Here is a 57,226-nt window from a genome sequence, read left to right on the forward strand (position 1 = left end):
TAAGGCTAAGGCTAAGGCTAAACAGCAAACCCAAGGGAGCATGACGCTCCAACAAAAAAGCGCCTGTGCGGGTTACCCTCGCACAGGCGCTTTTTTATGTCTGTCAGGCTGCAAGAGGATATCCTGCAGCCCGGACCAGAACTTAACGGGGTGCGAGCACCATGATCATCTGCCGGTTTTCAAGGCGCGGCATCTGCTCAACTTTAGCCTGCTCATCCATCTCGGTCCGGATACGCTCCAGAACCTTAATGCCCAGTTCCTGATGCGCCATTTCACGGCCACGGAAACGCAGGGTGACTTTCACCTTGTCGCCATCACCCAGGAAGCTTTTCACAGAGCGCATTTTAACCTGGTAGTCATTTTCGTCGATATTCGGACGAACCTTGACTTCCTTGATCTCAATGACCTTCTGCTTTTTCCGGGCTTCGTTGCGCTTTTTCTGCTGCTCGTACTTGAACTTGCCGTAGTCAAGAATCTTGGCAACGGGCGGTTCTGCGTTCGGGCTAATCTCAAGAAGATCAAGCCCGACGCCATACGCGCGAGCCAGTGCATCGCGGGTCGACATGACACCCGCCATCTCGCCTTCTTCGTCAATCAGACGAACCTGCGGTACGCGGATCTCTTCGTTAACACGTGGTCCCTCGCGGGTGGGCGGCGCGGGAATAGGGGGTCTGGCTATGGTCAGCTCCTGTCATGGATAAAAAAACTAAACAGAAGCACCTCCCGGTGCCTCCGCTTACAGTGTTATTATGTGCGCAATTCTTAGCCGTTTATCAAGCATATCCGGTCAGAAAACAGACTCATTCCAGCCCTGCCAAAAACAAGCAGCCGAGTCTCACGCCTTTTTGCGCAGATCAGGCGGCGTTGCTTCCTCGGCAATGCGGGTCACAACCTCATCAAACCCAAAGGTTTCCTGATCTTTGCCGCCGAGCCGGCGCATGGCAACGGTCCGTTCTTCCGCTTCCCGGCGGCCGACCACCAGAATAAGCGGCACACGGGCTACGCTATGCTCGCGAATCTTGGAATTGATCTTGTCATTCCGCACATCGGCTTCCGCAGCCAGACCGGCTGCGCGCAGGGCGGCCGCCACTTCTTCCGCATAAGCCCCGGCATCACTGACGATAGACGCCACCACAACCTGTACCGGCGCAAGCCAGAGCGGGAAGCGGCCAGCATGCTGCTCGATCAGGATCCCGAGGAAGCGCTCAAAGGAGCCGAGAATCGCGCGGTGCAGCATAACCGGGCGATGACGGGCAGAATCTTCGCCAATATAGCTGGCATCGAGTCGTTCCGGCAGCACAAGGTCAACCTGCAGGGTGCCGCACTGCCAGTCCCGCCCAATGGCGTCACGCAGCACAAACTCCAGCTTCGGCCCGTAGAACGCGCCCTCACCCGGATTATACTCATACGTCACACCGGCAACTTCACACGCTTCCTTCAGCGCGCTTTCGGCCTTGTCCCATGTTTCATCGCTGCCCGCCCGCTGTTCCGGCCGGTCTGCAAATTTCACACGGACATGCTCAAAGCCCAGATCCTTGTAGACGTCATGCAGCATACGCACGAACTGCACGGTCTCATCGGCAATCTGATCTTCTGTACAGAAAATATGCGCATCATCCTGCGTAAAGCCACGCACACGCATCAGCCCATGCAGCGCGCCAGACGGCTCATACCGATGGCATGCACCGAATTCGGCCATACGGATCGGCAGTTCACGGTAGGACCGCAGACCGTGGCGGAAAATCTGCACATGGCACGGGCAGTTCATGGGTTTGAGGGCGAGAGTCTTATCCTCATCCTCAACCGTCGCCACAAACATGTGGTGGCGATATTTGTCCCAGTGGCCAGAGGCTTCCCACAGCCCACGGTCCAGAAGCTGCGGCGTGCGCACTTCCTGATACCCGCCACGGGTCTGCGCCCGACGCATATAGTCCTGCAGCGCGCAATACAGACGCCAGCCTTTATGGTGCCAGAAGATCTGCCCCACTGCTTCTTCCTGAAAATGGAACAGGTCCATTTCCCGGCCAATACGGCGGTGGTCGCGGCGTTCGGCTTCTTCCAGCTGGTGCAGGTGGGCGTCCAGCTCTTTCTGGTCGCGCCAGGCCGTGCCGTAAATACGGGTCAGCATGGGGTTGCGATGGTCACCGCGCCAGTAAGCGCCAGCCACCTTCATCAGTTTGAAGGCCGTGCCGACATCCTTGGTGTTGCGCAGATGCGGGCCACGGCACAGATCCATCCATTCGCCCTGACGGTAGATGGAAATATCCTCATCTTCCGGCAGATCACGGATCAGTTCAGCCTTAAAGCGCTCACCTTTTTCTTCAAAGAAGGCGATGGCTTTATCCCGCGGCCAGACTTCCCGCACGAACGGCTCGGCATTGGCCACAATTTCCTTCATCCGCGCTTCAATGGCGGCGAAGTCTTCGGGTGAGAACGGCTCGTTCCGGTAGAAATCGTAATAAAAGCCGTTTTCAATGGACGGCCCGATGGTGACCTGCGTGCCGGGAAAGAGAGACTGCACAGCTTCGGCCAGCACATGGGCGGCGTCATGCCGGATCATCTCCAGAGACTCCGGGTCCTTCCGGGTAATGAAGCGGACGGCGGCATCTTCGGCCACAGAGCGACCAATATCCTGCAGTGCGCCATTGACCTCCATGGCCAGTGCCGCTTTGGCCAGCCCCGGCCCGATGGCTTCGGCAATGGCCGTGCCCGTGACCGGCCCGTCAAAACTGCGAACGGATCCGTCAGGCAAGGTGATGGCAGGCATGGAAGAACTCCGGAGATCAGATGGTTGTAAAGGCTTTTAATGGCGGCAGGAGAGCGCGGCTGCAACCCTGTTGACGGAAAGTGTCGCCAGATCCCGCACAGAAAGCACACAAACCTGCTCCGGCACGCGCCCGACGGGGGCTGTCAGGGCCGGATTACTGTCCGCTGAGAACAGGACCACGCTGGGGCAGCCCATGATGGCGGCAAGATGCATCGGCCCGGTATCATTCCCCACAGCAACCTGCGCCCGGGCCGCCACACCGGCCAGTTCTTGCAGAGTGGTCTGACCTGTCAGATCCAGCGCCTGCGGGCAGACTTGCCGGATCGCCTCTGCCAGCGGTTTATCGGCCCCACTCCCCACAACCACCGGGCGCAGTCCGCGGCTTTCAAAGCACGTTGCCAGTTCCGCATACCGGCGCACAGGCCAACGTTTAGCAGGCCGATGCGGGGACGCTCCGGGCACGATCAACCCATAGGGTGCATCAAGACGCAGCCCCCGCCCTGCCAGCCACGAGACATCAGGCAGAGGCACGTCCGCAATCCCCGCCCGCTGCAACTGGTCACGCTGACGGGCGCGGGTATGCATGTCATTCCGCCGGGGATTGGCATGTACCAAAGGCGAGTGCCCGACATGCCCGCACCACGTCTTCGGGCATCCGGCCAGCACATAATAGCGGGCCGTGCGGCTGGAGGTCTGGAGATCGTACACCCGGTCATAACCGCGCAGCTGTTTCCGCAACGCCAGCAAGGCCGGAAGATTGCCCCATGATGGACGCTGATCGACCTCTACCGCATCAAACCACGGAGAAAGACGAGCGAGTTCCACAAAGGGTGACGTGGTCAGTAAGGTAATGTGGGCTGTGGGATGAGCCGCCCGGATAGCCTGAAACGGCCCGAAGCTCTGCACAAAATCCCCCAGCGCACCCAGCCGGATGACCAGAATACGGCGCAAACTCTGGAGTTGTGTCACGGCGAATCCGGGTCAGCAGCCAGAACGGCCAGATCCTGCCGCGCCAGATCGGCCTCATGACTATCAGGAGAGAGGTCCAGCACATGCTGCCAGTCAGCCTGTGCGCCGGTGGCATCCCCCACCTGTTCGCGAATAATCCCCCGCTCCAGCAGAGCCGCGGCATTGTCCGGCATCCGCTGCAACGCCAGTGAAATATGCTGGGTGGCTTTATCCAGTTGTCCCAGCCGTCGCTCGGCTGAGGCCAGTAGCACGAACGCCTCAGGCGGTGCGTCTGCACCTCGCGCCACCAGCGCAGTCAGATCCGTCACCACTGCTCCGGTATTGCCCTGCTCAAGCAGGGCCCGCGCTTTGGCGAGCCGCAAATTGGTATCCTCGGGACGAATGGACAGGCCATACTCAACGATACTCAACGCGCCCGGCGGATTACCTGCTGAGAGCCAGGCTTCTGCGGCCTCTTCCGCCATCACAGCCCGCAGACTGGCGGAACTTTCCGGGCCGGAAGGTGGCGCTTTGCGTACCAGATCATCCAGCTCCTGCGCAGCGTCCAGTTCATCCCCCAGTTCCAGCAGGGCCAGAGCGTGGCAATGCCGGGCTTCCCGGTCGCCGCCGTGCTTCATCCAGTCCTGTGCGTAGTCCCGCGCGCCAAAGGGGTCTTCTTCCACCATACTCATGCAATCGGCCAGAGCCCATGTCTGCGGTGTCTCTTTGCCGTCATGGCCTGAGGTCGTTCCGGTGCCAGCCTGCCCCACCGGAGGATGGGAGCGGATAGTGGCCGCGCAGGCCGGAACACCGGCCAGCAGCAAGCCCACTCCGAGTGTCGCGGCAAAGGGTGCGCAGCGCGCCGGAACAGACCGGGCAGAGAAGGACAAATGCGTCATCTCTCTTTCCATAGCGCGGATACCAGCCGGGTGGTCAAGTCAGGCCAGAGGAGCGGAGGTTCGCGGAAGAGTGTCTGTTGCCAGAAAACCATGCTAACAGCCCTAACATGACGATACCGCCACATTCCCCCGTCATCCTGCAAATTCTGCCCGCTCTGGAACAGGGTGGTGTCGAACGGGGCACGCTGGAAATGGCTGAGGCCATAACACAGGCAGGCGGCACCGCACTGGTGATGAGCGCAGGCGGCAGGCTGGTTCCCGCGCTGGAACGGCTGGGGGCGCAGCACCACACCCTGCCCCGTTGTGGCAGCAAAAACCCGCTTTCCATTCTGCGCAATGCGGGCACGCTGGCGCGCTTTATCCGGCAGAAAAATGTGGCCCTCGTCCATGCCCGCTCCCGCGCCCCGGCATGGGTGGCACGGCTGGCCTGCAACCGCACCGGCACCCCTTTTGTCACCACATGGCACGGGGTGCATGCCAACAATTTTCCCGGCAAAAAGCGCTATAACGCCGTTCTCGCCTCTGGTGACCGGGTGATTGCCATCAGCCAGCATATCGGCCAGCGGCTGACGCAGGAGTATCACGTCGGGCCGGACCGCCTGCGGATCATCCCGCGTGGCGCGGATATCACGCAGTTCAGCCCGAACGCTGTCAGCGGGCAGCGGGTGCACCGGCTGGGGGAAAGCTGGGACGTGCCCGCTGGCGTGCCGGTTCTTCTCATGCCCGGCCGCCTGACGGAGTGGAAAGGCCAGCGCTTCCTGCTGGATGCGCTCGCACGGGTTAAACAGACTGCCCCCATGACACCCTGGGTCTGCGTGTTTGCAGGGTCCTGCCCGCCCGGTCATGCGTATGGGGAAGCCCTTGTGGCGCATGCCCGCACGCTCGGCCTGACGGAACAGGTTCGGTTTGCAGGACATTGTCAGGATATGCCGGCCGCCATGACCTTAGCGGCTCTCGTAGTTATCCCATCCCTCCGGCCAGAACCGTTTGGACGTGTGGTGGTGGAAGCACAGGCCATGTCACGCCCTGTAATTGTGACGGCCCATGGCGCAGCGCTGGAAACGGTTCAGCATGGCCTGACCGGCCTGAGCGTTCCCCCCGGTGATGTTCAGGCACTGGCAGAGGCCATTACCAGCGTCCTGCATGCCCCGCCCGATGCCCTGCACGCCATGGGGGGGGCCGCCCGCGCCACTGTGCTGGCCCACTACACCACCCACGCCATGCAGCAGGCGACCCTGAGCGTTTATGATGAGTTGCTGGGCACTCACCTCCACAAAAATGAGCCTGCCCCCTTTCAGGATCAGTCCGTTGCAGGATAAGGGATGCGGCCTGCCCGCCCGCTTTTTCCGACACCGGCCCGCTATGGGGTGCCTGCCATGACCAGCTCTCCACTTCCCTCCGCTGCCCCCTCACCGGGGCTGACCAAAGTGCCGGAACGTATTGCCTTTATGGCCGCCCCGACGGAGGTCGCCCGGCATGAGTTTGACCGCCTGACCCACCAGTATGGCAACTGCCATCCGGGGGAAGCCGATGTTGTTGTCTGCCTTGGGGGCGACGGCTTCATGCTGGAAACGCTGCGCGTTGTGCTGGAACAAAACCTCACCGCGCCCGTGTACGGCATGAACTGCGGCTCCGTCGGGTTTCTGATGAACCCGATGCTGGAAGACAACCTGCCCAAACGCCTGACCACCACACAGGCCGCCACCCTGCACCCACTGCGTATGACGGCCCGCACCATGCAGGGCGACACGCACGAGGCTCTGGCCCTGAACGATGTCTTCCTGTTCCGCCAGACCCGTCAGGCCGCCAAGCTCCGGGTGGATGTGGATGGTCTGGTGCGCATGCCGGAGCTGATCTGCGATGGTGCCTTAGTCGCCACCCCCGCCGGGTCCACCGCCTATAATCTGTCTGCCCATGGTCCGATTGTTCCGCTTTCGGGCAATCTGCTCCCACTGACCCCCATCTGCCCGTTCCGCCCCCGGCGCTGGCGCGGGGCGCTCCTGCCCTCTACGGCACAGGTGGGCTTCACCATTCTGGAAGCTGAAAAACGCCCGGTCGCGGCGGTGGCTGATTCGATTGAAATCCGCGATGTCGTCTCCGTGCATATTCATGAGGACCGCAATCTGGCCGTGACCGTGCTGTTTGACCCCGGTCAAACCCTGTCCGAACGCATTACCGCAGAGCAGTTTTCCGCCTGATGCCCTACATTCGCCCCGTTAGGCGCATAAAAGATCACTCTGAAGGGTGTTCTGCCATTTCACCCCGCCCCTCTTCTGGTTTAGTCTTGCCCGCAATGCACAACTCTCATCTCCGACCGCGCCGTCTGACAGGATTGTGCGCCCTCCTCCTGCTGCCGACCTCGCTCGCGCATGCGCAGGTTGTCACCAATACGCAGGCGCTGGACGAGCTGGCCAGCAAGCAGCCCGCCCCGGCTCATACCGCCCCGCATGCGGCTGCGCACAAGACGGCCCCTGCGCCCAAACGAGTAGCACCGAAGCCGGTCACCAAACCGCCGCTGACACACCCGGTTACGCCCGCGCCCGCAAATTCCGGAACGCCTGCACCTGCCCCGCAGAGTGCGCCTGCCGCAGCTACGGCTGCACCGCAGACCACACCGGCCCCTGCGAGCAGCACGACAGCGCCTGCCAGCAACACCAAACCGGCCACACCCGCCCATCCGGCTGTTCCGGCCACCATTCCGCTTGCACCGCCGCCGGTGCCGCAACTCACGCCAGCGCCGCCTGATGTGGAACTCCACCCGTTCCCCATGCCCGCCCAGCCTGCCATTGATGAAAAAGCCACCGGAACGGTGTCCACCATTCCGGGCGGCGTTCGGGTTACCTTTGCTGCCGGAGCAGCCACGCTGAACCCGGAGACGCATCAGGCTCTGCTGGCTTTTGCGCAGTCTCTCACAGACAAGCCCCATGTGCGGGCCCTGATTGATGCCTACAGTTCCGGCGCTGTGGATGATCCCTCCATGCCACGCCGCATTTCCCTCTCCCGCGGGCTGGCGGCACGGAGTGTGCTGATGAATAGCGGCATTCCCTCCACCCGCATTTATCTGCGCGTGATCGGCCTGCCTAAAGCCCCTGCCGCAAATGGCGGGCAGGATTATATCGATATTTACCAGTCAGATTCTGTACCCTGACGCCCTTCCTCTTCTAACCGGACCGGAACCAGATGACGCGCCCCACACAGTATCTTTTCAGAATGATCGGGTTTCTCGTGTGTGTGGCGCTTGTCGCTGCAACATTGTGGCGGCCCCTGCGGGATGCGTTCTTCAGCAACCCGCTGCTTGATGGTCTGATTCTGGGCATTCTGGCCATCGGCATTCTGTGGAACGTCCTGATGGTCCGCCGCCTGTTGCCGGAAGTGAGCTGGGTGGATGCCATTCGTCAGTCCCGTTCCGGTTTAGCTGCTCTGCCGCCGCCGCGTATGCTGGCCCCTCTAGCCACAGCCCTTGGCACACGCCCGGACCAGCGCGGCAACCCTGCCGCCCTTTCCACCCCCGCTATGCAGGCCGTGCTGGATTCGATTTCCGGCCGGCTGGATGAAGGGCGGGAAGTCTCCCGTTATCTGACGGGCCTGCTGATTTTTCTGGGTCTGCTGGGCACCTTCTACGGCCTGCTGCTGACAGTCGCCGCCATTGCAGATGTTATTAGCAATATGTCCGTTGGCGGGGGTGATCTGGACGCCATGTTCGGGCAGCTCAAAACCGGTCTGGCCAAGCCGCTGCATGGCATGAGCACCGCGTTTTCCGGCTCTCTGTTTGGTCTGGCCAGTGCGCTGGTTCTGGGCTTTCTGGACCTGACCGCCGGGCAGGCGCAGAACCGCTTCTTCAATGAACTGGAAGAATGGCTGGCGGAACAGACCCGCTTTGGCGCGCCCTCCGGCTCTGGCGTGGAAAGCACGACCTCCGTCCCCGCCTATATTCAGGCACTGCTGGAACAGACGGCAGAAAATCTGGAATCCCTGCAAAATCTGGTCCGCACCAGTGAGGCCCGCCGGGAGCGGGAAAGCGCTGTGCTGAGCAAGCTCTCCGACCGGCTGGAATCCACCGCAGGTCAGACCGAAGCCCTGCATAATATTGAACGCCTGCTGCACACACTGGTGCAGAACAATGAGGAAGGCCGCACCCGTATGACCACGGACCTGCGGAACGACCTGCGTCTGCTGGCCCGCACCATTGCCGCCACTGCCGAGACTGCACCCTCCGACCGGAAAGCACCCTGAGCATGGCCCGCCGCCGCAGAAAGCTGCACGCCGGGCTTGATGCCTGGCCCGGCTATGTGGATGCGCTTTCCACGTTGCTGATGGTTGTTATTTTTGTGCTGCTGGTGTTTGTCATGGGGCAAACCCTGCTCTCCGCAGCGCTGAACCGGCGCGAGCATGTGCTGGAAAAGCTGGAAGGCCAGACAGCAGAACTCTCCCGCCAGCTTGATACGGAACACGCCCGCAACCATGCGCTGGAAGACAGCGTAACCGGCCTGCAGGCCCAGCACACACACGATACTGCGGCGCTTTCTGCCGAGACCACCGAGGCCGAAGCCGCCCGCAACGCCGCACAGGCCGCCAGTGCTCTGAGCGTTGCCGACCAGACGCGGGTCACGCAACTGAATGATGAGCTGACAGACCTGAACGCCCGGCTGGCTGCTCTGGCGCAGGCGCTCGATGTCTCGCAGAAAACCGTGCAGAGCAAGGACGCCACCATTGGTGACCTTTCTGCCAAACTGAATACCGCTCTGGCGGACAAGGTCGGTCAGCTCAGCCGCTATCGCTCCGAATTTTTCGGCCGCCTGCGGGATATCCTGCACAACCAGAAGGGCGTGCATGTGGTGGGCGACCGCTTTGTATTCCAGAGCGAAGTGCTGTTCCCGGTGGGCAGTGCCGACCTCTCGAAGGAAGGCCAGTCAGAAATCCATACGCTGGCCCAGACCCTTAAAAGCGTGACCAGCCATATCCCCGCCGATATTCCGTGGATTTTGCGCGTCGATGGCCATGCGGATCGTCAGCCCATTCACACCGCCTTCCCCAGCAACTGGGAACTCTCCAGCGCCCGCGCCATTACGGTGGTCAAACTACTGGTGGCAGAAGGGATCAACCCGCATCATCTCGCCGCAACCGGCTTTGCGGACTATCAGCCGCTGGATACGGAAAGCAATGCCGCCGCCTACGCCCGTAACCGCCGCATTGAATTCCGCCTGACGGACCGCTGATATCCATTCCCTGCCGGGAGGCCTTTGTGCCCCTTAACCCGGCAGCGTGAGAGTTTTGTCCCACACCAGCAGGATATGCCCGTCCACCGGCTCAACCCTGCTGGCCGGGCCAAAACGGGTTTGAGCCTGAGCCGCCTGAGCAGGTGTGTCACACAGGAAAAAAGTGCCGCCTTGGGTGTACCAATCCCGTTTTGACAGGAAGTGAAACGGTTTGATGTCCGCCCCAAATTCCACGGGTGCAATCCGCACCGGGTTGGGCAGGCTGTTTACTGCCGCACTCCAGTAAGGCGCAAAACCTTGCGTCAAACCAAGGCGCGTCAGTTCCATGTTGATGGGGAAATTCCGGTTTGTCTGCCAGAGATGCAGGGCCGGCGCAGGCACACTCAGCCCCGCATAGACTGCCGCTCCCGCCACCCCCAGCGCACGACCAGTTGCAGGCAGAACCGTATGCCGTGCCAGCAGGAGCGCCATCATCACATACGGGAACACCAGATAGCGGGTTGAGGCGTCATCAATCGGTAACTGACTGAACGTAAACGCCCCGACCATAATGCCCATACACAGCAACGCGGCGTAATCAAACAGATCAAGCCGGAGTGTCTTGCTCCTCGCAATCCGCACGACACCCCACAGAGCCAGCAGAAACACTGCCAGATGCACCAACTCTGTCCCGGAGCCGAGGAGGGAAAACTCTTTCCCGAAAAAATACGCTCCGAAGAAGTGCAGCACTCCGGAAACAAGCACGGACAGATTATACCCAATCCGCTCCTGCCCGGCGAAGGACATGGTCCACAACCCCGGCACATGGAACGCGCCGTTATGCGCCAAAACGGTTTTCAGCGCATGCGCCAACCCCAGAGACACCAGCAGGCACAGCACAAGCCAGCCGTGTTCCAGCCGACGCTTTTGCCCGCTCAGAACACCAGCGGCCCCCAGAACGGGAAAAACAAAGCAATATTTTACAATATCATCACTGGCGAGGCACAGAATCAGAAGCGCGGTAAACGCGCTCCATACTGCCACCCTGCCCCGCTGGTTCTGCGCAAAAATCAGCAGCCAGCAGACCAGCACCCCCACATAAGCCCCCATATGGATACAGGGGATGAGCATCACCTGAACACCAAAGGCGGTAGGGGCTGCCACCAGAGCCAGAAAAAACCATGCCCCCCTCGGCGCCATAACCCGGCACAGCCGGAAAGCCAGCAACACCATGGCGGCCATCAGCATGGCTGGCACCAGATAGTAAAAAGACAGGTGCCAGCCCGCCAGACCAACCACAACAACGTACGGAAGAATTTCCGTCACATAATAAGGCTCTGTCGAAAGATCCCACCCATGAAGCAAAACATTCCCATGCAGAATGTCCTGTGCTTCCAGCACAGCCGAAACGCTGTCCGAATTGAGCGGCACTGTTGCAGCCAGAGACATGTAAAAGCCGGACAGAACCACAAAAGCCACGAGGTAACCAAGCCAGGATGTGCTGATCTTTTTAAGGAAGACAGGCAAGACGTAACCTCTTGAAAAACCGGTGCCAAAAGGTTTCCGGAAATAAGCCCCCTACGTCAATCCGCCGGGACGAAAGACCATCCGCCCGAAGACCGGACTGAAGGCCTGTCTGCAATCCCATGCTTTGGCGTGTTAACGCTGGAGCCGCAGCAGTTTCTCATACCGCGCAACCACACGCTTACGCCGCAGGCTGGACAGCCGCTGAATCCAAAAGATCCCGTTCAGTTGATCAATTTCGTGCTGATGGCAGGCAGCCCGCAGGCCCTCCGCCTCTTCCACCTGAGTAACGCCGTCCAGATCCTGATACTGCACGCGCACTTTGGCGGCCCGATCAATCAAATCCGTCACGCCGGGCATGGAGACGCTGCCCTCTTCCTGCCGGATGGTTTCTTCTGACATCCAGATGATTTCCGGGTTCACATACGTCTGCGGCTGCGGAACATCGGGGAGTTCCAGCACCACCACACGTTGCACTACGCCAATGTGCGGGCCGGTCATGCCAATACCCGGTGCAGACCGCATGCTCTCCAGAATATCCTGCGCGAGAAGAGAGAGGCTCTCATCAAAAAGCGTCACAGGAGCAGCCACCTGCCGCAAACGCTGGTCCGGAAAACGGACAATTGGGCAAATCGTCATAGCGTGGAGCTGTCAGGCATGCGTCAGGAGATCAAGCAGTTGAGGAAACTGTTCGTGCCCCTCACGCCCCAGAAAATGCCCACCGCCGGGCACTTCCAGCGTTGTGGTGTGCAGAGACGCGGCCAAAGCCTGCGACTGGCGCGGGTCCACAATCTGGTCATTGTCAGAAAAGACAGACGCCCGAAACGCACTCCGGCGCTGCAAGTCTTCATAATCCAGAGGAGTGTCCGTAAAGGCATTCAGTGCCGGCAGAGTCTGAAGATGTTGGTCGAACCCGGAAACAAGAACATAGCCCCCAACCGTTTCCCCTTTGGGGCGGGACATCAGGTGACGCAGGAGGGTCACGCAGCCAAGGCTGTGGCCAATCAGAACCGTCTGGTTGTTCAGGTGCGGCAAAAGCGTATCCAGCGCCTCGGCCCAGGCGTCAGGCTCCGGGGCCTGAGAAGAGGGCAGAGCGGGTACCGTCACCGTAGCTCCACGCTGCTCCAACTGTTCTTTAAACCATGGAAACCAGTGCGCATCAGGACTGGCCAGATAACCGTGGACAATCACATACTGTCTTGAGGACAAATCAGGCATCTTCTGCTCCGGCCAGCGCGGCGCTCAGCTCGCGGTTTTCATCGCCTCTTCAACGGTTTTCCGGGCTTCCGTGGCGAGTTCATCCACGCGCTCATTTTCCGGCACGCCGGAATGGCCCTTCACCCAGTGCCATGAGACATCATGCTGTTTGGCCGCATCCAGCAGCCGCCGCCACAAATCCATATTAGCGACCGGGTCACCCGAGGCATTCCGCCAGTTGCGCCGCACCCAGCCAGTATGCCAGCGGGTAATACCATTGCGCACATATTCACTGTCGGTATGCAGCCGCACCGTACAGGGACGCTTGAGGGCTTCCAGCGCTTCTGCTGCCGCCGTCAGTTCCATACGGTTATTGGTGGTGGCTTCTTCCCCACCGGAAAGCTCACGCTCCACACCCTTAAAGCGTAGCAGCACCCCCCAGCCACCGGGGCCGGGGTTGGGGCGGCATCCGCCATCTGTCCAGACTTCCACAACCTGCGGAGAAGGCTGTTCCGCCGACTGCTCAGCAGGGGCGCTCATTTCAAAATCCGTAGCCATCAACCGTCTCCGTTGCCAGATGGAAGCGCAGGCGCTTGAGGTAATCCAGCGGGTCTTTAGGGGTTACCAGTGCATCTGCCGGCGTGTTGATCCAGTCATACAGCCGCGTCAGCAGGAAGCGCATGGCGGCACCCCGGGCCAGAACCGGCAGCGCCTGCCGTTCTGCAGCACTCAGCGGGCGCACAGACTCATAGCCCTGCACCAACTGGCGGCCGAATGTGACGTTAAATGACCCATCGCCTTCAAAACACCAGGCATTGAGGCAGATGGCGATGTCATAGGCCAGAAAATCCGTGCAGGCGAAATAGAAATCAATCAGCCCGGAGACGGTTTTTCGCAGGAAGAAAACATTATCGGGGAACAGATCCGCATGGATCTGCCCATGAGGGAGCGTAGGATTTGCACCCTGCCCCGGCCAGTGCGGCAGAATGTGCGTAAAGGCCGCGTCCAGTTCCGCCAGCAGGCCGGGATGCACCGCATCCGCCCCCGCCCGGCAGGAGTCCAGCAGCGGCTGCCATGCATCCGGCCCCAGAGCGTTGGGGCGCACAGGCGTATAGCTCCGCCCGGCCTCATGCAGCTGAGCCAGCGCCTGCCCAAGCGGGCGGCAATGTTCCTGCCGGATTTTACGCGGCCATACACCGGGGAGAAACGTTGTAATGGCCGCAGGCCGCCCTGCGAGTGTACCGAGCGTCTGCCCGGCTGTGCTGGCTACCGGCTGCGGGCAGGAAACGCCCTGCCCCGCCAGATGCTGCATCAGGCCCAGAAACCACGGGAGTTCCTGCGCATTCACCCGCTTTTCATACAGCGTGAGGATAAAATCCCCCTGCGTGGTGCGCAGCTGAAAATTGCTGTTTTCCACACCCTCGGCAATGCCGCGAAACGCCACCAGATTCCCAATGGCGTAATCGCTCAGAAAAGCCTCAAGGGCTTCATCGCTCACATCTGTATAAACGGCCATCCTTCTGCGCTGCCCTCAGCCCAGAGGAGCAGGCAGGCGGAAGATCACGCTTTCTTCCTTCACCGTGCGCTCATCAATGCACAGGGTGTAACGCTTGGCCATTTCGGCCACCATTTCCTGCACCAGTGCTTCCGGAGCAGAGGCACCCGCCGTAATGCCCAGCGTGTTCACGCCTTCCAGCACGGACCAGTCCAGCGCATCCAGACGCTGCACCAGCAGAGCACGCGGTGCGCCGGAGCGCTCGGCCACTTCCCGCAGGCGCTGGGAGTTGGAGGAGTTGGGGGAGCCGATCACAATCACCAGATCGCATTCCGGCGCAATGGCCTTCACGGCTTCCTGACGGTTGGTGGTGGCGTAGCAAATATCCTCGCGCTTCGGCCCTTCAATCAACGGGAAGCGTTCGCGCAGGATGTCCACGATCTCAGCCGTATCATCTACGGAGAGCGTGGTCTGCGTGATAAAGGCCAGACGGGAGGGGTCAGCCGGCTGCACGGTGCGGGCTTCTTCCGCATCGTTAATCAGCGTAACCGCACCGACGGGCAGCTGGCCCATGGTGCCCACCACTTCCGGATGCCCGGCATGGCCGATCATCAGGATATGGCGGCTTTCCGGGCCACCGCCGGCAAAATGACGCTCGGCCTCGCGGTGCACTTTGGACACCAGCGGGCAGGTTGCATCCAGATACAGCAGGTTGCGGCGTTCCGCCTCAGCCGGGACCGTTTTGGGCACACCATGGGCAGAGAATACGACGTGGCCATCAGGCGGAACCTCATCCAGTTCCTCGACAAAAATGGCACCCTGCGCTTCCAGAGCTTCCACAACCGTACGGTTGTGGACAATTTCATGACGCACATAAACAGGTGCGCCGTAGCGACGGATGGCTTCTTCCACCACGCGGATTGCGCGGTCTACCCCGGCGCAGAACCCACGCGGACCAGCGAGAAGAACCTTAAGAGACTTGCCATGCGGGGCCTGTGCGGGCTCCTGTGTGGCGGCGGGAGTTTGATCGGGCATGGTGTTCCCCAAACTTGCGGCGGACGGTATAGAAAAAACAGCTATAAGAAGCATAAGTAAGGTAGGCTATGCCCGAAACCCTGAGCAGGTCGCGGTCACCGTGGCCATGGCCTACGCAAAGCGAGGTGGTGATGCAACCCGTTTTCCGGCATTGTGGCCTGCACAACCCTGCTTGATGTCTATGTTTTGCTCGTTTTTTATCTGTTCAACCCCCTCTAACCGATAATTCCGGATTTGCACATGTCCCAAGACCTTTCTCATCCACGCCGCCTGCTGCCCCGCTTTGCGGTGTCAGGTCTTGCGGCTCTTGGCCTGCTGACCACCCTTGGTGGCTGCGGGGATGAGGAAAATGCCTCCATTGCCTTCGCCCCCTCCTGCCCGCTCACGCATATCCCGCCGGAAGCTGCGGATTACTATCTGTATGACGGCAAGACCGCGACCTTCCCGCACCTGATCACGCGAGCAAGCATCCTGAAACTGCAGGGGGATTGTCTGGGTGCCGGGCCGAAGGATCTGAAAACCCGAATCGCATTGCGTTTTGTGGTCAACCACGGGCCGGCAGCGGCTGGCAGCACCGTCACGCTACCCTGGTTTATTGCCGTGCTGCATGGGGACCGGATTGTGAACAAGCATGTGTTCAAACACACGTTCCAGTTCCCGGCCAACCTCTCCAGCATTACGAGCGACAGCAAGGTCGTGACGGTCGATCTGCCCATTCCGCCCAAGAATATAGACTCGGATTATCGGTTTGAAGTGGGCTTCCAGCTCACCAAAGAGCAGCTGGATTATAACGAAAAACATCTGAAAAAAGTGGATTATCAGGCTTACTGAAGCCTGAAACGGCAGCCTTCCCGCCCGACACGTGTGCCGGTGCGGATGGCTGCCAGCCTGCTCTGCTACCCCTTAAAGGGGAAACCGCAGAGCAGGCTTACAGGACTAACCCGGACAGAGCAGTTAGCTGGCAGACGTTGCCGGAAAGCGCGCAGCCTCAACGGCAGCTTTCTGGCGGGCAGCCAAGGCTGCTTCATCAAAGTCCTGCACGATCTCATGAAAGAGCTCGTACCAGTTCATCTTCACCTTCAGACGCATGAAGACTGAGCCCAGCCCCACGGCGGAACGGTCCACCAGCACAAATTCCCGCGGCAGGCGCACGCCGCCTGTGCGTTGCAGGCCTTCATGCACTTTGGACAGGATTTCACGCCCCAGAGCGGGATTGTTGCCTTCCTGAATATACCGCACGCGGTTGTCCATCAGCGGTTCATACAGGAACCCGGCCCACTCGTTCAGAACGTCGATCTTTTCCGGGGTCAGGTCCGTAAAGCCCCACGCGGCATAAGCCTGCGTGGCCAGTTCCTTATCCTTGGTCTGCAAGGCCCGGTAGAGGTCGAGATTCCCTTTGATGAAGGACGGATTGAAAATCCGGATCGCGCCAAAGTCCAGCAGGTTCAGCCCGTAATCATCCCGCACGGTGAAGTTCCCCATATGGGGGTCTCCATGCACCACTCCATACTGATACAGCGGCACATACCAGGCGCGGAACAGTGTGCGGGCAATCTTCTGCTTCTGCTCTTCCGTCAGGCCTTCCTGAATAACTGCGTTCAGACCGCGCCCGTTGACCCACTCCATAGTCAGCAGGCGGCGGGTGCAGAGTTCATCAATCGGAGCCGGCACCGTCACTTCCGGGCAGTCAGCCAGAGCGGTCCGATACAGCCGCATGTTGGCGGCTTCACGCAGATAATCCAGCTCTTCACGCAGGCGCTCAGCAAGTTCCTCCACCACGTCATCCTGACGGATGGCGTTATCAAGCCGGTGATAAACCCCAATCGCCATACGGAACTGGCGCAGGTCGGCTTCCACCGCCGCATTCATGTCCGGGTATTGCAGCTTGCACGCCACCTGCCGGCCATCGGCCAGCACGGCTTTATGTACCTGCCCAAGACTGGCCGCGGCTGCGGCTTCCCGCCCAAAGGAGCGGAAATTCCGTTCCCAGCCAGCCCCCAACTCCGCCGTCATACGGCGGCGCACAAAGTTCCAGCCCATAGGCGGCGCGTTGGCCTGCAACTGGGCCAGTTCTTCCGCATATTCATCCGGCAGCGCGCCGGGGATGGTGGAAAGAAGCTGAGCGGCCTTCATCAGCGGCCCTTTCAGGCCACCGAGAATGGATTTCAGATCTTCCGCATGCGAGGCCCCGCCTGAGCGAATCCCGATTTTGTGCCCGGCAAGGCGGGCGGCAATGCCACCCACGGTGCCGGTTGTCTGGACCATGCGGCGCAATTCACCAAAAACGCCGCTATTGTCCATATCCCGTTCGGCCATGTTACGCCTGCTCCAGCTGATCGATAAAGCCAGAGATCACATCCAGCCCCTTGCGCCAGAAGCCCGGGTCGGACGCATCCAGCCCGAACGGTGCCAGCAGTTCCTTGTGGCGTTTGGTGCCACCCGCTTCCAGCATGGCAATATATTTGTCCTGGAAGCCCGGTGCGCCCTCACTGAACACGCCATACAGCGCATTCACCAGACAATCGCCAAACGCGTACGCATAAACATAGAACGGTGAATGGATGAAGTGCGGGATATACGCCCAGAAGACGTCATATTCGGGCGTGAAATTGAAGATCGGCCCGAGGCTTTCCGTCTGCACCTGCAACCAGATTTCACCAATCCGTTCCGGCAGGAGCTCACCGGATTTACGCTCATCATGCACACGGGTTTCAAACTCGTAGAACGCAATCTGGCGCACTACGGTGTTGAGCATATCCTCCACCTTACCTGCCAGCAGCGTACGCTTGCGGGCCGGGTCAGTTTCCGCATCCAGCAGAGACTGGAAGGTCAGCATTTCCCCAAACACACTGGCCGTTTCCGCAAGCGTCAGCGGAGTATTGGACTGGAAGTACCCCTGCTTTGCCGCCAGAACCTGATGCACGCCATGGCCCAGCTCATGCGCCAGCGTCATCACATCCCGCGTGCGGCCATGATAGTTCAGCAGGATAAACGGATGCGCAGACGGCACGGTGGGGTGGGCAAACGCGCCCGGAGACTTGCCGGGAGCAGGCGGCACATCAATCCACGGATGCGTCAGGAAGGTGTTGATCACCTTGCCCATGCGCGGGTCAAAGCCATCATAGGCTTTCTGCACAATCTGCTTAGCTTCATCCCACGGGATTTTACGGTCTTCACAGCCGGGCAGCGGCGCGTTGCGGTCCCAATGCTCCAGCTTATCCAGCCCCATCCATTTCGCCTTCAGGGCGTAATAGCGGTGTGCAAGGCGCGGATAATCTTCCCGCACGGCGGAGACCAGCGCATCCACCACTTCGTCCTCAACCATGTTGGACAGGTTGCGGGAGGATGTGGGACGGGCGTAATGGCGCAGGCCGTCAGAAATAGCTTTATCCTTGGCCAGCGTGTTGGTGATGAGGGCGAACAGCCGCACATTCTCACCAAACACCTTGCCCACAGCTTTGCCGGCCTTCTCACGCACAGACCGATCCGAATCGGACAGGCAGTTCAGCGCATCGCCCACCGGCATTTCCTTGCCATCCAGTGTGACGCGCAGGGCGGCAATCGTCTCATCAAACAGGCGGCACCAGGACTGCGCACCCGTTACGGATTTTTCCAGCAGAACTTTCTCGACCTCATCAGAAAGCTGATGCGGGCGGAACAGGCGCGTATCATCCAGAAACGGCTTCCAGTGCGCCAGAGCCGGGTCCTGCATTTTCTGCGCCAGATCGGCATCATCCAGCCGGTTGAGTTCCAGCGTAAAGAACAGCAGATGCGTGGAAATATCCGTCAGTTTTTCACTGATGGACTGGCTGAAACGGCTGATTTCCGGATCGGACGAATTCGCGGCAAACAGCAGCGAGGCATAGGACCCTGCCTTGCCCAGTATCTCCTCAATCGCCTCACAGGTGTGGATGGCTTCCGCCACCTCAGCACCGGACAGACCTGCCAGCTTGCCCTGATAACGGGAGGCAAACTCTTTGGCCTGCTGTTCAGCCTGAGTCAGATCCTGCTTGATCGCCGGATCTTCCATACTGTTATAGAGAGCCGAAAGGTCCCAGCGCGGAAGGGTGGAAGCCTCCTGCCCCGGCGCGGCACTGGTTGCGGCCACAGCCCCGGCTTCCGCAGCAAAGGCCGGAAGCTGAGACGAACGGTGAGAATGCGCTGTATGTTTCATAGGCGGCATCCTATCGCGCAATTTAGCATGAGGCGAGTACATGTGAACGCAATCGGGGTTCACATACGGCGCAGGTCAAACTGCGCACTCAGCACGGCCCGAAAGACCTCTCTGCCTTACGCGCTCATAAGGCAGAAACAGATCTTTCGGGACCATCCTCTTTGTCAGGCAAAAGCCTGATCAGGCAGACTTGGCCAGCTCTGCTTCCGGCAGGCTAAAGCCGATGATGCGCGCATAGTCTTTTGGCACAATCTGCCAGAAGCGCGGCAGGACATCGTTCCATTTATGCAGCAAGTTTGTTGCATAAGGGGAGCCGGTTTCTTCCACATGCCGCTCAACAAGACGCCGCAGTTCCTCCGCCCAGCGCTCGTCCGTCACCCGTGTCCAGAACAGGGATTCCGGATTAACGCGCTTTTCAAAGGTGGTGCTATCATCCAGCACAAACGCCATGCCGCCGGTAAAGCCTGCGCCAAAATTGTCGCCAATTTCGCCCAGCACAACCACGGTGCCGCCCGTCATATACTCACAGGCGTTGGACCCGCAGCCTTCCACCACGGCCACCGCACCAGAGTTACGCACGGCAAAGCGTTCACCCGCCTGCCCGGAGGCATAAAGCTCCCCTGCCGTCGCGCCATACAGCACCGTGTTGCCAATAATGGCGTTCTGGTTGCTGACAAGACGGGAAGACGGAGAAGGCCGCACGGTGATGGTCGCGCCGGAAAGCCCTTTGCCGACATAGTCGTTGGCATCGCCCAGCACTTCCAGCTTCAGCCCCTGCACGGCAAACGCCCCCAGAGACTGCCCGGCAGACCCGCGCAGACGCACCGTCAGATGGCCCGGCGCCAGTGTCGTCATGCCAAACTTACGCACAATGAGAGACGACATGCGGGTGCCAATGGCACGCTGCGTGTTCTGCACGTTGTAGTGCAGCTGCATTTTCTCACCGTGGTCGAACAGCGGTTTTGCATCGCTGATCATCTGCGCATCCAGCGTATCCGGCACCTCGTTGCGGCCTTCCAGCGTGCAATAGCGCGCAAACGGGCCGGGATCTGCCTGTGAGAGCAGGGAGTTGAGGTCCAGATCATCCAGATAATCTGCGCCACGAGAAACCTGACGCAGCAGATCGGTCCGGCCGATCACTTCGTTCAGGCTGCGGAAGCCCAGAGACGCCAGAATATTGCGCACATCTTCAGCAATGAAGGAGAACAGGTTGATAACCTTCTCCGGCGTACCTTCAAACTTCTGGCGCATCGCCTCATCCTGCGAGCACACGCCCACCGGACAGGTGTTAGAGTGGCACTGGCGCACCATGATGCAGCCCATGGCCACAAGGCTGGCCGTGCCAATACCGAACTCTTCCGCACCCAGCATGGCGGCAATCACCACATCACGCCCGGTCTTGATGCCACCATCCGTGCGCAGCTTTACGCGGTGCCGCAGACGGTTGAGCATCAGCACCTGATGCGCTTCTGCCAGACCCAGCTCCCACGGCAGACCGGCATATTTCACGGAGGTCAGCGGGCTGGCCCCTGTGCCACCGGAATGGCCGGAAATCAGAATAGCATCGGCCTTCGCCTTCGCCACACCCGCTGCAATGGTACCAATGCCGGAACGCGCCACCAGCTTGACGGTTACCGTCGCATCCGGGTTGATCTGCTTCAGATCATAAATGAGCTGAGCCAGATCTTCGATCGAGTAAATATCGTGATGCGGCGGCGGAGAAATAAGAGTTACACCCGGTGTGGCATGACGCAGCTTGGCAATCAGCCCCGTGACCTTAAAGCCCGGCAGCTGACCACCTTCACCCGGTTTAGCACCTTGTGCGACCTTAATTTCCAGTTCACGGCAGTCATTCAGATACTGCGCCGTCACACCAAAGCGACCGGACGCCACCTGCTTGATGGCGGAAGAGGCATTATCGCCATTTGGGCGCGGTTTTGCGCGTTCCGGATCTTCCCCGCCCTCACCAGAATCAGATTTCGCACCAATCCGGTTCATGGCAATGGAGAGCGTCTCATGCGCTTCCGGGCTCAGTGCCCCCAAAGAAATAGCTGGTGAGATCAGGCGTTTGCGCAACTGCGTAATGCTTTCCACTTCCTCTACCGGAATGGGCGTGCGCCCTTCCCTAAAGTCCAGCAGATCACGCAGCGCCACCGGCGGTTGTGCCCGCACGGCGTCCGCATACCGCTTGTAGATAGTAAAGCTGTCACTCGCCACAGCGGTCTGGAGCATGTGGATCAGCGTACCATCAAACGCATGCTGCTCGCCCTTGCGACGCAGTTTATAAAAACCACCGACAGGGAGGGCAAGAGACGCAGAATCCCATGCTTCCTGATGGAAGGTCAGCACATTGCGGGCAATACCGGGTAGACCAATACCGGAAATGCGGGAGGGCATGCCGGGGAAGAATTCCGCCGTCAGCGCGCGGGAAAGACCTACGGCCTCAAAGTTACAGCCACCGCGATAAGACGCCACGATCGAAATGCCCATTTTGGACATGATCTTGAGCAGGCCTTTATCCACGGCCTTACGGTAACGCTCCATGCACTCACGCAGAGAGAGCTTACCAAACAGCCCGCGGCGATGCCGGTCCGCAATACATTCCTGAGCCAGATACGGGTTAACCGTGGTCGCGCCAACCCCGATGGTCACCGCAATGGAATGCACATCCAGCGTGGTGGACGCCCGCACGTTCAGAGACGTGAAGGTGCGCAGGGAGTTACGGACAAGATGCGTATGAACCGCTGCCGTCGCCAGAATCATCGGGATATAGGCCCGGTCCGGAGACTGGTTTTCATCCGTCAGGAACACATGCGTGCAGCCACCGCGCACGCTTTCTTCTGCCTCACGCCGGATGCGGGCAATGGCTTCACGCAGGCCAGCCTCACCTTCCTTCGCCGGGAAGGAGCAGTCAATCAGGCAGCCGGACGTGCCGCAGAAATTACGCAGCGCTTCATACTCACCCGATGTCAGAACCGGGCTGGGCAGTTGCAGCATTTCACACTGCTCTGCGGACTGATCCAGAATATTCCCCAGATTTCCCAGACGTGTGGCAAGGCTCATCACGCGGGATTCACGCAGGGAATCAATCGGCGGATTGGTCACCTGGCTAAAGCCCTGCCGGAAATAATGCGACAGACCACGGAAACGCGGAGACAGCACGGCCAGAGGCGTATCATCGCCCATGGAGCCAATGGCTTCTGTCCCGGTTTCCACCATCGGGTGCAGGATGGCTTCCAGCTCTTCCAGCGTGGTGCCCACAGCCAGCTGGCGGCGGCGCAGTTCATCACCCTGATAGAGAACAGGCTCTTTCACATCTGAGCGGACAATACAGCCAATTTTCTGAATACCGCCGACCCATGAGGAGAAGTCCTGACGCGAGGCCAGAAGATCCAGCAGCTCCTCATTGCCATACAGACGCGCTTCCTGCAGATCGACGCCGATCACATCGCCCGGGCCAAGCCGCCCGCGTTTGGCAACATTGCTTTCAGGCACACGCACCATGCCGGTTTCAGACCCGACAATCAGCAGATTATCGTCTGTCACCGTATAGCGCAGCGGCCGTAGACCGGACCGATCCAGACCAGCAATCACCCAGCGGCCATCCGTGGCGCACAGGGCGGCCGGGCCGTCCCATGGTTCCATCACGGCATTGCAATAGGCAAACATGTCACGGTGGGACTGCTTCATCAGAGAATTCCCGCCCACGCTGGCGGGAATCATCAGCGCCTTGGCGGCAGGCGCATCACGCCCGGCAAAAGTCAGCAGTTCAAACACGTTATCCAGCGTCGCTGTATCGGACCCACCCGCCTGCACCAGCGGCTTGATGTCCTTCATCCACGGGTCCAGATCCGGGTGAGACAGCCGCGTTTCGTGGCTTTTCATCCAGTTGATGTTGCCGGAAATGGTGTTGATTTCACCATTATGCGCCAGACGACGGAACGGCTGTGCCAGCTTCCATGTGGGGAAGGTGTTGGTGGAATAACGCTGATGATAAATAGCAAAGCGGCTGACAAAGCGCTCATCCAGCAGATCCGGATAGAACTCGGTCAGATGCTCGGCCAGGAACATGCCTTTATAGATGATCGAGCGGCAGGACAGAGAGCAGATATACAGATCCACCTGCGCTGCAATTGCCGCTTTTTCAATCCGCCGACGGATAACGTACAGATCCCGCTCAAACGCTTCCTCTGCCGTACCCGGCAGGTTGCGGATCATGATCTGTTCAATTTCCGGGCGTGTTGCGTTGGCTTTTTCACCAATACAGGCCGTATCAATCGGCACCTGACGCCAGCCGTAAATGCCGTAGCCGAAAGCCAGAATTTCTGTCTCGATAATCTGACGGCACTGTTCCTGCGCGACCAGATCCGTTTTGGGCAGAAACACCTGCCCAACGGCGATGATCGCACCTTCTACCGGCTGATCACCCGTGCTGGTGATCGCATCAGCAAAGAAATTCTGCGGGATTTCCACATGGATGCCGGCACCATCACCGGTTTTTCCATCGGCATCCACCGCACCGCGATGCCAGATGGCTTTCAGGGCAGCAATACCAGCTTCCACCACGTCACGACGCTGCTTGCCGTCTAATGCGGCAACCAAACCAACGCCACAGGAATCCCGTTCATCAGCCGGGTCATACAGGCCGTCCAGAGCGGCAACATTGTTGTCCCACGCTTCAAAAAACTCTTTGGCGCTTTCACCATGCGTGGTGTCAGGATGCTTCTGCATGCCCATTATCCCTGCTCCGCCACGGTCTGCGCCGTTGCGTGTGTTTCAATCCATTGATGAATGCGTTCCGCCGCATCCCGACCATCGCGAATAGCCCACACCACCAGACTGGCCCCGCGCACAATATCGCCTGCGGCAAACACACCCGGCAGAGTGGTCATAAAGTTGTCATGCCCCACCTTGAGCGTGCCCCAGCGGGAGACGGCAAGGTCCGGCTGGCCCCACAACTGCGGCAGCGGTTCCGGGTCAAACCCCAGAGCGGTAATCACCAGATCCGCGTCCAGCGTGAAGGAGCTGCCTTCCAGCGGCTCGACGGACTGGCGGCCTGTGCCATCCGGCAGGCCCAGCTTCATGCGCGTAGCGCGCACGCCGGTCACATGGTCATCGCCCAGAAACGCTTCCGGTGCGGAGAGCCAGACAAATTCAACGCCTTCTTCTTCCGCGTTTTTCACTTCCCGCGCGGACCCCGGCATGTTGGCCTTGTCACGCCGGTACAGACATTTGACGGATTTGGCACCCTGACGAATGGCCGTGCGCACGCAGTCCATGGCGGTATCGCCACCACCCAGCACCACGACATTCTTGCCTTTGGCATCCAGCGCCTGCGCATCGTCCGGCAATGTATCGCCCAGAGAGCGACGGTTAGAGGCGGTCAGGTAATCCAGAGCGCGCTCAATGCCAGCCAGCCCGGCACCGGGGCCGCCAATCTCGCGGGATTTGTAAACCCCGGTGGCGATCAGAACGGCCTGATGGCGGCTGCGCAGCTCAGCAAAGGACAGATCACCCTCACCACTGCCAACCCCCTGCCCCAGATGGAACGTCACGCCGCTTTCTTCCAGCAGCGCATGACGGCGCGCGACAATCTCTTTTTCCAACTTAAATCCGGGGATACCGTAAACCAGCAGGCCGCCCACGCGGTCATACCGGTCATACACATGCACCTGATACCCTGAAGCCCGCAGACGCTCAGCTGCAGCCAGACCAGCAGGCCCAGCTCCAACAATCCCGACGGATTCCGTGCGTTCCCGCACAGGGCGGGTGGGTTTGACCCAGTTATTCTCAAAGGCCGTATCGGTAATATAGCGCTCGACCGCACCAATGGTGACGCTCTCAAACCCGGGCTCGATCACGCAGTTGCCTTCACACAGGCGGTCCTGCGGGCAGATGCGGCCACAAATTTCGGGGAACGTATTGGTCGCGGAAGAGACTTCATAGGCTTCTTCCAGCCGCCCTTCCGCCGTCAGCATCAGCCAGTCCGGGATATTGTTGCCCAGCGGGCAATGCACGGAACAGAACGGCACGCCGCACTGGGAGCACCGACTGGCCTGCTCACCAGCCGCAGCGGGAGAAAAATCTTCGTAAATCTCCGCAAAATCCGCCCGTCGCGCCTGCGCTGTGCGCTTATCAGGCTGCTTTTGAGCGACAGAGACAAATTTCAGCATGGGTGTGGTCATAAGGCGTTCCCCGGAGACAGGGCGCGCGTCAGACAGACCTCGCCCCAAACAAGCAGGACTGAGGTAGCGCCTTACCTACTATTCTGAAAAGACAGCATTGCTGCCCTTTCTTTATTTTTCTTGTTTTTGAAAGAGATTCAGCCTCAAAAACCTTTTTATATAGGTTTCATATCGGACCCTTTTATCTCTAACCCCTTATTCTACAAGGCGAACCCCTGAACGGCCACCACCCGCCCGATAACGGGTCAGATAAAACGGCACGATGGCCTCTATGCTCTGCGGAGTCAGCCCGAGCTTTTCAAAACCCGACTGACCCGGCGGCACAACATTGTCCTGAGACAGCATCAGCAACTGGTCACGCGTCAGGATATGTCCCGGCAAACGCTCGAAAATCCCTGCCTGAATGCGTGCCAGAGCCCGCGGCACCTCGTAAAGCATGCGAGAGCGCTGCGTGGTGCGTAAAACCCACTGATAAATCTGCTTCATGGTCAGAACATCCGGCCCGCCCAGCTCCCACACCTGCCCTGCCAGCGAGGGATCTTCCGCCAACCGCGCCACAACCTGCGCCACATCCCCTACATACACAGGCTGAAGGCGCACCTTTGCACCATAAACAGGCAGAACCGGCAGATACCGCGCCAGCGTGGCGAACATATTGAAGAAGTGATCCTCCGGCCCAAAGATAACGGACGGTCGAACAATAGAAGCCTGCGGCATGGCAGCCCGTACAGCATCTTCCCCCGCAGCCCGACTCCGCCCGTAAGCAGACGGTGCTGAGTGAGACGCCCCCAATGCGGACATGTGCACAAACGCCGGCACGCCAACCTGCGCGGACAGACGCGCCACCCGGCCTGCCCCCTGAACATTCACGGCCTCAAGCCTCTGCCCCGATGCATCCCCAAGCACGGCGGCCAGATTGATGACAACAGATGCGCCTTCGACCACACAGGCTACTGAGGCATCATCCAGCACAGAGGCATAAAACGGTGCGATCTGCCCCAGCTTTCCCAGAACCCGCAGGGATGCAGCCTTATCCGGCCTCCGGCAGGCAATCCGCACGGTATATCCTGCCTCCGCCAAGCGCTGGACAACATACCGCCCCACAAAGCCACCACCACCAAACACTGTCGCAATCTTCAGCTCATTCATGGTGTTCTTTCTGCTCCTGTTTGCTCTGGCCTGCCTTCTGGGGTGGCCTGCCCATAGTCTACGCCTCTTTTTGGAACGTCCGGTGAGCACAAATAGTTCAGCATCCTCCCTGAACACCTGCCCGGCGTTAGGAACACAGGCAGCACACCCTGAAAAACTGCTGTTTTTTGGGAATTTTAAGACGCGGCTGGACGCCAGATAACAAAAAGAAACAAATCCTGAGAAAAATGCATTTTTCCCGTTGACGAGGTTACGGGGCCGAGCTAAATACCCCTTCACCAGCCGGGGTGACCCGGTTGTCATCTGAGCCCAGATGGCGGAATTGGTAGACGCGCAGGTTTCAGGTATCTGTGGCCGCAAGGTCGTGGAAGTTCGAGTCTTCTTCTGGGCACCAAAAAAAAACCGCAGTTCGCTGCGGTTTTTTTGTATCTACTGCTCTTCATCCCCTCATGCTTTTTGCATGACGGGGGATGAGAGTGGATTTCCCCTCCCTCATTGCTTTCATCAGCGACATACACGCTCTGACGAGATCCTACGCACTTTTTCAACTTGAGCTTATTCGGCTCACTGTTGACCTCTTCTCCTAGCCACATCGCATGTCTTGTCACGCGCAGTCTTTTCGGATGCACGTGCCTCATTATCCTTCCTCATGATCTTCCATCCGAAGCTCTGCGCACTTATCCCCAGAATCTGAGGATGCCTGCGGGGGTAAGCCTGTGGATAACGGGTACATCTTGCCGGGATTATGTCAGCATTCCTAACACCCTGATAGCTCATGATTTTTAATAACCTGAGCCAAAAAGCGTCCAGAATCAAAAAAAGAAGCCCGGCACCCCCTGCGTAAGCAGAAAGAGCCGGGCTTCTTTGGCAAAACATGATTATCAGAAATTATCTGGGCTTTTTGATTGCCCTGAACAGCATAATCAGGAAACCAGCCACAGCAGCACTGACAGCAACAATAATGCGAGAGACGGGTTTCTGACGGTCTTTGAAATCTTCAGACAGTTTTTCCACGGCAGTGTCCTCCTTGTTTTGAGTGAAAACGTTCTGCAGGCGGCACTGTTCCCAGTGCTTTGCCCTACAGGGCAATCAATCGCGTTTTTTTTCACGTGCCAGACGATTACACGCAGCGATTAATGGCCCGCCAGCGGTGGCAGTAATTTTATCGCCCAAACAAATCATTCTGGCTTTTCTTCCAGGACAGCAAAGCCGCAAGACCAGATCCCAGCAGCACAGTGCTCAAACTGCCTAAGATCAGGCCGCACTCAAAGCCTGTCATTGCGCCGCCAGCACGGAGAGTGCTGTTGCCTCCTGCTCATCTGTAACGCTTGGCAGACTGATTCCCAGAACGCCCTCAAATGCATCGATCACGGTCCGCAACGCATTAAAGATGGTGATAGCCATATTGATCACGCTGTTGGTCACAGTCTGCTGCGCTGCGACCAACCCGGCACGGATTGCCACGGCAACATTATTAAGATCCACCAACAGCGTATCAATGCGCGTTTTGGCATTCGTGTTGTCGTAGCTGACTGTCAGACTACCCTTCGTCTCGGCCGCCAACGCAGAGAGTGCGGTGGACAAAGCGCCACCTGCGGCCTCAATAACGGCCACAGCCGGAGCCCCCATAGCAGTAGATACGGCCGTGATGCTGAGAATAGTTGTGACAGCATTGATACCAGCCTGTGCGTAGGCCTTAACCTTGGTCGTGTTAAGCGTAAGCGTGGTCGTTTTCCCGGTTGTCGTCACCGTGCAAGCGGTGAGTGTCCCGGCCGCGGCCACAAGGCTAGTGGAGCGAAGGAAAGTGCGACGGGACTGCATCATGGTTGCTTGTCCTGTGGAGTGAGGGAGGCCTGCGCAACCACGCTTTGAGATGCGTCGACCCGCGCTCCAATGTGATTGACGGCCCAGCCGATGTTGAGGCCGATGGCGGAAACGACCTGATAGGGGATTTTCCATTTGCTCCCGGCTTGCGGAGGCTGGATTGCTGCGGTGACAGCCCCGCAGATGATGATCACCCCGGAGATAACTGAACTCCACGGTTCTGGAATTGCTGAAAACAAAAGGGGCACCACCGTAGTGATGCCCCCAATTTTAGCCGCATTGACCGCAAAGGCGTTTTTCGTGGTGCCTGTCACATCCCATCTCCTTTCAGGCCAACACGATAAAATGCGTGATGACCAATAGTGCATTTATAAAAGCGACCTTGCGCCCAATAGGGCCGCTGGCCGCGCCAGTCGTAATAATGATCCGCTCCGCCAGTCAGGTCCGGCAGACAGCCGTTAACCAGGCGACTGACTAAATCCAGAGCCTCACAAAACTGCTTGTCTGAGTCACTGACTGTCAGAAGTTTCATGCGGTTGGGGTCATTCGTATCCCAACAGGAAAACTGGGCATGTGCCTGACACACACCGGCAATATCACGCCCCCACCAGCCCGGGTGGGTTGCCCGGTTACCGATGACGTTCAGGACCGCTTGCAGCCCCCGCGTTCCCTCCCCCCGCGCCTCACCCCATGCCGTACGAGCTGCCGCCTGCACCGGGTCGGTGATTGGTAGTTTAAGTGTCATGATTTTTCCCAATTCCGGGGAGCAAGTGCATAGACAGAGTCTTGCGGTTGAGGCTGCGGCGCAGGGGCTGGAATATGGTGGCGGTGCAGGAAACTAACGTTGCCGAACAGGTAGTCATCCCAGGTTTGGCTGGAAAGGATCGTGCCGCCCGCTGCCGCAGCAATGGTGCAAATAATCCCGACAATGACTGATCGTGTTCGCCAGCGCCGTAGATTTTCTTCAGCAAGCCGGTTCTGGTTTTCCTGCGCGCCTGTGAGTTTTGCGAGCTGGGTTACCAGATCAAAAACCCGCACTTCCAGACGGCTTATTCCTGCTGTCGTCGCCACAGTACGCGCATTTTCTTCTGCCCGCATGGTCGCGAGGTCCTTGCTGATCCCGTCCAGCTTTCCATCAGTCGCGTCCTGCCGCCGCTCAACGGCAGCGAGACGAATCTCATGACCACCAACAATTTCGCGCAGGTCACCATCAGCCGCGACGATGAGGCCACTCTGTTCTTCAGTCATAGATTTTCCGGATACAAAAAACCGCCCACACGGCGGTATGTTTTATGCGTATGGGCGGTCAGTTTGTTAGCCGCTATAACCCCACTGCGCATCGATCCACGCAATACGCGTTGCCGCGTACTGCATGATATACGCAACTGACCATTTCCCCCCCGCCTGCATTGAGGCAGGCGCGCCGGTCGCAATATCAAGCGGCCAGTTTGCAATATCCTGCACCATTGAAGCCGGGTCGATCAGATCAACCTGACGCTTGATCGCTGCGTTGATGTTCTGTGAGGAGATAATTCCAGCATCCCGCAATTCACGCCAGCGCGCGCGTAGTTCCGGCAGGAACACGGTATGTGCCAGGTTAAAAAAGCCGGGATCCTGATCAGCCTTGCCACCCTTTTTGGTCACCCACCCAATTTGACCTGCATCGGATTGGACGCCCGTGAGGAAGAAAACCAGCCCCCACGTTTCATCCTCATCATACGGCCAGAAATACCAGAGCCCGGTGGATGCTGTTGCGTCCCAGCTGCCAAGCTCAAAGTTGTTCTGCATGCTATCAAACGAGCCTGACAGCTCGCAGATCAGCACATAATCCAGGAACGAGGTCAGATCGAGATACTGCCTATACGTGGCTCTGGCGTCAGTCGTGCCGTTGTTGCATGCTCCCATCCAACCAATAATCCGCTGGCAGGCTGCATTGATATCCGGTGAAGATGTCGAGATATCGTCCTGATCATTATAGCCACTGATTGCAGGGGACTGCACCGACCATTCTTTGGAGTTAAACGTGCCGCTCCAGAGGCTGGTCGCGTGCTGCGGCTGGATCAGAATGTGCTGGTTATTGCCGTCATCCATCAGGTAGTCATTAACGTCAGCTGGAGTGCGAATAACATAGAGCCCTAGAAACGCGCCATTCTGCCAGACTTCAACCGGGAAGCCTGCCGTGCTGAACAGAGCAGACGTATGCGTTCCGAAATCTGTATCATCCCAATAACGATAGGCTGACTGAGGGGCGAGAAGACCGGCAGGATAGCTGTGCATCTGACGCCAGATATCCGGGGTCAGGCTGTCACGCACCAATGTTCTGTCGGTCCCGTAGGCTTTCAGCGTGACGCTGCTCATCGGGAACCAGTCACCGATTTTGACAGACAATTTATTGCCAGTCACTGCGTTGCGCAGCTTCAGCTTCCAGTTTTTTTTATCCGCGTTGGCGGTACTTTGCCCCTGCACCTGCCATGTGCCTGATGCTGAAAACAGCGGCACAGTACCCTCAAACACAGATACCGAGACAGACGGCGTTGTCGCCAATGTCGGCAGGTCACCCTCAATCAGAATACGCCAAGGCCGCGACGGAACGGGAACCGTAACGTAATCCCATTGATCGGCAATGTTGTTGACACCAAGCTGCACCTGTACACCATCCTTGGTATATCCGGTTGTCGGCATCGGATAGGATTTAGCCAAAGATCCGTCTCCCATAATAGTGGTTGTCGCCGTCAAACATTATTTCGGCACACATCACAGCGCCCGAGCGACTATCTACAAACGGCACACCATCGGGCCAGATGACATTGGAAGGCCACGTGACCACAGAGTTACCTGCTGGAGACTGTATGATCAGGATACGCATGATCTGAATCTGCCCAGGCTGACCACCAGTGAGCGTCAGAGAGCAATCAGTATCTGGCATGATGCGGTAACCGTTATCACCACATGTCACATAGGACAGGGCACAATTAGCGCCGGGATTGACAATGGTTGTCAGGGGCGTGCCACCGGTAATGACATCCACGATTTGCCCCCCGGAGAGCGTGTTACCACGCCCCCCGGTTGCAACCGCTGCCGAGAAATCAAGCAGGGTAGACATTAAGCACCTGCCTTGGCTTCAAGAGCCGCAACACGGGCGGTCAGAGCCTGCATTTCCGCTTCGCCTGCCGCAGTCAGCAACATGCTCAGTTCGTCGTAGCGTAGAGACTGCCGGTAAACCTGCTGCCCCTTGTCATCCAGAACTGGCTTCGTTTCAATGTCCGTAAGTGCCCCTTTTGCGTCGCGCACTTCAACCTGCTGCGTCAGTGCATCCTGACCCCAGATACCAAATGCAGCCGGATCAAGTCCCTCGGCACTCAGGGCCGCGTAAACCTGTTGGGCGATAGCCCCTACATGCCGGCGCGAACCACCATCCCGGAAAGTGAAAACAGTGATCGCCTTGCGGATGGCTTGTCCCGCCTTAATCAGCTTTGCACTATCTGCGTAGACGGCGTCCCCCAGCACCCCAACAACTGCTTTCATGTTGGCGTCTGATGTCTGAATGGCACCAGTGCCTGCAAAAAGCTGAGAAAAGCGGTTGGAGGCACTCCCTAGTGGGATAGTATTATCCATGCCTGGAACAAACGCTTTACCCTTAAAAGACGCTGTGCCGTCATTAGTTCCTGTACCACCCTGGAAGAGAAAAACGACACCTGTCGCGCTATCTGCGTCGGTAGACGTGGTCGTACCGCAAAAAGCTTTTAGAATACACAAATTCGTTTTAGACGGACTACCTAATGCAATCTGTGCCGTGCCATTGTTGTTATTGGGATTAACAAACAATGTATTGCCCGATGTACTATACTGCGGGACACCTCCAGGGGCCTGCAAAAACGTTTTTGGAATAGCGGCGTTCGCCGTAGTCTGTGCCGCAGATGCAGCAGCAGATGCAGAAGATGCTGTCGTCGTTGCTGTTGTTGCGGCCACCTTGGCCGCAGAGGCATCCGATGAAGCTGTCTGGACCGTAGTAGATAATGTGCTGACATTCTGATTAACTGTTACAAGCGCCGCCGTATTTTGCCCGACAGCACCACTGAGTTCTGCCAGTGTCTGGGAAGTTTTACCTCCATCCGCAGAAAGGGTGCATGCAGAAAGATCAAGATTCGTTGGTGCGCCATAAGTCATGAAAAATCACTCCGAAGCGGCGCACAGAACGCCGACATTATTGATTGTATTGGGGTAGTAGGTGGTGCCGTCCGTCAGGATTACGCCCGTCGTGGGGTGAACTGACAGACCGGCAGGCAGCGTGGCCGAACCGGCCATATAGACGCCTCCGTTAAGAGTGACGTCCGCAGGAAGCGTGCCAACCGTATCGGCCATCAGCACAGCACCACTCTGGTCGATGAAATACGTTCCTGTCGGCAACTGGGCATCAGTGGCCAGAAAGGCCGACGAAGTGTTGCCACTTGTGGATTGTGCGTCTTGCATTGTTTTGTCCGGAAAAAAGAAAAGCCACCCCGAAGAGTGGCTTTGTAAAAACGGATCAAAAGAGAAATTCTCTTATCCCCGATGTTATCCAGACTTAAGCATGACCACGCGGGGCGGCAATTACAGATCTGTGGTGAATGAAAATTTGAAGGTTCTGGGCAGTCCCTGCAGCAAATACCCATTAAAAGCAGAAGCCCAGTAACGTGTGTTAGCAATGTTATCGACGCCAAAACGCAAAGTCAGAGGTTTGTGCGCAACCGCAAATGTATAGCGCGCCCCCAGATCAAACCGTGTCCAGACAGGCAGGTGTTTCGTATTCGCTATATTCACCCACTGCTTGCCGGTATTTTCCACTCGTCCAACCAACGTTGCGCCACGCAGGAACGGTAGATCATATTCCAGATTTCCGTTGATGGTATAATTGGGAATCCCGATAGCCGTATGGCCGTTATTTAGCCCCTGTGCCGTACGGCGCAAATCAGCATCAATCAGCGTGGCACCGCCGTTAAAGCGCAGACCGGGCAGGATCTGGCCGTTAACACTCAGCTCTGCGCCCCGGTTGCGCTGCAACCCATTTTCCCGAAAGATGAAGGATCCACTATTGCCATACGGTTCCGTGTAGGAATTGGGCTGGGAGATCTGATAAAACGCCAGTGTGGTTGTAAAACGTCCGGTATCGTATTTAGCCCCGACTTCATACTGAACACTTTTGAAGGGCGGAAAAATCTGGCCGAGATTAACCAGATTGGTGCCACTCGCCGTCGGCCCCTGCGACAACCCTTCAATCCGGTTAAAGTAAATGGATGTGCGGCGCGTTGGATGAACCACAAGACCGACAACCGGAGTAATCGCACCCTCACTGTAATGCGCAGTCCGTGCGCCATCGCCATACGCATTATATCCGTTAATCAGCATGTTCTGATAACGAAAACCGGCAGTCAGCGCGACACGCCCCTGCCAGAAGGACATCGTGTCTGAAAAGAACAGACTATAGAGCTGCGTTCTGCTGGTTGGCAGTGGGTTGTCCAGATTGCCGCCTGTCCAGTTTTCTACCGGGGCCTGAACTGCCGCCGTATTATAAAGATTTGTATCGAAGGGGCTGAGCGCCATGGAATAAGCCGTGCGGCTTTCTTCCCACAAAGCAGACCCCCCGGCATTTATTTCATGTTTGACAGGCCCGGTGTCAAAATGGGCGCGGACACCGCCGCGCGTGCTTTCATTTGTCTGCGCATAGGGCACATACATGGCCCCTGCAGTGGCGGCCCCGGTTTGAGAATTATGGACCGTCAATGTGGAGTAATTGCCTTTTTCGTCACTCCCAAGACCACCAAAAGCGCCATAGAGCGTGACATGTTTTGACAAATCACGCTCGATATTGAGCATGCCGAAAATGTAATTCAGATCATTGTATGTCCAGCGCTGACCGTAATTGTGAGAAGCATTGGGCACGCGCGGCACGCCCGTCGCATCTGCACCGAGAAACACACCCGGACGGCCGCCATTTACGCCCTGATTTTGGTAATTCATGTCCAGAGAAATGCGTGTTTTGTCATCATGCCAGTCAAAATCCGCCCCCAGAGCAACGGAGTGGCGGCGTTCATGATCAATAGAGGTCTGCCCAGACAGACCTGCGACATTCAACCGCAGACCATACGCTTTGTCCTGCCCAAAACGCCGCCCTACATCCAGACTGCCACCGCCAACGCCCTGGTTGGCGTAATCTCCCGTCAGACGAGTAATGGGCGTATTCTGGGCGTGTTTGAACATCAGGTTAATGTTCCCGCCAATGGCCGTCCCGCTGGGAGCAGCCCCATTCAGGAACGCGCTCGCACCATTGAGCACCTGAACCTGATCATAAAGCTGTGGAGACACAAGCTGCCGAGGCGTGATGCCGTAAAGGCCGTTAATCGCGACGTCATCCCCATACACAGGAAAACCCCGGATAACGAAAATTTCCGAGAAGTTGCCATAGCCATATGTGGTGCGGACTGAGGGATCATTCTCCAGAACCTCGCCCAGCGTCTGGGATTGCTGGTTGAGGATCAGGCTGGACGTATAGCTCCGGATGTTAAACGGCACATCCAGCCCCTTCTTGGTCCCCAATGCCCCAAGCTGGCCACCACTGATGACTTCCATCTGATTACGGCGGCGGGCCGTGACCAACAGGTTTTCATCTTTCTGTGACTCTGCTGCCGGCGTCTGCGCTTGTTGGGCTTTTTTAACAGGCGCGGCCTTATCTGCTGCCGTTTTCTGTGGCGCAGTCACTTCCTGTTGTGCAGCAAAAGCAGCACCATTGAAGACCGCAACTGTTGCCAGCAAGAACGCAACCCGCCCTACACTGTGCAGTGAAAGAAGGACCGGCAGGCGACCACGCATCATCATGATTAATCCAAAATTAAAGACTGACCGCGCCTCCATAAGCGCAATTAAGAGACATTCGCAATATTATTTTATGATTTCCTCATCTGTCCGGGGTTTACAGCGGTCGCGTGACTACTTAGCAACATGAGAATGAGTCGCACAAAAACCCCGGGCATAACTCTACCTTCCGCCCAGCCTGTCACCAGGAAAAACCAGAAGCGTCAGGCCGTTTTCCGGCGGCTTGGTTTGCTGGCTGTTGTCTGTGCGCTCTCCTTTCTGACAGCCCATCTGATCATGCTGGATACCCAGCGCCTCCCGTTTGAAGACATGCGACTGAAAACGGATCTGGGCGGTATGGTGATCGCAGCGCTTTTCCCTCTTCTTGTTCTGGCTGGATTTGCCGGACGCCGCCACTGGTGGGGGCTGATCCTTGGCCTCGTGGCCTGTGGCTCCGCAGTCCTTGCCGGTCTTCTTCCGTTGTGATGAAAAAGACGACGCATGCGTGAAACACTACGGGTGCATATGGGGTGGCTCCATAGCTGGGTTGGCTTTCTGGCCGGGCTGCTACTGGCCTGTGTTTTTGCGTCCGGTACGCTGGCTGTATTTGATACGGAAATCACCCAGTGGATGCAGCCCGAAGTCTCACTGACACAGGAAACCTCCCTTACCCCCACCGCCCTGCAGGCCGCTGCGCAGACAATTCAGGCTGAAGAGGGGAAAGGGCTTTCCGCGTTCCTCACCCTGCCCTCACACCGAGACCCCGTTCTGCGGGTTCTCCATTATGATGGGTATGAGTTTGTCGGCACCGCGCTGAATTCAGAAACCGGAGCAGTCTTCCCGGCCCGCGAGACGGCTGGCGGCCAGTTTTTCTATAATTTCCATTTCTCGCTGCGGGGCGGCAATCAGCCCGGCGTGCAGATTGTCACCTTTCTGGGGCTTTGCCTTATGGTGGCTATTGGCTCCGGGCTTGTCATCCACATCAAGGCGCTTTGGCCCGACCTCATCCTGTTCCGCCCGTTTGGGGCACGCCCACGCGCCTGGGTCGATGCTCATCTGATTGCAGGCGTGCTGTTCCTGCCGTTTATTGCTTTCATGGGCTATACGGGCACTGCAATCCATGCGCGGGTGCTTCTCCCCGCAGAGCCATTTTTCCGCTCGCACACGGCAGCGCCGCACAAAAAGGAAAAGACCGCCCCCAAAGGGCGCGTGTTGCAGGCAGGCCCGTTGCCTCCGCCGCTTGCTCCTTTAATTGCACAGGCACGGGATATTCTGCGGAGCCCTGACGGTAATCTCGTTTTGTTTACACCGGACGAAGTGCATATTTTCAAAAGCGATGCGTTCGGCCCGTTTCTGACAAGAGACCATGTGGATTTCAGCCGCAAAGACGGACACCTCCTGCGCTCTGTAACGCAAAGCCCTCCGGCTGTTGCGACCATGCAGCTTGTGCGTGGGCTCCATTATGCCCGTTATGCGCCTCTCCCTTTGCGCTGGCTGTATTTCCTCTCCGGGTTAGCGGCAACCGCTCTGGCAGCAAGCGGATTGGTCGTGTTTCTCATGAAACGTCGACGTTCATCGGGTGAGCAGTTTTTCTTCCGAGTGGCAGAAGCCCTGACCATGACGACAGTTGTGGGCTTTCCTACCGCAACACTCGGGGTTTTCTGGGCCAACCGTTGCCTGCCAACTGCACTCTCCGGCCGCGCGATGATGGAAATTGATCTCTTCTTTATCGTGTGGGGCCTGTGCGCTGCGCATGCTCTGCTTCTCTCTTTGACGCGCCTTGCTGCCTCCGGCTGGCGTCAGCAACTCGGGGTGCTTGCTGGAGCCGGATGCGGGCTTCCGGTGCTGGATCTGGCCTCGCGTTCGCATGCATGGGGGCAAGGCGCTAGCGTCTTCATGGCAGCGGATGCGCTGGCATTTCTCACGGGACTTATCGCGCTCTGCGCACTGCTGAAATTACGGGAACCTGCTGCATGACTTTCCTGCTCGTGCTCGCACTGTGGAGCGCTGCCTTCTGGTGCCACGAATGTTTGCAGCCCAGAACACGTACCGCTTTCCCCCGGCAAACCGGCGCTGTGTCTGTTAACCAGATTGTCCGGGCGCTGACCCCCTGCCTCGCGCTAACCCTCTGCCTGTTTGAGGATCCGGCTCTTGGCATTTTTTACTGGCTAGGCCTAGGCTCTACGGCAGGACTTGGGACCAGTGTGCTTATGGCTGTTCTTAAACAAAAACGGGGTCTTGCCCGGATGAGCAAGACCCCGCTTTAAAAGCCGAGACAAGCACAGGAATTTTCCTGCACCCAGCCCCACATTTTCTTATTACTTTGCTGCCGGAGCCGGAGCGCCGTGCGTCTGCGTGATAAACTTTGCGACGTTATCATGCAGCTGCGTCAGAGATTTCTCATTCGCATAGACCATGTGCCCGGATTCATACTGCACAATCTGAATATTATTGCTTAGCTCACGCGAAATGGGCAGATGCTTCATTTCATAAATACCCTCGAAATACGGGGTCCCGAGGTCATAATAGCCCTGATTAAGCATCACTTTCAGACCAGGATTATGCTTCATGGCTGAGGCCAGATCCGGCAACACATTGACCGCACCGTGGATCGGGAAATCCGTATTGGGCTGTTTGTGTGAGAAATCCCATTTCATGATGGCATCAGAGAAGAATTTGTATTCCTGATACCCATCCCCAAAGGCTGGGGAATTGCCATAATGCAGCGTGTTGCGGGCATAATCATTAAAGGCCGCGATATAGGCAGAAGACATGGCGGAAGACTGCGGATCGTAATAGGAGAACTGGGACAGCTTATCCATGGTCGGACCAGAGAAGCGGCTGTCCAGACGGCCTGTATCCAGATCCTTATCGCCCTGCAGGGTTTTTTCAAACTCCCCGCCATTAATCCGCAGGTCGGCCTTCTTAATGTAATCTACCGGAAGGCCCGTATAGTCGTGCAGCTTCAGGGCTGTCGCATCACGCTGCGCGTCAGAAATGGCGTTGCCTTCCTGCAGGGCCGCTGTGTAGTCAGTCAGCGCAAAATGCTCGACTTCTTTCAGAAACGCCTTGAGGTCCGGATGCTCGGCAGGAAGACGCTTGTGATACCACGCCGTTGCGGCGTAGCTCGGCAGGGCCAGCACATAAGGCTGATCGATTGACGGGTTCATGGCGACCCCATCAATGTCATTGTCGTAGTTCATGATCTGCGAAAGCAGAATCACGCCGTTCAGATCAATGCCTTTATCGTCAGCCAGCTTGTTCGCCACAATTGCGGAACGCGTTGTGCCGTAGCTTTCCCCAAACAGATATTTGGGAGAGTTGTAACGCCCGAAACGAGAGAGGAACTGGGCGATGAAGTCGGTAAACGCGCCGGCATCCGGGTCCGTACCCCAGAACGCCTTTTCTTTATCCTTGCCGATCAGACGGCCGTAACCGGTGCCGGGAGCATCGATAAACACCAGATCAGACACATCCAGCAGGCTGTCATTATTATTTACAATGGCGTAGGGCGCGGCGGGGGTATGGCTATCGTCCGCTGTCACCACCCGTTTCGGGCCAAAGGCGCCCATATGCAGCCATACGCTGGAGGAACCGGGGCCACCATTATAAACAAACGTGATGGGCCGGTTTTCCGGGCGCACACCCTTCTTGAAATAGGCCACGTAATAGATAGATGCGGCGGCCTCCGGCTGCTTTTTGTCTTTGTCCGCATCCGGGCCTTCGGAATCATCCCAGCCGCCCTTATGGACGATCAGGGTGCCGGACACGGCTTCATAATCAATATGCGCCCCATGCACGGTCACGGACCCGCTGGAGGTCACGCTCTGCGGTTTACCCAGAAAATCTTCTACGCTGACTTTCTGTTTTGCTGCATCAGCCGCCTGATGGGTATCTTCCGCCAAAGCAATCGGCTGAACGGCTACACCGGCACCCGCTGCCAGCACAGAAACCGTGGCCAGCAACCCGGCCAGCTTCAAACCTGTCTGTTTTTTCCGCACGAGAGATCATCCTGTCAGACTATGTTATAATATAGCTTGAATATCAGGAAGTGTGGCGTTCGGCCAGTCTGTTTACATTTAGCAACAAACCCCATTACGGGCGGCCCTGCCTTACCCTGCCAGCCCGACTCCGGCCGCAGCGAAATAGCGATTAACGGCGGTGCACATCGCCCCTGCTACCATAGCCCGGTGTCCGGCCTGCCTCAGGGCGGCTTCATCCAGCCGGTTGGACATAAAGCCCATTTCCACCAGAACTGACGGGATCTGCGCCGATTTCAGCACTGCAAACGCGGCGTGCCGGTGGGGATGCGACAACAGATTGATGCGAGACTGAAAAGACGCCACGACAGCGCTGGCCATATGGGCAGACCCGCGCCGGGCCTCTTCTGTCACCAGACTGGCCAGAATCTGCTGCACTTCCGGTGATGTGCCCTGCACGAGAGGACCACCATACCGGTCCGCGCTGTTTTCTGTTTTTGCAAGATCCGCCGTCTGACTGTCCGACGCCCCATGGGAGTGCGTATAGACACTGGCCCCGCGCACCCCGGCATTATGCAGAGCATCTGCATGCATAGAGATAAAGAGCGATGCCCCGTGCTCCTGCGCCAGTTCCACACGCCCATCCAGCGGTACAAAATGGTCAGTAGTACGCGTCATGGCTACGCGATAACGGCCGGTGGCCAGAAGCTGCTGACGCAATTCTGTGGCCGCAGCTTCCGCCACATGTTTTTCATACGTCCCGGTATAGCCAATAGCACCGGGATCTTTCCCCCCATGGCCGGGGTCCAGCATAACCAGCGGCAACGCTGGCCGGGCTTTACCAACAATGGCTGGGGCGTGAAGTGTTTGCCCGGTTGCATGACGCGCCGTGCCTGCGGCCTGCGCCTGCGTGGTGAGCAAACCAGTCGTCAGCAGCCCGGCACCCGTTATCAGAAGTCCGCGCCGGTTGAGGGAATTTTGTGCGGGATGTGGAGCATGTAGCCCGGCAGTGCGGGCGGACCGCTCGGCCATCAGAAAAAAACCGGCTGTTTTTTCGGATTCTGACGTCATGACGAGGCTCACACTTCTCTAATTGGGGCGATCCTGCACACAGATAATGTCGAAACCGTGTCAAGGCCAGAGAGATGCAAAACAGTGTTGCTGAATGGCTTGCGGTTTGTTGCTGTTTAGGTCATGGTCGGCAAGCATGGCTCAAGGCAGGATTGCCCGTCATGCATCCTGTTTCCGCTCCTTTAGAGTTTAAAGGCGCGGCTGGCGTTTAACCGCCGCCCAGCGCAGATGGGAGCAGGAAACATTGGTTGAAGGATACATGACTATCGTCAGGGCCACGATCTTGGAGTGCATGACCAGACCGGAGACAGCATCCTGTTTCCGCGCCTCTGCTGTCACCTCAGCGCCTGGCCTGACATCCGCCTCTCATTTTCTCACACGTACAGACCTATGCCTGTCGGAAGCGTCCCCCTCCCGTGTCCAGCCGTCCAGACGGCTCCACCGGATAGGCCGGCCACCGGCACGCCGGAGTTTTTCTTTTTATGTCAAAGCGTATGCTGATCGATGCGACGCACGCGGAAGAAACGCGCGTTGTCGTTATGGATGGAAACAGACTTGAAGATTACGATGTTGAAGCTGCCTCCAAAAAGCAGCTCAAAGGGAACATCTATCTTGCCCGCGTTGTTCGCGTAGAGCCCAGCCTTCAGGCAGCTTTTGTTGAATATGGCGGCAACCGCCACGGGTTTCTGGCCTTCAGCGAAATCCACCCTGACTACTACCAGATTCCGGTTGCTGACCGGGAGAAACTTCTCGCCCTGCAGGCTGAAGAAGAAAACCTGATTGACGCAGGCGAATCCGAGTCCGACGAAGACGAGACCGACGCGCAGGCTTCCACCGCTGAAGATGAGGACGCCAGCTCTGATGCTGACGAGTCCGCCAGCGAAGACGAAGGCCGCCGCCCCTCCCGCCGGAATGATACGCCTGACTATGTTGGTGGAGAAACCGACACGGGTGAAGAAGCGCTGATCCAGAAGCGCATTGCCCGCTTCCTGCGCAACTACCGCATTCAGGAAGTCATCCGCCGCCGGCAGGTTCTGCTGGTGCAGGTCGTCAAGGAAGAACGTGGCAACAAGGGCGCAGCCCTGACGACCTACGTCTCCCTCGCTGGCCGTTACTGTGTGCTGATGCCCAACGCCCTGCGGGGTGGTGGTGTGTCCCGCAAAATTACGTCTGTGCCTGACCGCCGCCGCCTGCGTGACATCATCTCCGGCCTTAACCTGCCGCGTGGCATGGCCATGATTGTCCGCACCGCTGGCGCGCAGCGTCCGGGGCCGGAAATTACGCGAGACTGCGAATATCTGCTCCATCTGTGGGACGATATCCGGGACCTGACGATGCAGTCCGTCGCGCCGGCTCTGATTTACGAGGAAGCAAGCCTCGTCAAACGCGCCATCCGCGATGTGTACACGCGTGAAGTCAGTGAAATTCTGGTGGATGGCGAGCATGGCTGGAAAGCCGCGCGCGACTTCATGCGGATGCTTATGCCGCAGCACGCAGAAAAAGTCCGACTGTGGAACAAGGAAAGCCAGCCGCTCTTCACACATTACCATGTGGAAGGGCATCTGGACGCCATGCTCTCCCCGGTCGTGTCTCTGCGCTCCGGTGGCTATCTGGTTATCAACCAGACCGAAGCTCTGGTCGCCATTGACGTGAACTCCGGCAAAGCGACCAGCCAGCGCAATATTGAAGAAACTGCTTTCCGCACCAATCAGGAAGCAGCGGATGAAGTGGCCCGCCAGCTGCGGCTGCGTGATCTGGCTGGGTTGATTGTCATTGACTTTATTGACATGGAATCCCGCCGCCACAACAGCGCGATTGAACGCCGCCTGAAAGATGCGCTGCGCCATGACCGTGCGCGCATCCAGATGGGTTCGATCTCTCACTTCGGTCTGCTGGAAATGTCGCGCCAGCGGCTGCGGCCTTCAGTGGCGGAAGCCGCGTTTACACCCTGCCCGCACTGCCAGGGCACGGGTATGGTCCGTGGCATTGAAAGCTCTGCACTGCATGTGCTGCGTGCGGTGGAAGAAGAAGGCGCACGCCGTCGTGCTTCCGCCATTACCGTGCATGTTGCCGCAGAAATTGCGTTCTATGTGCTGAACAACAAGCGCGACTGGCTGGCTGAAATTGAGCAGCGGCATCAGATGGAAATTCTGTTTGAAGCCGACGCCACGCTGCCTGTGCCGGAAATTCGCATTGAGCGCCGCCAGCCGCCCAAAGCGAACCGCAACTACGCGCCGCTGCCGCCGGTAGAAAACGCCGTGGTGGACGTCACACCGGAAGAAGCAACACCGGTTGTGGCAGAACAGGACACGACGCCCCGCGCCGAAGTTCCGGCTGCTGCCGTTGAAGCTAGCGCTGGGGAAGACGAACCGCGCCGCCGCCGTCGCCGCCGTCGCCGTCGTGGCAACGGGAACCGTGAAGAGAACGGGGCAGCCGCTCAGACGCCTGCAACGGAAGAGCAGGTTGCTGCCGCAGCACCTGCTGAGGCTGAAGGTAATCTGATCCCCGGCCGTCGTCGCACCCGCCATTCCCGCGTGCGCCCGACGGAAACGGACGCACCGGAAATCCGGGTTGCTATTGAGGAAGGTCCGGCTCCGCAGCCGCGCCGCCCGACATGGCAGGGTCCGACACCGGCGAACCCGTTTGGTGGCAGCCTGGACATTTTCGATCTGATCGAAAATTCCACCATGGAAGCCGCGGAAGCGGAAAAAGCGAAGGCCTCCAAAGCAGTAGCAAAGCCGGAACCTGCCAAAGCAGTTCCAGTGGCGGCACCTGCGGCAGCAGAAGAGCCGAAAGAGGTTGAAGCCCCGGCTGACGAGGCTCCGACAGCTGAAGCAAAACCGGCCCGTAAACGCCCGGGACGTCGTCGCAAAGCTGCGCCTGTAGCGGAAGAGGCTCCGGTTGTTGCTGACGCTGAGCAGGCAGCCCCTGCTCCGGCAGAGACTGTGGTGGAAGCCGCGCCAACTGCTGACGCCCCGGTTGCCGAGGAAGAGGCTCCCAAACCGCGCCGCCGCCGTGCTACGCGGAAAAAGGCTGAAGCAACGGCTGACGTTGAAGCGCCCGCTGAGGACGCAGAGGCTCCGGAAGAAAAATCCAAGCCTCGCACACGCCGCCGCGCAACCACGCGCCGGAAAACTGCGACGGCAACGGACGACGCTTCAACAGCGGCACCGCAGGATGAAACAGCGGACCCCGCTGCGGAAAAACCTGCACCGCGCCGCCGTCGGGCGGCAGCGAAAAGTGCTGCTGCAACCAGCAAAAGCGCCCCGGCTGAGGCTCAGGACGCCAGTGCTGACAAGACGCCAGCCACGGAGGACGCACCGGACGCGTCCATCGTGCAGCCGATTGTCATTGATGACGAGAAGCCCGCCCCCAAGCGCCGCACGGGCTGGTGGCGCCGCTAAAGCAGGACTGAGGATAGGGGGCATGGTCTTTGGGCCTGCCCCCTAACTGCTTCCTGCCTCTTTTGGCCATCGGCCACGTATGGTAGGTAAGGCCTTCTTAAAACAGACCTGCCCGCCCCACCGGAGTTTTCATGACCGTGCCCCAGCCAGATCTTCAGCCCGAGCGTTCTTCCGGAGCGCAGGACCGGGGCCCTCTGGTTCTGGCCCTGCCTAAAGGGCGGATCCTGAAAGCCGTCACACCGCTCCTTGATGAAGCGGGGATGGCACCCTCCCCCGATTGTCTGGGCGATGACAGCCGTAAGCTGCGCTTCCCGACCCAGAATCCCAATCTGGATGTTGTTCGCGTCCGCTCGTTTGATGTAGCCACTTTTGTCGCCTCCGGCGGCGCGCATGTTGGCATCTGCGGCGCAGATGTGCTGATGGAATTTGACTACCCGGAAATTTATGCCCCGCTGGATCTAGGCATTGGTGGCTGTCGCGTGTCCGTTGCGCAGCCTTCCAGCCTGCCGCATGACCCGCAGGAATGGGCGCGGTGGTCCGAGGTCCGCGTTGCGACCAAATACCCCGCCATAACCCGTCGCTTTTTTGCAGCGCGCGGCATTAACGCCAATATCGTGCATTTGCATGGCGCGATGGAACTGGCCCCCATGCTGGGGCTTTCCCGCCTGATTGTGGATCTGGTGGATACCGGCTCCACCCTCCGTGCCAACGGGCTGCGGGAAGTGGAAACGATCACGCACATCACCAGTCGACTGATTGTAAACCGTACGGCCCTGAAAACCCGCCCAGAAGAAATCAGCGCGATTATCAACGGCTTTCGCAGCGCGATGGAAGCCGCTCCTTCCGCCGCCCAAAAGATCAAGGCAGAGCAGTCTTCATGAAACGGCTAGACACACGTGACCCCGGTTTTGAGGCTGATTTCGCCTCGCTTCTGACAGCCCGTGAAGAACAGGGGCAGGAAGTTCATAAACCTGTTGCGGAGATTCTGGCCTCAGTGCGCCGGGATGGGGATGCCACCCTGTGCGCCCTGACCGAGAAGTTTGACCGCCTGCCGCTTACGCCTGCCCAGCTGGCTTTTAAAGCAGACGAGATTGCCAAAGCCTGCACACAGGTCAGCCCGGAGCTAATGGCGGCTCTGGATGTTGCCGCTACGCGCATTGAATCCTTCCACAGAGCCCAGATGCCGTCGAATGTTCGCTATACGGACGATGTCGGTATGACGCTGGGCATGCGCTGGATCGCGCTGGATGCGGTCGGACTGTATGTGCCCGGCGGGAAAGCGGCCTACCCCTCCTCCGTGCTGATGAACGCCATTCCGGCGCGTGTGGCAGGTGTGCAGCGGCTTGCCATGTGCGTGCCCACACCGGACGGCGTGATCAACCCGCTGGTGCTGGCAGCAGCGCATCGGGCTGGCGTGACGGAAATCTACCGCATTGGCGGCGCGCAGGCTGTGGGTGCCATGGCGTTTGGCACACAGACCATTCGCCCTGTGGACCGCATTGTCGGCCCGGGCAACGCCTTTGTGGCGGAAGCCAAGCGGCAGGTGTTTGGCCATGTGGGTATCGACAGCATTGCCGGTCCGTCCGATGTGGTGGTGATTGCCGATTCGGCCACAGACCCACGCCTGATTGCGCTGGATCTGCTGGCACAGGCCGAGCATGATGAACTGGCTCAGGCAACGCTCATCACGCCGGATGCAGCCTTTGCCGATAAAGTGACGCAAGCCGTCACAACCGAGCTGAAGACGCTGACCCGCACCGCCATTGCCGGCGCCAGCTGGGAGCGGAACGGCGCGGTTCTGGTCGTCAAAGATCTGGACGAAGCGGTGGCTCTGGCCAACCGTCTGGCCCCGGAACATCTGGAACTGATGGTGGATGATCCGGAAGCCCTGTTTGCCAAGGTACGGCACGCGGGCGCGGTTTTCCTTGGCCGGTTCTGCCCGGAAGCTGTGGGCGATTATGTAGGCGGCCCGAACCATGTGCTGCCCACCTCCCGCACCGCGCGCTTTGCGTCCGGCCTGTCTGTTTTTGACTTCATGAAACGGACAACCTTCCTGGCCGGCGGCCCCGACGCCCTGCGCCGTATTGGCCCGGCAGGGGTCGCTCTGGCACAGGCCGAAGGGCTAGAAGCGCATGCGCTGAGCATCTCTGCCCGGCTTGATGCGTTAGACCAAACCACGCCTAACGCTTGACCGAACCGGCTCCCTCACCCATATCTGCACATCCAACCATAACGAGGCTTAAAAATGAACGAAGGACGCCATGTCTAAAGAAGACATGATTGAATTCAGCGGCACGGTTACAGAACTGCTGCCCAACGCGATGTTCCGGGTGAAACTCGACAACGAACATATGATTCTGGCCCATACCAGCGGCAAAATGCGCAAGAACCGTATTCGTGTTCTGGCTGGTGACCGGGTGAATGTCGAAATGACACCGTATGACCTGTCCAAAGGTCGTATTACCTTCCGCTTCAAGTAAGACGATGGCAGCATCCGGGCCGGATGGCACGGAGAACGGAGGCCGCCCTCACTTTGTGCTGGCGTCCGCATCGCCCCGCAGGCTTGACCTTTTGCGTCAGGTCGGGCTGGTGCCAGACCGCGTTCTCCCGGCTGATATTGATGAAACCCCAGCCCGGACAGAACTGCCGCGCCCCTACGTGCGCCGCATGGCCATGGAAAAAGCGAACGTGGTTGCTGCCAGCCTGAGCGAACCGGCTCTGGTGCTGGGAGCGGACACGGTTGTTGCTCTTGGGCGACGCATCCTGCCCAAAGCAGAAAACCGTGAGACCGCACGCGCCTGCCTGGAACAGCTTTCCGGCCGCCGCCATACGGTGCTGACCGCCCTTTCCGTTATTCCCTCTGCTGGCTGGCCGGAAGGCCACCGGGCCGAACGGGTTGTGGAAACGGCCGTCACATTCTCCCGCATGACTTCCCATCAGATTGAAAGCCTGCTGGATCAGGGCGACTGGCAAGGCAAGGCGGGTGGCTATGCGTTGCAGGGCCATGCTGCGGCTTTTATCCGTTTTGTCTGCGGCAGCGCCTCCGCCGTTATTGGCCTGCCCTTGTTTGAAACGGCCCAGCTTTTGCGTGGCCAGCCGGGCCACTGGCTGGCGTGAGCGTGTATCTGCGCCTCGCCACCTATCCCGGCGAACTGCGCATTGCCGTTACCCAGGACGACACTCTGCTTGATTACGCACTGTGGCGTCCTGCCGCACCAGATGGTGTGGATGATGTCTATCTGGGCCGCATCAGCGCGCATGCCCCCGGCATGGGCGGGGCCTTTGTGGATCTCGGAGGGGGCGTAAGTGGCTTCCTGCCTGACCAAAAGGGCTCAGATGCTCTCACGGAAGGGCAAACCCTCACCGTGCGCGTGGTGCGGGCTGCGCAGGGCGGCAAAGGGGTTCGGCTAAAACCGGAAAAAGCTCCCGCGACTCTGCCCGCTAAACCGGGCCTGATCAGCCGCGGCCCCACGCCACTGGACCGTCTGGCCGCCCGGTGGCCGGATGCGAGGATTGTTGTCGATTCCCCGGCTGCGGCGGCTTGCCTCCCGGTCGCTTTGCGCCCGCGCCGCCAGCAGGAACTCCAGCCGTTCCCGGAAGAGATTGCCCACGCCTGCACGGCACTCGAAGAACCGCTTATCAGCCTGCCCGGCGGCATGCAGGCCAGCATTACGCCCACGCCCGCTCTGGTGGCCATTGATATGGACGCGTCCCCGGCCAAAACGGGCTGGCCTAAACAAACCGCACAGTTTGCCGCCAACCGGGATGCCCTTCCGGCTCTGATGCGCCAGATTCGCCTGCGCAATCTCTCTGGCGCGATTCTGATTGATCCTGCCGGACTGGCCACACGCAAGCGGCAGGCGCTTCTGGAGCCTGTAAAAGCGGCTCTGCAGGATGATCCGCTCCGCCCCCGCTGCCTTGGCATTACCGCGCTGGGGCTGGTTGAGCTGGTACGGGCACGGATTCACCCATCTCTGCCAGAACTTCTCTCATCTGCGCATGGGCAGGCGCTGGCTGCGCTGCGCCACCTTGTCACGCAGGAAACGGAAGCGACCGTTCTGCGGGGCGGTCTTGGCCTCATCACCGCACTGGAACAGGACCCGCAGGCTCTGGCAGACTGTATCTCTCAACGTGGCAAACCTTTGAGCCTCCAGCTTGACCCCGCCCTGCCTGATTTTTTCTGGACGACACACGCATGAGCAAAAACAGCACCTGCCCCGTCTGTGGCGCGCCAACCCAGGCCGCCACCCGCCCCTTCTGCTCCCAGCGCTGCGCGGATATTGACCTCGGACGCTGGTTTTCCGGGCAGTATCGCATCCCCGGTCCGCCGGCTGATGAAGAGAATCTTGAAAAACCTGAGATAAATGACGAAAGGTGACTTGATCTCCCTCCCCTCCTGCGATACATGCTCTCTCACGCCGCAAGGCTGCGGTGCCCAAGTAGCTCAGTTGGTAGAGCATGCGACTGAAAATCGCAGTGTCACTGGTTCGATCCCGGTCTTGGGCACCATTTTTCCCCTAAAAATTTAAACGCTATTTCTGGTTTGGTTTAGACCGCCTCAGATTGCGTATGCTGTATGAGGCTGATGCTCTTTGAGCACTCGGCCCCTTCTGCATGCGGTCGTGCTGCCGCACCCTATTGGCCTGAAAACACATCCTTTTTCCATTTTATTCTGCCTGCTTTTTCCGCTTTTGCACTTATCCCCAGATTCTGCGGATGGCTGCGGGGGTAAGCTTGTGGATAAGCAGTACAGGCTGTGTCGATAACCCTCAGGCCAGCGTTACCTTACAAGATTGTCTCAAAAATAATGCATCTCAGATACCGTTTACGTTGGAAAACGGACCTGCGTTGCGTTCCTGGACGAGGATTAAACCGATAGCTGTAAGTGAGGGTGTCAGAAACGATGCTCAGACAACGACAAGCTGTTTGCCGCTTCGGTTTTTAACCGGACGAATATCCCCTAGTCTTACAGGTAGGTGCCGAGATCGCAGGACTTGTTGAGAATGCGCACACCAACAAGGTCGCTGCCGGGTTTTTTATCAAATAAAAAACCAGTTGGGTTCGTGCTCCAGCTTTGCGGGCACGAACCTTCTGTATGGCTTCTCAGCGATAAATCAGGGTTCTGAAAAGGCTGACCAGCACCGGCTGCACCACATACTGGATACCCAGCAGCACAACCATGGGGCTGAAATCCACGCCCCCCAGTGAGGGCAGAATACGGCGCACAGGTTCGAGAACCGGCTCTGTCATCCGGTTGAGGAAAAGGCCCACTTTCCAGACCAGCGGTTTCCGGCTGTCCAGAATGCCAAACAGGCAGAGATTAATGAAAATGCAGGACAGGATCAGGATCCAGCAATAAATCTCTAACAGGCGCATCAACACTGAAAAAAGAACAAACAGCAAGAACACTTCTCCACAACACAGGGGGTAAGAGCTGGCTTTACCAGACCTCAGGCCGCTACAATACAGCTTGACACCGTCTTGATAAGCCCTTTAGATCCCAGACTTATACAGGCGGGGCTATAGCTCAGATGGGAGAGCGCCTCGTTCGCAATGAGGAGGTCAGGGGTTCGATTCCCCTTAGCTCCACCACCCGCCTTTATAATCCCCTGATTTTATTCATTAAATTTCCTGAGACTGTAAACTTCGCTCTGCAAGTTTACACCTCCATGCTCTACGCCGGCCATGAGCACCTGCTGTTTCAGGCGACACTTCCCCGAATTGCGAACTAGTCCCTATAGTCGCAAGGGATAGAAGCCTGAGGAGGATCATCTGATGAAAATTAGCGCACGTAACCAGATTACCGGTAAGATTGTCGCCATTCAGCCGGGGGCCACAACCTCCCATATCAGTCTGGAACTGCCGGGCGGCACGGTCATGATGGCATCCATCACCAATGAAGCCGTGGCCGATCTCGGCCTAAAAATTGGCCAGCAGGCAACAGCACTCATCAAGGCGTCTGATGTCATGATCGGTGTTGAATAAACAGCTGACCATTTTTTGACGTCTATCAGCGGCATGTCCCTTCAGGGTCTGCCGCTTTTTTCTGCCTTTTCATTGGCCTTTTAAAATCTTGTTTTCAAAGTTTCCTGAAAGACCATCCCGGATTGCACCGACCAGCAGGCGCCAGCGGCGTATCATTTTGACGGGATGCTGGATGTGATACAGAGCACTGCGCGGCGTGCGGCACAGGACTTTTATAAACAGAAACAAAGCCATATTGAGATTATAAATCAACTTACAGTTTATGCTGTTTTGCTCAATAAAAACGCGGTTCCGTAAAGCGAAATAGGGGCGAATTATGCCCTGCTCACTCTGTAACCATGGATGAAGGCAGGAAGGGGTCTGGGTCCAGGATTGCTCAAGGTCCTTCAGAACGCTATCGCGGCACATCCACAGCGCCCCTCCGTTGCGGGTCATGCGTAATGTATAGTCATAGTCATCAAAATAGAGAAAAAAGCGCGCATCCGGCAGACCGATACGCTGCACCCACTCTTTATGAAACCATAAGCCACCATACGCCGCCATTTCCATGGAGCGGCATTCCAGCCCATTCTGCTTCCAGATTACGACCCTTTTTTTCTGGAAAGGGGCCTGAACGGAAAAACCAAAAAAGGAATTTTTCTGAATGGCATTGGGCTTATTGTTTTTAACCAGCTTGACGTAGGTGCGCTTGTCCTGACGAAAGCTGGCCAGACAGCAGGAGGATTTTTCCCCCATAAGCCGCCATGTGCGGGCAAGGGCTGTGAGCGCGTCAGGATCGGGAACGGTGTCATCATCCAGCGCCCAGATATGTCGGGTTTGGGCTCTTTGGGCCGCGGCAGAAAATCCTGCGGCAAACCCTTCCGCCGACCCTCCATTGCGCTCCAGCCGAATAGTCGTCACCCGCTCTGCGCCCCATAATGCCACAACGGTTTTCAGGTTTTCTGCAACAGCGGGAGCTGTTCCGTTATCCACCAGAACCACATGCCCGACACCTACCTGAAACGCCGCATGCAGAACCTGTTCAACAAAGGCAACACGGTTAGCGTAGGTCACAATCACAGCGCAGGTTCCGTGCAGGATTGCCTGTTCTGTGAGGGTTTCTGAATGTGTCACGCTTTTTCCATCGAAGTTGATTGGGGGCGCATTACAATAATGCTTTCGTCAGACTAGGCCCCTCATGCCCCAATGGCGCGGTTAACTCAGGGCCACCTCCTGACAGAAGATCTGGGAGCGCCAGAATGCGGCCTCGGCATCGCATAAGGTCCGTATCAGCCTGATGCCGCAGTGGTGCCCAGCGCAAATCCTGCTCGCTCAGGTGCAGGTCGGCACAACGGATTGCCCCCGAACTGACCAGTGTGCGATGCCAGTGCGTGAAGTTGGCCCCACTTCCCAAGACCCCGCGCCGGATAAGCCAGTAACGAAGAGGCCGGAGCCCCAGAGCGTCCACTCCCTGCTGCAACCGGGACATAACCGTCTGACGCCGTGGCAAAGGAAACAGCCAGACTGGCGCACAGCTACGCCACGCTTCTGCCAGCATGGATGCACTATCGGCGGTCACCACAAATCGGTTGCCAGTTTTCAGGAAGCTGCCGAACAAGTCTTCATCTGACTGGAAAAGATGCAGGATAGCGCCGCATATCTTCATCTGTTCCTGCATCCACGCCACCGCTTCAGGAGGCGTGCGAGGACTGGTGATTATGTGCAAAGGTTCCTGATTGGCGTGTGCCAGCGCACGGGCAAAAGTTAACAGGCGGCGGGTTTCCGCAAGCCCCATCCGAAAGTGGCGGGACGGGCCGCCATACATCACAATGGTGCCTGCATGGCGCTGATGTTCCGTGTTCTCTGGTTTTGGTGTGAGCCTAGCCCCGTTCAACGGCCAGGCGACTTTCAGAACATTCGGCCCCGGGGGATAATCATCCTGCGGCAACGGAATAATCAGATCCAGATCCTTAGCGGGAATATGGCTAGGCCGGCCGATATGCACCACTAATGGCCTTATCTGGCAGGACTCCCGTAACGCACAGGCTGCCTGCACTGCATTCCCAAAAGACAGAATGAGACGCAGCCCGGTCGTCTCTGGCCACTGGGCTGGCGGTGCAAAATCTGGGCCTAGCGGCACTGTCCGGAAGGGCAGTCCCAACGCCCGGACCAGCGTCCGACACTGTGCCTGCTCTCCGACGCGCCCTGTATCCAGAATCCAGACTGGCTCGGATAAAACTAATCGGTTCAGGTCACACCTCCCGCTTGCGCGCTCTGGCCCCCGAACAGGTCTCAGGCTTCGGGTTTGCCCTCAAATGATTTATTTCGGTTCATAATAAGATAAGGACCGAGACGTGTCAGAAGAATAGCTAGTTCGCTTAAGAGGGTTGCAAATCCCGCACCTGTCATCCCCCATGCACGGGCCAGCACATAAAGCAGCGGCAGGGAGAAACACATCGTCACCATGCGGCCGATCATAATCTGATGCGCCTTGTTCAGAGACACCAGAAGCGGCTCAAGCGGCACGTCCCACAGGTCCAGAATAGCGGTTATGGTCATCAGCAACAGCAGGGTGCGGGTGCCTGTCCACGGGACTGTCAGCAACAGATGCAGCAGCCACGGCCCGACGAACGTAGCCACAACCAGCACCACAGCGGAAAAAATAGCCAGCGCCTGCAAAATACGGTTGGTGACCTGACGGATGGAAGCCCAGTCCCGTTTATCCCGTAGTGCCACCAGTTCCGGATACAGAGCAGGGGTGAGCATTTGCGCCGGGCGCGCCATGCCATCGGAAATCTGCCATGTCACATTATAAATGGCGGCGTTCTCCGGCCCTAAAACCGCGCCGACAATCAGAACCGTCAGGCGGGAACCCAGACGCCCAAGCGCCTGATCCAGACTGGTGGAAAAGGTAAACCGCCAGATGCCTTTAATGGGGCTGAGCCAGGACACATTGACCAGCCGAAACCCTTTCAGTTTGTCCGAACGAGCCATGACCCAGAAGGCCAGTCCATAATCCAGCACGAACGCCACGGCGGTGGAACAGTACCAAAGCAGCAGAAAATCCGGCAGAGTCCAGTGCAGGAAAAACCCCGTCACGCACCCTACGAATTTGACCACAGAGCCGGCGGTATCCGCCAGAACCGCCAGTTCATACCGGTTAGCAAGCCGCAGGACGCCCATGGCGCAGCCGGTGTTCATAAACAGGATGACGGTCATGTACCATAGCGGGATATGCCCGTAGGCGGCCGCCCAGCCGGAAAGATGTGCCAGCCAGATGCTGGAGAAAAGTGCTACGGCCAGCCCCATGAGCGCGCCGAGCGCATCCAGCATGGAGCAATGGCGGAAAAGGGTCTGGAACGGTTTTTTCTCGGCAGCTTTGTAAAGAGACGTGCCGTATTGCAGCAAAGGCTGCCAGGCCTGAAAGCGTGTCGCCACCGCGCAGGACATGACGAAGGAGCTCATCAGCAGCAGGATGCCGTAATCCTCCAGCCCCAGTGTGCGGACGGCCAGAGCGGTGCTGGCCAGCGCAAGCACAGCCATGGCGCCTCTGCCAGTCAGCAGATAGCCCGTGTTCCGAAACACCCGTCTGAATAACGCTTTGATCTGACTATTCATCAGCCTTCACGCTTCCTTCTCCCGCCTGAAATAGCCTGTGCACGGCACATTATGCCGGGCCGTGTTTAGAAGCCATGCGGCAGAAATAGCAAATCGTCCTGTTTTGGTGCGCGGTCTGTTCTGAAAGGTTACCCGTTCACACTCCCGTGAAAAGGATGAAAAAGACCTCATATTTCTGTGTGCAGGGTTGCACCCTTCGGGCTTTTGCTCACACTCGTTTGTGCGCGGCCAGCCTCCCTCTGGCTCTTTTGCCAGAACAGGAGGCCGCCTGATACATGACCCATTAACGGAGAGTTCTCATGGCTTGGACCACACCGAAAATCACCGAAATCCCGCTTGGCGCAGAAATCAACAGCTACGTTTGCGGCCAGAAGAAATAAGCCTTTCTGCCGCCAGCGCGACCTGCATCAGGTTCGCGCTGGCGGCATTTTTGTTTTAAAAAGCCGCTTATGCTTGATCTTCTTGTTCTAGGCGCTGCCGCAGGTGGCGGCTTTCCTCAGTGGAACTCCAACGCGCCCGGTTGCCAGCGCGCCCGCGCCGGAGACCCAAACGCCCCGGCCCGCACACAGGCGTCTCTCGCCGTCAGCGGGGATGGTGAACACTGGTTTATCCTTAATGCCTCGCCCGATCTGCGCGCGCAGATCAATCAGACCCCAGCCCTGCACCCCAAAGAGGGTTTGCGTTCCACCCCCATTTCCGGTGTGGTGCTGACCAGTGGCGAAATTGACGCCATTACCGGGTTGCTGACCATGCGGGAACGGCAGGCTTACGGACTGTATGCCACGGCCTCTGTTCTGGCCCAGTTGGATGCCAACCCGATTTTTGATGCGCTGGACCGCACATTGGTGCCCCGCCAGACTATGGTGCTTGACGAGCCCCTCTCTCTGATGCCCGGCAATCTGCGCATCACGCCGTTTTCCGTCCCCGGCAAAGTGCCGCTTTATGCGGAGCGTGGGGAAAACCCGGCTGAGATCATGAATAACGGGGAAACCATCGGGCTGGACATTACGGATGGCCAGCATCGTGCCCTCTTCATCCCCGGCTGTGCCATGATGACGGACGCTCTGCGCGACCGCCTGAACGGGGCCGATGTGATGTTTTTTGACGGCACGCTCTGGACGGATGATGAGATGGTCCGCGCCGGCCTTGGAGCCAAGACAGGCCGCCGCATGGGCCATATGTCCATTGCGGATGAGCCGGATGGTACGATTGCCGCCTTCCGCCAGCTGAACGTGAGCCGCAAGGTGCTCATCCACATCAACAATTCCAACCCCATTCTGTTAGCCGACACGCCTGAACGCAGGCAGGTTGAAGAGGCAGGCTGGGATGTCGCCTATGATGGCATGAGGATAACACTATGACAGACCGGCTGCTTTCCCCCGACGAACTGGAAGCTGCCTTAAGGGCTATTGGTGCGGAACGGTACCACAACCTGCACCCCTTCCACCGTGCCTTGCATGATGGAAAGCTGAACAAGGGGCAGGTACAGGCCTGGGCTCTGAACCGCTATTATTATCAGGCCAGCATCCCAGCCAAGGACGCCACACTGCTTGCCCGCCTGCCCACAGCAGAGCTACGGCGGGAATGGAGGCGGCGGCTGATTGACCATGACGGCACGGAACCCGGCACAGGCGGCGTGGCACGCTGGCTGAAGCTGACCGATGGTCTGGGGCTGGACCGCGCCTATGTGGAATCGCTGGACGGCCTGCTCCCCGGCACACGCTTTGCCGTGGAAGCCTATGTGCATTTTGTGCGAGACCGCTCCATTCTGGAGGCCATTGCGTCCTCTTTGACAGAGCTGTTCTCTCCCACCATCATCAGTGAACGTGTCTCCGGCATGCTGCGGAACTATGCGTTTATTACGGAAGAAACACTGGCCTACTTCGCCCCGCGCCTGACGCAGGCTCCGCAGGATTCGGCCTTTGCGCTGGCTTATGTGAAGGAGCATGCCCGCACGGTGGCTGAACAGGAGGCGGTGCTTGGCGCGCTTAAGTTCAAATGTGGCGTGCTGTGGTCGATGCTGGATGCGCTGGATTACGCCTATGTCACGCCCGCCCGTATTCCGCCGGGGGCATTCCGTCCGGCTGAGGATGCAGCATGACAGCCGCCACCCTTCTGGCGGAAACCTGTGTGCCGCGCTTTGCCCGCGGCACACGGCTGCAATATGACCGCGTACGGGAGCAGTGGTTTGTGCAGGCTCCGGAACGGGCGTTTCTGGCTGATGCCGTTGCGGCAGAAATTCTGCAACTGGTGAACGGAAAGCGCTCTCTGGCGAAAATTATTGACCAGCTTGCAGAAAAGTTTTCTGCCCCGCGTGACGTCATTGCACAGGATGTTTTGAGCATGACACAGGAACTGGCCGACAAGCAGGTCCTGCTGCTGGCATGACCCGTTCTGCCATGACCAAAGCCCCGCCCCCCATGAGCCTGCTGGCAGAGCTGACGCATCGCTGCCCGTTGCAATGCCCCTATTGCTCCAACCCGCTCCGGCTGGACCCGCGCGCAGGCGAACTGGACACCGCAACATGGATGCGTGTGCTGGATGAAGCGGCCGCCATGGGCGTGTTGCAGGTGCATTTTTCCGGGGGTGAACCCATGGCCCGGCCTGATCTGGCTGATCTGGTCCGTCATGCGGTGTCTCTGGGGCTTTATACCAATCTGATTACCTCCGGCGTGCTGCTGAACCGTGACAGTCTGAAGGTACTGTCTGACGCCGGGCTGGACCACATCCAGCTCTCCTTTCAGGATGCCGACGCGCAGGAAGGCGAGCGGATTGGCGGCATGGCAGGCGCTCAGGCCAAAAAACTGGAAGCGGCTCGCCTGATTGTAGAAGACGGCCTACCGCTGACCCTGAATTTTGTGATCCATCGGCAAAATGCGGAACGCGTTCCGGCCATGCTGGATCTGGCCGAGCAGTTGGGCGCTCGCCGGGTGGAAATTGCGCATACGCAGTATTATGGCTGGGGCCTGCTCAACCGGGACGCCTTGCTGCCAGACCGCGCACAGTTAGAAGCGACGGAACAGGCTGTTGCTGCTGCACGCACGCGGTTTGGCAACCGGCTTGCCATTGATTTTGTGACCCCGGATTATTACGCCGAACGGCCCAAGCCCTGCATGGGCGGCTGGGGGCAGCGCTTCCTCAATATTTCGCCTTCCGGCAAGGTGCTGCCGTGCCATGCGGCAGAAAGTATTCCGGGGCTGACTTTCCCGTCCGTTACGGAAGAGTCGCTTGAGGCCATCTGGCAGGACTCGCCGCTGTTCAACCTGTATCGTGGCACGGACTGGATGCCCCAGCCGTGCCAGAGTTGTGCCTTTAAAGAAGATGACTGGGGCGGTTGCCGCTGTCAGGCTCTGGCGCTGGCGGGACAAGCCGACGCGACGGACCCGGTCTGCCACCGTGCCCCGGCGCATGACCGGATTGCGCAGGCCATCGCGGAGCGCCCTGCAACACCACCTGCGTTCCGTTACCGCCGGTATAGCAATACGGTTTAACAGCCGTTTCCTTTATCCGTATCCTGAGAGCCTGACCGACTCCTTTAAGGAGCCAAAGGCCAGAGTGGCTTTCCCCTCAGGCATGGATTGTCTATGCGCGGGTCGGAAACAGGCTGTATGATTTAGGGTGTTTCTACACCGCGAGGCGGCTCTTTATGCGTAGACATGGCTTTTTCTGGCTTCTGGCGACCTGTTGTCTGGCTCCTTTGCCTCCGGCCCACGCCGCGACGTCGCAGCCTGAAGCCATAGAAGTGCATGCGGCCCGGCCGGTAACAGTGCAGAGCTATCAGGCTGTGGCACGGGTTTTCCGGCGCTTTAACGCCTTCCCTGAGCAGGACCGCGCCAATCTTTCCCTGCATGTGCTGGGTCGGCTCCAGCCAGAGGATGCGCCTCTGAAAGCCTCCGGGTTGCACCTGCAAACCAAAAGTGGCCCAATCCCGCTGTTTAATGCAGACAATGATGAACTAACCGTGCCGCT

56 protein-coding genes and 3 tRNA genes (1 of these 59 cut by a window edge) are annotated in these 57,226 nt (G+C 58.4%); 28 read left to right on the forward strand and 31 right to left on the reverse strand.

Annotated features, from left to right (window positions below):
* Window positions 1-142: 142 nt before the first annotated feature.
* The 4 genes from infC to AD930_RS08605 form a co-directional block, all read right to left on the reverse strand.
* Entirely contained in the window at window positions 143-664 is a 522-nt protein-coding gene (gene infC / locus AD930_RS08590) for a translation initiation factor IF-3 (RefSeq protein WP_043553587.1), read from the reverse strand.
* Between the two features lie 171 nt (window positions 665-835).
* Complete coding sequence (thrS, locus tag AD930_RS08595; protein WP_061505917.1) at window positions 836-2,767, reverse strand: threonine--tRNA ligase; 1,932 nt, start codon at window positions 2,765-2,767, stop codon at window positions 836-838.
* 36 nt (window positions 2,768-2,803) lie between these two features.
* On the reverse strand, window positions 2,804-3,718 hold the full coding sequence (locus tag AD930_RS08600; RefSeq protein WP_061505997.1) for a glycosyltransferase family 9 protein: 915 nt from the start codon (window positions 3,716-3,718) through the stop codon (window positions 2,804-2,806).
* Window positions 3,719-3,732: 14 nt separating this feature from the next.
* Window positions 3,733-4,614: a tetratricopeptide repeat protein gene (locus tag AD930_RS08605; RefSeq protein WP_244150541.1), complete on the reverse strand. Its 882-nt coding sequence runs from the start codon at window positions 4,612-4,614 to the stop codon at window positions 3,733-3,735.
* A gap of 107 nt (window positions 4,615-4,721) precedes the next feature.
* On the opposite strand from AD930_RS08605, the gene AD930_RS08610 reads away from it, so the two are divergent.
* The 5 genes from AD930_RS08610 (at window position 4,722) to AD930_RS08630 (ending at window position 9,830) form a co-directional block, all read left to right on the forward strand.
* Complete coding sequence (locus tag AD930_RS08610) at window positions 4,722-5,933, forward strand: glycosyltransferase family 4 protein (protein WP_061505918.1); 1,212 nt, start codon at window positions 4,722-4,724, stop codon at window positions 5,931-5,933.
* A 57-nt stretch (window positions 5,934-5,990) separates the two neighbouring features.
* The gene (locus tag AD930_RS08615) at window positions 5,991-6,812 is read left to right on the forward strand and encodes an NAD kinase (protein ID WP_052404084.1); all 822 of its coding nucleotides are present in this window, start codon (window positions 5,991-5,993) and stop codon (window positions 6,810-6,812) included.
* A 134-nt stretch (window positions 6,813-6,946) separates the two neighbouring features.
* Window positions 6,947-7,762 (forward strand): OmpA family protein, encoded by an 816-nt coding sequence (locus tag AD930_RS08620; protein ID WP_061505919.1) that lies wholly within the window; start codon window positions 6,947-6,949, stop codon window positions 7,760-7,762.
* A 32-nt stretch (window positions 7,763-7,794) separates the two neighbouring features.
* Window positions 7,795-8,847 carry a hypothetical protein gene (locus AD930_RS08625; protein WP_061505920.1) on the forward strand — a complete coding sequence of 351 codons (1,053 nt, stop codon included), beginning with the start codon at window positions 7,795-7,797 and terminating at the stop codon, window positions 8,845-8,847.
* A gap of 2 nt (window positions 8,848-8,849) precedes the next feature.
* On the forward strand, window positions 8,850-9,830 hold the full coding sequence (locus AD930_RS08630) for a peptidoglycan -binding protein (RefSeq protein WP_061505921.1): 981 nt from the start codon (window positions 8,850-8,852) through the stop codon (window positions 9,828-9,830).
* Window positions 9,831-9,863: 33 nt separating this feature from the next.
* Here AD930_RS08630 and AD930_RS08635 read toward each other — a convergent pair whose 3' ends face one another.
* The 6 genes from AD930_RS08635 to ispH all read right to left on the reverse strand — a co-directional run bounded on the left by AD930_RS08635 (window position 9,864) and on the right by ispH (window position 15,060).
* Window positions 9,864-11,336 carry a hypothetical protein gene (locus tag AD930_RS08635; protein WP_061505922.1) on the reverse strand — a complete coding sequence of 491 codons (1,473 nt, stop codon included), beginning with the start codon at window positions 11,334-11,336 and terminating at the stop codon, window positions 9,864-9,866.
* 132 nt (window positions 11,337-11,468) lie between these two features.
* The gene (locus AD930_RS08640; protein ID WP_061505923.1) at window positions 11,469-11,972 is read right to left on the reverse strand and encodes a peptide deformylase; all 504 of its coding nucleotides are present in this window, start codon (window positions 11,970-11,972) and stop codon (window positions 11,469-11,471) included.
* Between the two features lie 12 nt (window positions 11,973-11,984).
* Window positions 11,985-12,551, reverse strand: a complete 567-nt coding sequence (locus AD930_RS08645) for an RBBP9/YdeN family alpha/beta hydrolase (RefSeq protein WP_061505924.1) — start codon at window positions 12,549-12,551, stop codon at window positions 11,985-11,987.
* Window positions 12,552-12,575: 24 nt separating this feature from the next.
* The gene (gene rnhA / locus AD930_RS08650) at window positions 12,576-13,088 is read right to left on the reverse strand and encodes a ribonuclease HI (protein WP_061505925.1); all 513 of its coding nucleotides are present in this window, start codon (window positions 13,086-13,088) and stop codon (window positions 12,576-12,578) included.
* Window positions 13,072-14,046: a homoserine kinase gene (locus AD930_RS08655; protein WP_061505926.1), complete on the reverse strand. Its 975-nt coding sequence runs from the start codon at window positions 14,044-14,046 to the stop codon at window positions 13,072-13,074. The genes rnhA and AD930_RS08655 overlap by 17 nt, the downstream gene beginning before the upstream one ends.
* A gap of 15 nt (window positions 14,047-14,061) precedes the next feature.
* Window positions 14,062-15,060, reverse strand: coding sequence for a 4-hydroxy-3-methylbut-2-enyl diphosphate reductase (gene ispH, locus AD930_RS08660; protein WP_043553687.1), 999 nt, complete (start codon window positions 15,058-15,060; stop codon window positions 14,062-14,064).
* Between the two features lie 240 nt (window positions 15,061-15,300).
* Here ispH and AD930_RS08665 point away from each other — a divergent pair, with 240 nt between their 5' ends.
* The gene (locus AD930_RS08665; protein ID WP_061505927.1) at window positions 15,301-15,891 is read left to right on the forward strand and encodes a hypothetical protein; all 591 of its coding nucleotides are present in this window, start codon (window positions 15,301-15,303) and stop codon (window positions 15,889-15,891) included.
* A 123-nt stretch (window positions 15,892-16,014) separates the two neighbouring features.
* Here the strand turns inward: AD930_RS08665 and AD930_RS08670 are convergent, their stop codons facing one another.
* From AD930_RS08670 to AD930_RS08690, 5 genes are all read right to left on the reverse strand, one after another.
* Entirely contained in the window at window positions 16,015-17,376 is a 1,362-nt protein-coding gene (locus tag AD930_RS08670) for an ABC1 kinase family protein (protein ID WP_061505928.1), read from the reverse strand.
* Window position 17,377: 1 nt separating this feature from the next.
* Window positions 17,378-19,243: a M3 family oligoendopeptidase gene (locus tag AD930_RS08675; RefSeq protein ID WP_082781791.1), complete on the reverse strand. Its 1,866-nt coding sequence runs from the start codon at window positions 19,241-19,243 to the stop codon at window positions 17,378-17,380.
* Window positions 19,244-19,414: 171 nt separating this feature from the next.
* On the reverse strand, window positions 19,415-23,971 hold the full coding sequence (gene gltB, locus AD930_RS08680) for a glutamate synthase large subunit (protein WP_061505930.1): 4,557 nt from the start codon (window positions 23,969-23,971) through the stop codon (window positions 19,415-19,417).
* Complete coding sequence (locus AD930_RS08685) at window positions 23,971-25,419, reverse strand: NAD(P)-dependent oxidoreductase (RefSeq protein WP_061505999.1); 1,449 nt, start codon at window positions 25,417-25,419, stop codon at window positions 23,971-23,973. The genes gltB and AD930_RS08685 overlap by 1 nt, the downstream gene beginning before the upstream one ends.
* A 195-nt stretch (window positions 25,420-25,614) precedes the next feature.
* Window positions 25,615-26,568: a complex I NDUFA9 subunit family protein gene (locus tag AD930_RS08690; protein ID WP_061505931.1), complete on the reverse strand. Its 954-nt coding sequence runs from the start codon at window positions 26,566-26,568 to the stop codon at window positions 25,615-25,617.
* A 307-nt stretch (window positions 26,569-26,875) separates the two neighbouring features.
* Between AD930_RS08690 and AD930_RS08700 the strand changes: the two genes are divergently transcribed.
* A tRNA-Leu gene (locus tag AD930_RS08700) sits at window positions 26,876-26,962 on the forward strand.
* Window positions 26,963-27,432: 470 nt separating this feature from the next.
* A complete protein-coding gene (locus AD930_RS17785) occupies window positions 27,433-27,705 on the forward strand; it encodes a hypothetical protein (protein WP_156476949.1) in 273 nt (90 codons plus the stop codon).
* A 138-nt stretch (window positions 27,706-27,843) separates the two neighbouring features.
* On the opposite strand, the gene AD930_RS08710 is transcribed toward AD930_RS17785, so the two are convergent.
* The 7 genes from AD930_RS08710 to AD930_RS17790 all read right to left on the reverse strand — a co-directional run bounded on the left by AD930_RS08710 (window position 27,844) and on the right by AD930_RS17790 (window position 32,007).
* Window positions 27,844-28,392, reverse strand: a complete 549-nt coding sequence (locus AD930_RS08710; protein WP_061505934.1) for a hypothetical protein — start codon at window positions 28,390-28,392, stop codon at window positions 27,844-27,846.
* Window positions 28,389-28,706, reverse strand: coding sequence for a hypothetical protein (locus tag AD930_RS08715; protein ID WP_061501595.1), 318 nt, complete (start codon window positions 28,704-28,706; stop codon window positions 28,389-28,391). Before AD930_RS08715 ends, AD930_RS08710 begins: the two co-directional genes overlap by 4 nt.
* Window positions 28,703-29,137 carry a cell wall hydrolase gene (locus AD930_RS08720; RefSeq protein WP_061505935.1) on the reverse strand — a complete coding sequence of 145 codons (435 nt, stop codon included), beginning with the start codon at window positions 29,135-29,137 and terminating at the stop codon, window positions 28,703-28,705. Before AD930_RS08720 ends, AD930_RS08715 begins: the two co-directional genes overlap by 4 nt.
* Entirely contained in the window at window positions 29,134-29,640 is a 507-nt protein-coding gene (locus AD930_RS08725) for a hypothetical protein (protein ID WP_061505936.1), read from the reverse strand. Before AD930_RS08725 ends, AD930_RS08720 begins: the two co-directional genes overlap by 4 nt.
* A gap of 66 nt (window positions 29,641-29,706) precedes the next feature.
* Window positions 29,707-31,092 (reverse strand): CotH kinase family protein, encoded by a 1,386-nt coding sequence (locus AD930_RS08730; protein ID WP_244150542.1) that lies wholly within the window; start codon window positions 31,090-31,092, stop codon window positions 29,707-29,709.
* Window positions 31,085-31,495 carry a hypothetical protein gene (locus AD930_RS08735; protein ID WP_061505937.1) on the reverse strand — a complete coding sequence of 137 codons (411 nt, stop codon included), beginning with the start codon at window positions 31,493-31,495 and terminating at the stop codon, window positions 31,085-31,087. The genes AD930_RS08730 and AD930_RS08735 overlap by 8 nt, the downstream gene beginning before the upstream one ends.
* Window positions 31,495-32,007 carry a tail fiber domain-containing protein gene (locus tag AD930_RS17790; protein ID WP_156476950.1) on the reverse strand — a complete coding sequence of 171 codons (513 nt, stop codon included), beginning with the start codon at window positions 32,005-32,007 and terminating at the stop codon, window positions 31,495-31,497. Before AD930_RS17790 ends, AD930_RS08735 begins: the two co-directional genes overlap by 1 nt.
* Between AD930_RS17790 and AD930_RS17795 the strand changes: the two genes are divergently transcribed.
* Window positions 32,006-32,425, forward strand: a complete 420-nt coding sequence (locus tag AD930_RS17795; protein WP_156476951.1) for a hypothetical protein — start codon at window positions 32,006-32,008, stop codon at window positions 32,423-32,425. The genes AD930_RS17790 and AD930_RS17795 overlap by 2 nt on opposite strands.
* Before the next feature lie 140 nt (window positions 32,426-32,565).
* Here AD930_RS17795 and AD930_RS08745 read toward each other — a convergent pair whose 3' ends face one another.
* The gene (locus AD930_RS08745; protein WP_061505939.1) at window positions 32,566-32,862 is read right to left on the reverse strand and encodes a hypothetical protein; all 297 of its coding nucleotides are present in this window, start codon (window positions 32,860-32,862) and stop codon (window positions 32,566-32,568) included.
* Between the two features lie 120 nt (window positions 32,863-32,982).
* Window positions 32,983-35,244, reverse strand: a complete 2,262-nt coding sequence (locus AD930_RS08750; protein ID WP_244150543.1) for a TonB-dependent receptor — start codon at window positions 35,242-35,244, stop codon at window positions 32,983-32,985.
* Between the two features lie 129 nt (window positions 35,245-35,373).
* Between AD930_RS08750 and AD930_RS08755 the strand changes: the two genes are divergently transcribed.
* From AD930_RS08755 to AD930_RS08765, 3 genes are read left to right on the forward strand one after another with little or no spacing between them, the layout of a single operon-like run.
* Window positions 35,374-35,706, forward strand: coding sequence for a hypothetical protein (locus AD930_RS08755; protein ID WP_061505940.1), 333 nt, complete (start codon window positions 35,374-35,376; stop codon window positions 35,704-35,706).
* A gap of 15 nt (window positions 35,707-35,721) precedes the next feature.
* Window positions 35,722-37,197 (forward strand): PepSY-associated TM helix domain-containing protein, encoded by a 1,476-nt coding sequence (locus AD930_RS08760; RefSeq protein ID WP_061505941.1) that lies wholly within the window; start codon window positions 35,722-35,724, stop codon window positions 37,195-37,197.
* Window positions 37,194-37,487: a hypothetical protein gene (locus tag AD930_RS08765; protein ID WP_061505942.1), complete on the forward strand. Its 294-nt coding sequence runs from the start codon at window positions 37,194-37,196 to the stop codon at window positions 37,485-37,487. Before AD930_RS08760 ends, AD930_RS08765 begins: the two co-directional genes overlap by 4 nt.
* A 51-nt stretch (window positions 37,488-37,538) precedes the next feature.
* On the opposite strand, the gene AD930_RS08770 is transcribed toward AD930_RS08765, so the two are convergent.
* The 3 genes from AD930_RS08770 to AD930_RS17800 form a co-directional block, all read right to left on the reverse strand.
* Window positions 37,539-39,221 carry a S10 family peptidase gene (locus AD930_RS08770; protein WP_408735775.1) on the reverse strand — a complete coding sequence of 561 codons (1,683 nt, stop codon included), beginning with the start codon at window positions 39,219-39,221 and terminating at the stop codon, window positions 37,539-37,541.
* Window positions 39,222-39,332: 111 nt separating this feature from the next.
* The gene (locus AD930_RS08775) at window positions 39,333-40,271 is read right to left on the reverse strand and encodes an N-acetylmuramoyl-L-alanine amidase family protein (RefSeq protein ID WP_244150544.1); all 939 of its coding nucleotides are present in this window, start codon (window positions 40,269-40,271) and stop codon (window positions 39,333-39,335) included.
* Window positions 40,272-40,460: 189 nt separating this feature from the next.
* Window positions 40,461-40,610, reverse strand: a complete 150-nt coding sequence (locus AD930_RS17800) for a hypothetical protein (protein WP_156102624.1) — start codon at window positions 40,608-40,610, stop codon at window positions 40,461-40,463.
* A 143-nt stretch (window positions 40,611-40,753) separates the two neighbouring features.
* Between AD930_RS17800 and AD930_RS08780 the strand changes: the two genes are divergently transcribed.
* From AD930_RS08780 to AD930_RS08815, 8 genes are all read left to right on the forward strand, one after another.
* Window positions 40,754-43,675, forward strand: coding sequence for an Rne/Rng family ribonuclease (locus tag AD930_RS08780; RefSeq protein WP_061505943.1), 2,922 nt, complete (start codon window positions 40,754-40,756; stop codon window positions 43,673-43,675).
* A 131-nt stretch (window positions 43,676-43,806) separates the two neighbouring features.
* On the forward strand, window positions 43,807-44,556 hold the full coding sequence (gene hisG / locus AD930_RS08785; RefSeq protein WP_061505944.1) for an ATP phosphoribosyltransferase: 750 nt from the start codon (window positions 43,807-43,809) through the stop codon (window positions 44,554-44,556).
* Window positions 44,553-45,866: a histidinol dehydrogenase gene (gene hisD / locus AD930_RS08790; RefSeq protein ID WP_061505945.1), complete on the forward strand. Its 1,314-nt coding sequence runs from the start codon at window positions 44,553-44,555 to the stop codon at window positions 45,864-45,866. The genes hisG and hisD overlap by 4 nt, the downstream gene beginning before the upstream one ends.
* 70 nt (window positions 45,867-45,936) lie before the next feature.
* Entirely contained in the window at window positions 45,937-46,155 is a 219-nt protein-coding gene (gene infA, locus AD930_RS08795) for a translation initiation factor IF-1 (protein WP_003622234.1), read from the forward strand.
* Window positions 46,156-46,159: 4 nt separating this feature from the next.
* Entirely contained in the window at window positions 46,160-46,792 is a 633-nt protein-coding gene (locus tag AD930_RS08800) for a Maf family protein (protein ID WP_061505946.1), read from the forward strand.
* Complete coding sequence (locus AD930_RS08805; protein WP_061505947.1) at window positions 46,789-47,874, forward strand: ribonuclease E/G; 1,086 nt, start codon at window positions 46,789-46,791, stop codon at window positions 47,872-47,874. The genes AD930_RS08800 and AD930_RS08805 overlap by 4 nt, the downstream gene beginning before the upstream one ends.
* Window positions 47,871-48,053, forward strand: coding sequence for a DNA gyrase inhibitor YacG (locus tag AD930_RS08810; RefSeq protein ID WP_043553555.1), 183 nt, complete (start codon window positions 47,871-47,873; stop codon window positions 48,051-48,053). Before AD930_RS08805 ends, AD930_RS08810 begins: the two co-directional genes overlap by 4 nt.
* 55 nt (window positions 48,054-48,108) lie before the next feature.
* Window positions 48,109-48,184, forward strand: a tRNA-Phe gene (locus AD930_RS08815).
* 594 nt (window positions 48,185-48,778) lie between these two features.
* On the opposite strand, the gene AD930_RS08820 is transcribed toward AD930_RS08815, so the two are convergent.
* Window positions 48,779-49,084 carry a YggT family protein gene (locus AD930_RS08820; RefSeq protein WP_231558350.1) on the reverse strand — a complete coding sequence of 102 codons (306 nt, stop codon included), beginning with the start codon at window positions 49,082-49,084 and terminating at the stop codon, window positions 48,779-48,781.
* A gap of 107 nt (window positions 49,085-49,191) precedes the next feature.
* Between AD930_RS08820 and AD930_RS08825 the strand changes: the two genes are divergently transcribed.
* Window positions 49,192-49,267, forward strand: a tRNA-Ala gene (locus tag AD930_RS08825).
* Window positions 49,268-49,450: 183 nt separating this feature from the next.
* Window positions 49,451-49,660, forward strand: coding sequence for a TOBE domain-containing protein (locus AD930_RS08830; RefSeq protein WP_061505948.1), 210 nt, complete (start codon window positions 49,451-49,453; stop codon window positions 49,658-49,660).
* A gap of 69 nt (window positions 49,661-49,729) precedes the next feature.
* Here the strand turns inward: AD930_RS08830 and AD930_RS08835 are convergent, their stop codons facing one another.
* The 3 genes from AD930_RS08835 to AD930_RS08845 are packed head-to-tail and all read right to left on the reverse strand — an operon-like array spanning window position 49,730 to window position 53,260.
* The gene (locus tag AD930_RS08835; protein ID WP_061505949.1) at window positions 49,730-50,773 is read right to left on the reverse strand and encodes a glycosyltransferase; all 1,044 of its coding nucleotides are present in this window, start codon (window positions 50,771-50,773) and stop codon (window positions 49,730-49,732) included.
* Window positions 50,774-50,804: 31 nt separating this feature from the next.
* The gene (locus tag AD930_RS08840; RefSeq protein WP_341843833.1) at window positions 50,805-51,935 is read right to left on the reverse strand and encodes an ELM1/GtrOC1 family putative glycosyltransferase; all 1,131 of its coding nucleotides are present in this window, start codon (window positions 51,933-51,935) and stop codon (window positions 50,805-50,807) included.
* On the reverse strand, window positions 51,932-53,260 hold the full coding sequence (locus tag AD930_RS08845; protein ID WP_061505950.1) for a lipopolysaccharide biosynthesis protein: 1,329 nt from the start codon (window positions 53,258-53,260) through the stop codon (window positions 51,932-51,934). Before AD930_RS08845 ends, AD930_RS08840 begins: the two co-directional genes overlap by 4 nt.
* A 296-nt stretch (window positions 53,261-53,556) precedes the next feature.
* On the opposite strand from AD930_RS08845, the gene pqqA reads away from it, so the two are divergent.
* The 6 genes from pqqA to AD930_RS08870 all read left to right on the forward strand — a co-directional run.
* Window positions 53,557-53,637, forward strand: coding sequence for a pyrroloquinoline quinone precursor peptide PqqA (pqqA, locus tag AD930_RS17405; protein ID WP_043550231.1), 81 nt, complete (start codon window positions 53,557-53,559; stop codon window positions 53,635-53,637).
* Between the two features lie 69 nt (window positions 53,638-53,706).
* Window positions 53,707-54,618, forward strand: a complete 912-nt coding sequence (gene pqqB / locus AD930_RS08850) for a pyrroloquinoline quinone biosynthesis protein PqqB (RefSeq protein ID WP_061505951.1) — start codon at window positions 53,707-53,709, stop codon at window positions 54,616-54,618.
* Window positions 54,615-55,358, forward strand: coding sequence for a pyrroloquinoline-quinone synthase PqqC (pqqC, locus tag AD930_RS08855; protein WP_061505952.1), 744 nt, complete (start codon window positions 54,615-54,617; stop codon window positions 55,356-55,358). Before pqqB ends, pqqC begins: the two co-directional genes overlap by 4 nt.
* Window positions 55,355-55,645 carry a pyrroloquinoline quinone biosynthesis peptide chaperone PqqD gene (gene pqqD / locus AD930_RS08860; protein ID WP_061505953.1) on the forward strand — a complete coding sequence of 97 codons (291 nt, stop codon included), beginning with the start codon at window positions 55,355-55,357 and terminating at the stop codon, window positions 55,643-55,645. The genes pqqC and pqqD overlap by 4 nt, the downstream gene beginning before the upstream one ends.
* An 11-nt stretch (window positions 55,646-55,656) precedes the next feature.
* Window positions 55,657-56,748 (forward strand): pyrroloquinoline quinone biosynthesis protein PqqE, encoded by a 1,092-nt coding sequence (pqqE, locus tag AD930_RS08865; protein WP_208598593.1) that lies wholly within the window; start codon window positions 55,657-55,659, stop codon window positions 56,746-56,748.
* A 155-nt stretch (window positions 56,749-56,903) separates the two neighbouring features.
* Window positions 56,904-57,226 carry the start of a DUF2987 domain-containing protein gene (locus tag AD930_RS08870; protein WP_156476952.1) on the forward strand. The gene runs 430 nt beyond the window's last position, so only the first 323 of its 753 coding nucleotides appear in the window; its start codon is at window positions 56,904-56,906; its stop codon lies off the right edge, out of view.

Origin of the sequence: Acetobacter malorum, assembly GCF_001580615.1 — a bacterium.
Taxonomy (GTDB): domain Bacteria; phylum Pseudomonadota; class Alphaproteobacteria; order Acetobacterales; family Acetobacteraceae; genus Acetobacter; species Acetobacter malorum.

Bases quoted from the DNA above. Each gene is read 5' to 3' on its own strand.
- thrS (WP_061505917.1), bottom strand. From the start codon at position 2,767: ATGCCTGCCATCACCTTGCCTGACGGATCCGTTCGCAGTTTTGACGGG.
- AD930_RS08605 (WP_244150541.1), bottom strand. From the start codon at position 4,614: ATGACGCATTTGTCCTTCTCTGCCCGGTCTGTTCCGGCGCGCTGCGCA.
- AD930_RS08610 (WP_061505918.1), top strand. From the start codon at position 4,722: ATGACGATACCGCCACATTCCCCCGTCATCCTGCAAATTCTGCCCGCT.
- AD930_RS08615 (WP_052404084.1), top strand. From the start codon at position 5,991: ATGACCAGCTCTCCACTTCCCTCCGCTGCCCCCTCACCGGGGCTGACC.
- AD930_RS08625 (WP_061505920.1), top strand. From the start codon at position 7,795: ATGACGCGCCCCACACAGTATCTTTTCAGAATGATCGGGTTTCTCGTG.
- AD930_RS08630 (WP_061505921.1), top strand. From the start codon at position 8,850: ATGGCCCGCCGCCGCAGAAAGCTGCACGCCGGGCTTGATGCCTGGCCC.
- AD930_RS08640 (WP_061505923.1), bottom strand. From the start codon at position 11,972: ATGACGATTTGCCCAATTGTCCGTTTTCCGGACCAGCGTTTGCGGCAG.
- AD930_RS08645 (WP_061505924.1), bottom strand. From the start codon at position 12,551: ATGCCTGATTTGTCCTCAAGACAGTATGTGATTGTCCACGGTTATCTG.
- rnhA (WP_061505925.1), bottom strand. From the start codon at position 13,088: ATGGCTACGGATTTTGAAATGAGCGCCCCTGCTGAGCAGTCGGCGGAA.
- AD930_RS08655 (WP_061505926.1), bottom strand. From the start codon at position 14,046: ATGGCCGTTTATACAGATGTGAGCGATGAAGCCCTTGAGGCTTTTCTG.
- ispH (WP_043553687.1), bottom strand. From the start codon at position 15,060: ATGCCCGATCAAACTCCCGCCGCCACACAGGAGCCCGCACAGGCCCCG.
- AD930_RS08665 (WP_061505927.1), top strand. From the start codon at position 15,301: ATGTCCCAAGACCTTTCTCATCCACGCCGCCTGCTGCCCCGCTTTGCG.
- AD930_RS08670 (WP_061505928.1), bottom strand. From the start codon at position 17,376: ATGGCCGAACGGGATATGGACAATAGCGGCGTTTTTGGTGAATTGCGC.
- AD930_RS08675 (WP_082781791.1), bottom strand. From the start codon at position 19,243: ATGCCGCCTATGAAACATACAGCGCATTCTCACCGTTCGTCTCAGCTT.
- gltB (WP_061505930.1), bottom strand. From the start codon at position 23,971: ATGGGCATGCAGAAGCATCCTGACACCACGCATGGTGAAAGCGCCAAA.
- AD930_RS08685 (WP_061505999.1), bottom strand. From the start codon at position 25,419: ATGACCACACCCATGCTGAAATTTGTCTCTGTCGCTCAAAAGCAGCCT.
- AD930_RS08690 (WP_061505931.1), bottom strand. From the start codon at position 26,568: ATGAATGAGCTGAAGATTGCGACAGTGTTTGGTGGTGGTGGCTTTGTG.
- AD930_RS08710 (WP_061505934.1), bottom strand. From the start codon at position 28,392: ATGATGCAGTCCCGTCGCACTTTCCTTCGCTCCACTAGCCTTGTGGCC.
- AD930_RS08720 (WP_061505935.1), bottom strand. From the start codon at position 29,137: ATGACACTTAAACTACCAATCACCGACCCGGTGCAGGCGGCAGCTCGT.
- AD930_RS08725 (WP_061505936.1), bottom strand. From the start codon at position 29,640: ATGACTGAAGAACAGAGTGGCCTCATCGTCGCGGCTGATGGTGACCTG.
- AD930_RS08735 (WP_061505937.1), bottom strand. From the start codon at position 31,495: ATGTCTACCCTGCTTGATTTCTCGGCAGCGGTTGCAACCGGGGGGCGT.
- AD930_RS17795 (WP_156476951.1), top strand. From the start codon at position 32,006: ATGCCTGGAACAAACGCTTTACCCTTAAAAGACGCTGTGCCGTCATTA.
- AD930_RS17790 (WP_156476950.1), bottom strand. From the start codon at position 32,007: ATGGATAATACTATCCCACTAGGGAGTGCCTCCAACCGCTTTTCTCAG.
- AD930_RS08745 (WP_061505939.1), bottom strand. From the start codon at position 32,862: ATGCAAGACGCACAATCCACAAGTGGCAACACTTCGTCGGCCTTTCTG.
- AD930_RS08750 (WP_244150543.1), bottom strand. From the start codon at position 35,244: ATGATGATGCGTGGTCGCCTGCCGGTCCTTCTTTCACTGCACAGTGTA.
- AD930_RS08755 (WP_061505940.1), top strand. From the start codon at position 35,374: ATGAGTCGCACAAAAACCCCGGGCATAACTCTACCTTCCGCCCAGCCT.
- AD930_RS08760 (WP_061505941.1), top strand. From the start codon at position 35,722: ATGCGTGAAACACTACGGGTGCATATGGGGTGGCTCCATAGCTGGGTT.
- AD930_RS08765 (WP_061505942.1), top strand. From the start codon at position 37,194: ATGACTTTCCTGCTCGTGCTCGCACTGTGGAGCGCTGCCTTCTGGTGC.
- AD930_RS08775 (WP_244150544.1), bottom strand. From the start codon at position 40,271: ATGACGTCAGAATCCGAAAAAACAGCCGGTTTTTTTCTGATGGCCGAG.
- AD930_RS08780 (WP_061505943.1), top strand. From the start codon at position 40,754: ATGTCAAAGCGTATGCTGATCGATGCGACGCACGCGGAAGAAACGCGC.
- hisG (WP_061505944.1), top strand. From the start codon at position 43,807: ATGACCGTGCCCCAGCCAGATCTTCAGCCCGAGCGTTCTTCCGGAGCG.
- hisD (WP_061505945.1), top strand. From the start codon at position 44,553: ATGAAACGGCTAGACACACGTGACCCCGGTTTTGAGGCTGATTTCGCC.
- infA (WP_003622234.1), top strand. From the start codon at position 45,937: ATGTCTAAAGAAGACATGATTGAATTCAGCGGCACGGTTACAGAACTG.
- AD930_RS08800 (WP_061505946.1), top strand. From the start codon at position 46,160: ATGGCAGCATCCGGGCCGGATGGCACGGAGAACGGAGGCCGCCCTCAC.
- AD930_RS08810 (WP_043553555.1), top strand. From the start codon at position 47,871: ATGAGCAAAAACAGCACCTGCCCCGTCTGTGGCGCGCCAACCCAGGCC.
- AD930_RS08830 (WP_061505948.1), top strand. From the start codon at position 49,451: ATGAAAATTAGCGCACGTAACCAGATTACCGGTAAGATTGTCGCCATT.
- pqqA (WP_043550231.1), top strand. From the start codon at position 53,557: ATGGCTTGGACCACACCGAAAATCACCGAAATCCCGCTTGGCGCAGAA.
- pqqB (WP_061505951.1), top strand. From the start codon at position 53,707: ATGCTTGATCTTCTTGTTCTAGGCGCTGCCGCAGGTGGCGGCTTTCCT.
- pqqC (WP_061505952.1), top strand. From the start codon at position 54,615: ATGACAGACCGGCTGCTTTCCCCCGACGAACTGGAAGCTGCCTTAAGG.
- pqqD (WP_061505953.1), top strand. From the start codon at position 55,355: ATGACAGCCGCCACCCTTCTGGCGGAAACCTGTGTGCCGCGCTTTGCC.
- pqqE (WP_208598593.1), top strand. From the start codon at position 55,657: ATGACCAAAGCCCCGCCCCCCATGAGCCTGCTGGCAGAGCTGACGCAT.